Source organism: Thermogemmatispora sp., assembly GCF_042408735.1.
Classification (GTDB): domain Bacteria; phylum Chloroflexota; class Ktedonobacteria; order Ktedonobacterales; family Ktedonobacteraceae; genus Thermogemmatispora.
On the sequence record NZ_JBHOQV010000048.1, the window covers coordinates 1 to 50,942 of the forward strand.

A 50,942-nucleotide genomic window follows, 5' to 3' on the forward strand; every position below is an offset into this window, starting at 1 on the left:
AGCCTGCTTCGCACGCTCGACCAGCGGTTGATCGCCAAAGGCGGTCAGCAGCAGCACCGGCGCGATGCGTTCCTGCGTCAGAATCTCGGCGGCAGCAATGCCGTCCATATCGGGCATGCGAATATCCATGATCACCAGGTCCGGGCGCAGTTCGCGAGCCAGGTTCACAGCGCTCTGCCCGTCACCGGCCTCACCAATGACCAGGTAGCCCTGCTTGGTGAGGACATCCTTCAGGTCCATGCGTTGAATGGGTTCATCGTCGGCAATGATCACACGTGTTGGCATGCTCGTATCCTGTCCGTATGACTTCAAACAAACCAGACTTCCAACTTCTCAAACGACATAGTCGACCTGGCCGCTAGCACAGACGCAACGACCGTCCTCCGGCCTCTGCTCTGTGCTCTCTGGCTTGTATCAAGAGTATACCATATGTGTTTGATGAGAGTCGAGATAGAGTTTTCTGCCAGTTCTTTGCACTCGCGGTCTTGTCGCCGCGCCCTCTCAGCTCGCCTGTCAAACGCTGCCCCATCCCCCGCCTCTCCACGCCCGCCGCTGCGATCTCCCTTGCCCTGAAAGGCCAGTCCCAGCTCAGACGGCCCACCAAAAAAAGGGCGCGCCATCGCACCCCTCGGCTTGCTCTTGCTGTCGTTCTTCGCCTGTCAGAGCGCCGCCGGCCCTTGCCCACAGCGGCCTCGCCTCCGCGGCCTTTCCCGCTGCGCTGGCCGATTAGCTGACCCGTTAGTCAGTCAGTGCTGGCAACGTCGCCAGCGGAGGCGGACGGAGGCCAACCTTGCCTCTGCCGTCCGGCCTGGTAGTGGCTGCCGGCCAGAGTCAGGCGACTTGCGATAGTCTGTCGGCCCCCTGCATGATCTGAACCATCAGGCGCGCCTCGTAGACGATGGTGCGCAGCTCAGCTGGGGTGATGGACTGGCGCCCGTCGCAGAGGGCGCTGTTCGGGTCGGGATGAACTTCCAGGATCAGGCCCTCAGCCCCAGCGGCAATGCCGGCGCGCGCCATTGTAGGCACCAGTTCGCGCCGCCCGGTCGCGTGGCTGGGATCGACAATGACGGGCAGGTGGGTGAGTTCGTGCAGCAATGGGACGCAGGCCAGGTCAAGCAGGTTGCGGGTCTGGGGATCAAAGCTACGGATGCCCCGCTCGCAGAGGATGACGTTCGGGTTGCCGGCGGCAACGATGTACTCGGCGGCGAGCAGCCACTCGTCGATGGTGGCCGAGAGTCCTCGCTTGAGCATCACCGGCTTGCCTCGCCCGCGCCGGCCCACGGCCTGTAGCAAGGGGAAATTTTGCATGTTGCGGGCCCCGATCTGCAAGATATCGGCATAGTCGGCGACGACCTCGACCATCTCCGGCTCCATGACCTCCGTGACCACCGGGAGGCCGGTCTCCTGGCGGGCCTCCGCCAGCAAGCGCAAGCCTTCAATGCCCAGCCCCTGGAACTGGTAAGGCGAGGTGCGCGGCTTGAAGGCTCCCCCGCGCAGGACCGTAGCGCCCGCTTCCTTGACGGCCCGGGCCGTCTCGAGCAGTTGCTCGCGGCTCTCGACGGCGCAGGGACCGGCCATGATGACGGGCCGGGGCTGCTCTCCCCCTATGAGGACCGGCTCGCAGTGGCGCGCATCTCCTGCGATGATCTGAGTGGGACTGGCTTTGAAGTGTCGGCTGACAAGCTGGTAGGGAGTGCTGGGGGTAAGGACTTGAGCGACAGCGGGTTGGCGGCGGATGGCCTCCATGGCCTGGGCATCGAGGAGGGCGTGGTCGACGGCGATGACCTCGCTTTCTCCGATACAGGTGGCGGCGACCGGTCGCCGGTGCCCGGTCACCTGCTCTACTAGCGCCAATAAGGCGGTACGCTCTTCCTGGTTGGCCTGTGCATCAATGACGATGATCATAGGGCTGTCAGTTCCTTTCTCCTAAACTCCTGACTGACCGATTGACTGGATCCTGGCAGACAGGGCAAGATTCCAGGGAAATAAAAAAGCAGAGGTTTTTCGCCTCTGCTTACTCCAGCATGCTGGGGATCTGGACGGATCAGGTGGTTCTGCTCAGCTCAGCCTGAAGCGGCCCACCAGCATGCTGGAGGGCTAAAGTAAAAGTAGTAATAAAAAGCGCAGGCAACCACGGCGCGCTGGCTCTGCCAGGAGCGCGCTCCTGCAGGCTGTTCAGTCTGCCGTTGTGGTTGCCAGGGCTTGCTGAGCATCAGATCCTCTATCCTCTTTTTGCTTCCTGTCTTGCCGCCACGCGGCGCAGACGCCAACGGGCAAAGCGTTCTTTCTCGCGCGGCTCACCCGCCACTGTGAGATAATCAGGCTGAGGGCGCTACGGCCTCGGCCACGCGAATGGTCTTCTGTAGGAGAAGTATAGGCGCGATTAGCCCTGCTGTCAAGGCCAAAGCCCGAAGGTCCAGCGCAGCCAGCCAGAGCAACGGCACCAGCAGGCCCTAGCGTTTGCGCGCGCGCCGGCGCAGGTAGCGCCGTAGATCGCGGTAGTCCTCGTAAAGGTGGTCGTGCTCGCCCTTGGTGACCCCCTTTCCCTTGCCGCTGCTACCGGCCTTGCTCCGGCTGCCGCTGCCCTGGGCCGCGCCTCCGCGGCGTGCCTCCGCAGGCCGGCTGAAGGAGGGTAGCAGGTCGAACCTGTTCAAGAGGAGCAGCAAAGCGACCAGCAGGACCAGGTAGATGACGAGGGCCTGGGTGATGACTACCGGAAAGTTAAAGATCGAGAATTGGAGCAGCACCCGCTCCAGATGGAAGGTCTGCGAGAGATAGGCCAGTGGGATCTGCAGCAAGGTAGCTGCAAAGATGTAGATGAAGAGGCCCACAAAGTGGCGCGATTTCAGGAGAGGCCGGCTGGCCTGAGCGGAGGAGCCAGCGGTCGTCTGCCCGCCGCTCCTGGCTGTAGAGCCGCGGGCTGCTGGAGCTGTTTCCTGGGTGGGCTGAGCCTTCTTGCTATTGCGCAGGACCTTCTGGGCCTGTCCCCTGGCCTCCGTCCCGCTCACCGTTTTGCCGGCGCGCTCCGCGCTGGCCGCCTCGCCCTCGGTACTTTGCCCTCGGCGCAGGCGCAAGGCCCGCCAGAGACGCATCTTGCCGGCATCGGTCTGCAGCCGCTGACGTTCTGGCGGCTCCTGTTCCCTGGCAGATTGGGTAACCGAGGCAAAAAAGCCGGGCTGGCGCCGGGCGCCGCTGCCACCCGTGGAGCCTGAGGCCCGGGCTGCCGGGGAGGAAGAAGCCTGCTCCCCTTCATGGGCCGGCGCCTGCTGCGTCCCTCCCTCGGATGATTGGTCACGCTGTTGATCGGCGGCGCTCCCGCCGCCACTGGAGATCACCAGTAGCGGGCGCTGACGCCGTGGATTGGTCGGGCGCTGGTCAGCATCACGAGTCATGAGGGACCTCCCGCAAGATGTTTCCGCAAGGATGTATCATCGTTCTGAGGAATCTGCTCACTGCCCTGCTGCCCCAGCTCACCTTCGTTGGCCGCCGCCGGTTGGGCAGCGGCTTGTTCCTGGAGAGCATAGTCGGCAGGGTTGCCTGCCCTGGCCGGCTCTTGAGCAGGATAGGGTGAGCTGGCAGGATAGGCCAGAGAAGGTTGCAGGAAGGATTGAGCCGGGGAGGCGACGCCCGCAGATGGGAGCTGGGGCTGAAACTGGGGCTGAGGTGAGTGCACGGAACCCAGAGCTTCCAGAGCCGCCAAACCGGCACGGGCGATCTCATCATCGCGCCCCGGGGCGTTGCCCCCACTGATCCCTATCCCCCCAATCGTGGCTCCCCCAAGGCGAATCGGCCAGCCGCCCGCCGCCATGATAAAACGCCCCTGGGTCATCGCCGCCAGGCTGGAAGCAAAACCCGGAATGGCTGACCCCCACTGGGCTACCGCATCCGTCGGCTGGTTGAACATCACCGCCGTGGTGGCTTTGGCAATGCTAATATTGGCCGTGGCCCATCCATACGGCGCCATCATGCGCTCAAAGAGGACTAGATGCCCCCCAGCATCCACAATGGCAATGCTGACAGGACTGCGTAATTCTCTGGCACGCTGCTTGCATGCCTCCGCAATTCGGCGCGCAATCTCAACTGACATGCTCACGCGGTTCGCTCCTCCTTGACACCAGCAGGCCGGCCCTCTCCGCTTGCCAGCAGCCTCTGCTTCCAGTATATCCCCTGGTGCCTATTCTGCTGCTTCAGCAGGGACCATCTCCAGTGTCCATTGCATTGCGCTCATTGTATCGCACTCGATTAGACGGTGCAATAGATAGAAATCTACGGCTCCTGCTCCCTATCAGGCCCCTCTACCGGCTTTTTCTGCCTGCTCAGCGCCTCGCCTACTATCTCGCTAGACCAGGCCCGGGCTATAATAAAGCAAACGCGTCGCCTCATTTTACGTCATGGAGGTAGCTCTAGACATGCACCTGGGCCTACAGGTAGCGAACTTTACCTGGCCGACCGGGCAGGCTTCCCTTGGCGAGACCTTTGCCCTCATTGCCGAGCGAGCCGAGCGCGCCGGCCTCTACAGTCTCTGGGTCATGGACCATTTCTTTCAGATTCCGGTGTTCGGACCACCCGAGCACGAGATGTTGGAGGGCTGGTCGGCTCTGGCCTTCGCCGCCGGACGGACAAACCGCCTCCGTCTGGGCACCCTGGTCACCGGGGTGACCTACCGCCATCCGGGTCTGCTGGTGAAAACGGCTACAACCCTTGATGTGCTTTCTCATGGGCGCAGCTATTTTGGCATCGGGGCCGCCTGGAACGAGGAGGAGCATCGCGGCCTGGGGGTGCCTTTTGCACCTCTGGCCGAGCGCTTTGAGCGTCTAGAGGAGACGCTGCAGATCGCGCTGCAGATGTGGGCCGGCGACGAGCGCCCTTTTCACGGCAAGTACTATCAGCTTGAACGCCCGCTGAATTCTCCTCGCCCCGTCCAGCAGCCTCACCCTCCCATCCTGATCGGCGGCAGCGGCGAGCGCAAGACGTTACGCCTGGTGGCCCGTTACGCTGACGCCTGTAACCTCTTCGCTCATGGTAACAGGGAGCAGCTACAGCATAAGCTGGATGTCCTGCGCGAGCACTGCGCGGCCCTCGGTCGTCCCTACGAGCAGATCGAGAAGACCACTCTGAGCAGTCTGCGCCTATCGCGCGACGGGCGAGCCGGCTCGCTTTCCCCCGCCGCCGCGGTGGATTTCTTCGGCGGACTGGCCGAGTTAGGCATCGATCAGGCGATCTTCACGCTGCCCAACACCCACGAGCTGGAACCGTTCGAGCTGCTGGCCACCGAGATCGTCCCCCAGGTGGAAAAGATCGCCGTGGCCGGTCGCTGACCGCTGGGGAGGCCTGTGGGTCGCTGTCAAGCAGCGAACAAGCTGACACCGGCGCCTCAGGTTACAGGAGGGAGAAGACCGTCCTATGAGGAAGCGAGCGATACTGACTGAAGAGGAGCGCCGTTTCGTGCTTGGGCAGCGCGTGGCTCGTCTGGCCACAGCGGACGCGGCGGGCCATCCTCATCTGGTGCCGGTCTGCTACGCTTTTGATGGAACCTGCTTCTATACGCCGCTCGATGAGAAGCCGAAGCGCGTGGCTGTCAGGAAGCTGCGGCGGGTGCGCAATATCGAGGAACGGCCCGAGGCGGCCCTCTTGATCGACCACTACGAGGATGACTGGTCTCGGCTGGGCTATGTGCTGGTCGAGGGAGAGGCCCGCCTCCTGCAGCCGGGCGATGAGCAGCAGCGGCAGGCCCTGCTTCTGCTGCGCGCCCGCTACCCGCAATATCAGGGCATGGCGCTGGAGGAGCTGCCGGTGATCATGCTGACGCCGCGCGCCGTCACTTCCTGGGGACCGGCCCTTGCCCAGGCTGCGGATCGGAACCGATCCTCCGGCCCTCCCTCTTCAGAGTCAGAGCCAGCCTGAGTCGGCTGGGGCCAGGCTGAGCCGAACCGGCCGGCTCCGCTCAGGTGCCAGAGCCTTCGGCATGGGCCACCGGCAGGGTAAAGGAGAAGGTGCTGCCTTTACCGACGGTGCTTTCGGCAAAGATGCGTCCGCCATGAGCCTCGACAATGTGGCGAGCAATGGCCAGGCCCAGGCCACTGCCGCCACCGCCAGCGCCGACGTGGTCGAACTTGGAGCGCGAGCGATCAACCTTGTAGAAGCGCTCAAAGATGCGCGGCAGGTCCTCGGGCCGAATGCCGACTCCCGTGTCGCGCACAAAGAAGCGCTGGCTGTGCCCGCCTGGCTCGGCCAGGGTCCCGACAACGACCTCGCCTCCAGAGGGGGTGAATTTGATGGCGTTGTGGATGAGGTTGACGAGCACGCGTCCGATCTGTTTGCTGTCGGCGGCAACCAGGACCTGGCCGTCGCGAATCTCCGTCCTCAGCTTGACGCGATGGCGCTGCGCCTGGGGCAGGAGACGAGCCATACCTTCCCGCACCAGTTGCTGAGCCTCGATTGGTTCGATGACCATCGGGAGCTGACCCGACTCGATGCGCGACAGCTCTAGTAGTTCGGAGACGAGAGAGGTCAGATACTGGACTTCCTTCTCAATGCGCTCGACAAAGACCTGCGCCTGCTCGGGATCGGTCTCGATGGTGTCTTCGAGAGTTTCGGCCAGCAGGCGCACGGAGGCCAACGGGGTGCGTAGCTCGTGCGAGATGTTGGCGACGAAGTCGCGACGCACGCGCTCCAGGCGCCGCAGCTCGCTGAGGTCCTCGATGGCCACAGCAAAGTAGTGGTAGTCTTTTTTCAGCCCTTCCCGGCCCGCTGGAGGTCTGCGATGCTCCAAAGGCGTAACTGAGACCTTCCAGCAGGGACCAGTGGGGCCTTCGTTGAACTCGGCGCTCTGGGGACGCTGACTGGCAATGCTCTCTTGTACAAGCTGGATGATGGCGGCACTGGTGATGAGCTGATCAAGCCTGGCTTTCTGCAGCGGCTCCGCCAGGCCGAAGAGGCTGCAGACATGACGGTTGTAGTAGCGAACGATCAGCGCACGATCAATGACGAGCACCGGCCAGGGCGCAGCCTCCAGCAGTTGCAGAAAGAAGTGACGATAGTTGATGCGTGTCGCCTTCTCGGCGGTCTTGCCCTCTGTCAAAGCTCTTTCCTCGCTACGCAGCATAACCGAGCGAACCAATCAACTACCAGGGATGACCCCGCCTTCAACCTCCGTTTCCGCCTGTGCCGGTACCAGCCAGACGGCTGGCTCCGAAGTCTAAGGCTACGCAGGCTAGCCCGCACCAGCCGCCCTTTGCTCCGTCGCCCCTTCGCTGGCCGGCAGCGGCTTGGTGGCCACGTGCACGGCAACGATGCCGCCGCTCAGGCGATGGAAGTGAACGGCGCTCCAGCCGACCTCTTCCATAATGGCTTTGAGGGTCGGTGCGTCGGGGAAATGGGTGAGCGAGCGCGGCAGATAGTTATACTCCTCGGCAGCTTTGCCGATGATAGCCCCAAAGAGCGGCGCAATGCGATAGAAGTAGAGATGGAAGAGAGCACCGAGCAGCCTGCCAGGTGGATGGCTGATCTCCAGACAGACCATCCGCCCGCCAGGCCGCACTACGCGCAGCATCTCGCGCAGGGTCTGGCGCAGATCGGTAACGTTGCGCATCATAAAGGCAGAGCAGCAGCCATCGACGCTGTTGTCCGGAAGATCGATGTGCTCGGCGTCGCCTACGCGCAGCTCGATGCGGTCGCGCAGTCCCAGACGCTCCAGCTTGCGCCGCCCCAACTCGAGCATTTCAGGCGTGATGTCCATGCCAATCATACGCGCCCCAGGCCCAGCTTGCCGAATGACGGCAATCGCCAGGTCCGCCGTGCCTGCCCCCAGGTCCAGCCCAACCTCGCCCGGCCCCAGGGCCAGACACCGCGCCGCAAAGCGGCGCCAGCGGCGGTCAAGGCCAAAACTCATGAGGCGGTTGAGCAGGTCATAGACGCGCGCAATGCGCGCAAAGAGACGCTGGACGTAGGGGCGCTTCCCTCCAGCGCGCCTAAAAGACTCCTCTAGCACTTTATCCCCTGTTACAGGTTTTTCCATTCCTTCCTCCCTCATCTCCAATCCAGGGCGACAGCAGCCACCCCTCCTTTGTGTGGGCCGCTGGCAGCTTAGAGGCCGAGCGGGCGCAGCAGGGCTGCGGCGGCGATCCCCACGGCCAGCAGCAGGCCGAACTGCAGGTGCAAGGCGGCGGTGCGCTTGAAGCCAACAATAAAGGCGGCGCGTTCGCGCGCGGTGAGCACAGAGCGCACGTTGATCCAGGCCAGCGGGAAGCTGATCCAGACAATCAGGGTGTGCAGCGGCAGCAGGCCGACCAGAGCGAAGAGGCTCAGCGCCAGGTAGCTGCCGATAACGAGCGCGGCATGATAGCTGCGGGCGAAGGTCTGACCGAGGCGCACGGGCAGGGTTAGCTTGTGCACGGCGCGATCCTCTTCGTAGTCACGAATGTTGTTCATATTGAGGATGGCCGTCACCAGGAAACCGACCGGGACGCTGGCGGCAAAGGCCGCCCATGACCAGCGCGGGATCTGCACATAATAGGCTCCCCAGGTCATGAGAAAGCCCATCGCGATGTAGACCAGCGGATCGCCCAGGCCACGCGCCGCTAGCTGGAACGGCCTGGCGCTGTAAAAATAGGCGATGACCATACCGATGAGACCAAAGAGCAAGATGGCCGGCCCACAAAGGGCAATCAGCGCCAGGCCGAGCAGCGAGGCCAGCACGAAGCAGGCGACGCCGCCGCCCAGGACCTGACCCGCGCTCATCTCGCCGCGAAAGATGACGGTGCTGGCTCCGAGCGACTGCGGACTATCAAGACCATAGCGATAGTCGAAGTACTCGTTAAAGTAGTTAGTCCCTATCTGCAGGAAAAGGCCCGCCAGCAGGGCCAGCACAAATGGCCCAGGGCGAAAGGTGCCCTCATAGGCGGCCACCGCCGTGCCGACCAAGAGCGGACTGACGGTCGCCGTCAGCGAAAAAGGGCGGGCGTTCTTGACCCAGATCTTCCAGTCTTTCCAGGAGGCTGGCACGTTGTCTTTTCCCCCTTGTAGCGCTCTCTGCCCGGATGCCTATCGGCATCTTCAGGCTCCCTCGCTTCTCTCCCTTCTCCACCGGGCCATCCTGTCTCAGCCACCAGTCAGTTGGCCAGACCACCGAGATAGCGGCCAGGCAGATAGTCAGTCAGTCAGACTGGCTGGCTGGCCGGCTGAGGCGGGAGCCGAGCGCGGACAGGTCCGACGGAGTGGGTACAGGGCAGAGGCAGGCTGTTCTCTGCATCTCATCCTCATAATTAAGGATAGTGCGCCAGCCGGAAAACGTCAAACTGTCCAGGCACTTCCCAATCAGGTCAGGGGACCAGGCCGCGGCACCAGGCAGGCAGACAGACAGACAGGCAGAGCACAGGCCAGGGGGAGAAGGCCAGGCGGCGGAGATCAAGGGGAGAGCACAGGCCAGCGACCTGGCAGCACGATGGTCGCGGGGGAAGCTGTCTCCAGCATGACCCCGCGACCCGTCAGACACTCAGGCGCGTCTCCTCAGCGCTAAGCTGGCGTTCGACATCCTGACGATAGGCCGCTTTGAGGCGCTGCACCTGCTCGGAAGACCAGCCATGCTCGCGGGCCATCAGCGAGGCGACCGTCTCCAGAGCCTCCAGGCCACGCTTGCGGTCCTCCAGGATCAGCGAGGTGCGCCGGGCCAGCACGTCGGCAGGCGTCATAGCCATTTCATAGCGACAAGCATAGACAACCTCAGCCTGAACATAGGGGAGATCAGCCACCAGACGCTGAGCAAGAGCCGGCTCGTCGGCCATCAGCTGCAGAAGAATCCGCGTCTCGGTGCCATAGCTCTGCAGCAGGTGAGTGACAATATCGCCCGCCAGTCCAAAGGCAGCCGCGCTCTGCTCAAGCTCCTGTCGCGCCAGCGACCAATCCTCGCTGCCGGCCAGGCGCAGGCGCAGCGTCGGGTGACGGGGACGGCGCCCATCACGCTCGTCAAGACGATCGACCGTGTCCTGGGCCATACGACGGTAGGTTGTCAATTTCCCGCCCACAATAGTCACCAGGCCAGCCTCATTCTCCAGCACAGCGTGGGTACGCGAGAGACGCGCCGTATCGCCACCGCTCTGCTCGCGCGGTTTGAACAGCGGTCGATAGCCAGCGTAGCTGCTGATAATCTGCTCGCGTGTCAACCTGAGCGACAGGTAGCGGTTAAGATGCTTCAGCAGGTAGGAGATATCAGCGGCGTCAGGCAGAGGATGGTCGAGATCGCCGGAGCCAGTGTCGGTCGTGCCCACAATGACGCGCGACTGCCAGGGAACAACGAAGAGGATGCGGCGATCCTCGGTCTCGGGCAAAACAATGGCCGCCTCCCCCACGCGCAGATCCTCGCGGGCAAAGATCAGGTGGACGCCCTTGCTCGGCTCGATGCTCACCCGTGGCTTCAGGCCACAGAGGGACTCGACACGCTCGGCAAAGACGCCCGCGGCGTTGACAACATGACGCGCCCGCACCGCGATCTCGGCCCCATCGAGGACATCGCGCACGCAGGCCCCGCAGATGCGCCCCTGCTCGAGCTGGAGAGCCACCACCTCACAGTAGTTGGCAATGACCGCGCCGAAGCGAGCAGCGGTACGGATGAGGGTCATCGTCAAGCGGGCGTCGTTAGTCTGGGCATCGTAGTACAAGAAACCACCCTTGAGGCTGGTGGTCACCAGATCAGGAGCATAGCGCAGGACCTCCTGACGGCTCAGGCGCCGATGACGCTCGATGCCGTAGCGACCCGCCATCAGATCGTAGAGCGTCAAACCAACGTCGAGCACAGCGCTCAGGCCCACACCCCCAGGCGTCGTGAAAGGAATACCGACCGGATGGCGATCTCCGCGATAGAGCGGAAGAACAAAGGCCAGGGGCTGCACCAGGAAGGGGGCATTGTGCAGCAACAGGCCACGCTCAACCAGGCTTTCGTGCACTAGCGGGAAATCAAAATTGGGCAGATAGCGTATTCCGCCATGAACCAGTTTGGTCGATTTACTACTGGTCCCCCCAGCAAAGTCGGCCTTTTCGACCAATGCGACGCGGTAGCCGCGAGCGGCTGCCTCCAGAGCGACACCGGCGCCGGTCACTCCGCCCCCAATGACCAGGACGTCGAAACGCTCCTGCTGCAGCGCGTTGAGGTTTTGACGGCGTGTGGTTGCTGATAGCAATTGCATGGCTCCCATCTGTAGAGATCTGGCCAGCGCCGGCCTGGGGCCGAGCCACGTCCGCTGCTGGCGGCGCTTGCGCAGAGGGCCACGACGCCCTTTGCACAGGATCAGCCCCCAGCGCCAGCCAGCGTACGCGCATTGCCCCAGGGCTGCGTCCGCTGGACGAAGCCCTGGGGGCCGTCAAAGATGGATCGACCGCCACCAGACGGCTCCCTCCGACTCTACCCCACGGCTACCGTCACCCTGCCAGCAGGGAGGCAGACCAGGCCGCACCAGGCAGGGCCAGGCCCCCACTGCCAGCGCAAGAGCGAAGCGGACAGCCACCCGAACAGCGACCACAGCGCTTCGTGAGATGTAGGGTAGACTGCTCATCATGACGCCACTCCTGACCGGGCTGGCAGCCGGATCCAGCCCCAGAGGCTCGTCAGAGAGGTCTTGGTCTTTTCTAACGAGCGCCAGGGCCAGGCCAGGCTCACCACCGACCCCGCTCGGCGACGGCAAGAAGCGCCCTTCAAGGCTGAGTCGATCGATCCTATTCTTCCATCTTGGGTCAGGTATCCTGCCAGCAGGTGGCGCAAGCGAGTCGGAAAGCAAGGAGGAGGAGACGGGCCGACGAGCGCCTATCTCACCCGACCAACCCACCTCAGTGGGTCTCTGCCGACGAGCTACAGGCGCTCAGAACGGGTAGCCATTGATCGAGGCGAGTGACCGCCACCGCCCGGACCCCACTGGCCAGAACGGCGCGCAACTGGTTCGCCCCATAGAGCAAGCCCGAGGCCATATACGGCAAATCAAGAGTTGGCCTGAGCGCAGGCATAATGTAAGGCACCACATGCGCCGGGGTGAAGTCCAGCATATCCACCACAGCACGGTCCACCGACTCCAGAGCCATCTCCAGCCCCGTCGAATCGACCGCGAAGATACGCTGAATCGCCTCCAGCCCCAGCTCATGGGCCAGGACCATCACTCTGGGATGGCTGGAAATGACACCCCGGATGTGAAAGTGAGTCGCAAGGTGGCGCAGGCCCGCGTAATCGGCGTTGACGCCATCGATGTGATCCATATTCACATAGAGGGCATAGCCGTTGCGATGGGCGCGCTCAACCAGTGCCTTGAATTCAAACAGATTGCAGTGTCTGAGCAGAATGGCCCGCACCGTCGGCGTCTCCAGCGCCTGCACAAAGCGCGGGCGGGTCTCCACAACGGGCACCAGCACGCTGGAGGCCGGTAGGTTGAGCAGGGATACACCGGACTGCATATGCATCACCCATCTCGCACGTGCCTGGAACAAACGCCAGAAAAACAATAAAGTCCTGAGCCTGCCACCGTTGTGGCAGAGCCAGGACTTCTCAAGTCTCTGTCCGGACGATATTCGCGATGATCAATCACACCGGGGAGAGAGATCCTCCTCCCCGCTGCGCTGTACCTGCTGGTTAGGACAGCCTTTACAAGAGTAATCATACCTGTCCCAGGTACTTTCTGTCAAGTGGCGGCCGTGCCCTGGCAGGCGCCAGATTTTCTTTGCTACAATGAGAGCGGAATGACCAGAGAGGAGTTTCTCAGGCTGGCCCGGGTCTACCCGGTGGCCGCCGCCATCAAGGCAGAGGAGGACTGGTCTCCGGCTTTGGAGAGCCGGGCCAGTCTCCTCTTTGCGCAACAGGGCGATGCCTTCGCGCTGGAGCCACTGGTCGAGCAGGCCCACGCGCGAGGAAAGGGCGTTGTTGCGCATCTCGACCTGCTCGCTGGCATCGGCAAGGATCGCGCCGGCCTCGCCTACCTGCGCCAGATCGGCCTTGACGCCGTGATTACCAGGCGTCCTTCACTGGTGGTCGCCGCTCGGGCCGAGGGGCTACTGACCATCCAGCCCCTGCACCTGACCGAGGAGCCAGCCCTGGCCAGCAGCATCCGCCAGATCGTTCAGGCTCAGCCCGACCTGATCGAAGTACTCCCCGGGATCATCTTCCCCGACTTCGCCCGCACCGTCCGCTCGCTCCTGCCTGGCCCCTTCATTGCCAGCGGCTTCATCCGTACCCCGCAGGAGGTAGCCCACCTTTTAGCGACCGGCTGCGTGCTGATCAGCAGCAGCGCGCGTCAGCTCTGGCAGGCGGCCTAGCCTAAGCCAGGTTCTCGGCTGAGGTGCCAGCGGGGTTTTCGCCCCGGGGGTCACCCGCTTCGTCCTCCTCGTCGAAGTTGCGCCGGACCAGCTCCGCTATCGAGCGGGCTGCCTCCTCGGCATCTTCTCCCTCGGCCCGCAGATGAATCGTGCTGCCGCAGCGCGCTCCCAGTCTGAGCACCCCTACAATGCTCTTGGCATTGACGGTCTGTGTCCCATACTGGAGCAAGATCTGCGACTGAAAGAGGGCAGCCGTTTGCACCAGCAAGCGGGCCGGACGGGCGTGTAAACCGACTTTGTTGGTAATCACAAGACTGCGTTCCACAATGGGCATGATCGTCGTTTTCTCCCTTCCTCTCACCTCTGCCCAGTGAAGTGAGCGCTTGGCTCAGCTCGGCGCGGTCTCCTCTTCGCTGTGGCGTCCCTGGCAAGCTCTTTGGGATCTCTCCCGGCGAGTCGACTCCTCTCCTCCGGCCTCTCGAATCGCCGAGATCGTCAATCGGGGCCACCTTCTCTCTCGCCCGCCTGCTGCTCTTCTGTCGCAGGCAACTTCGGCAGGGAGGTGGCAGCCGCTGCCGCCTCGGCTACTGCCGCTAACTGGCTGCCGATGGAGGCCTCCACGGCGGCCACAACCGCCCCTTCGACCAGCGGAGCGCTACTAATCATCACCGGACAATCATGATCCTGCTTGAAGAGTTCCAGAGCCATCTCAGCCGCAATGCCAGCGCTGCCGAGATCAAGCAAGATCAGGACCCCATCGGGACTGGCCGCCCGCTGCAGGGCCTGGAGGATTTTGTCAACGGAGGTGCCGAGACCTCCCTCGGCGGTGCCCCCTGCCGGCGCAATGACGACCTTGCCCTGTGCCATCTGGCCCGCCAGTTCCGCTACGCCCTCGGCCAGACGGGCGCTATGCGAGACAATCACTAAGCCAACCGTCATCAGATACTTCTCCTCGCCATGAGCAACAGAGGAGGGCCGGCTGTGGGCCTCCTGCCGCGGTCCCGAACTGTTGCAAGCCTGGCCTGGCCTGCGAATGGACGGCCTTGCCTCCAAGGCCGACAAAGGCCGCCCCTCGTCTGCGCAAAGCAAACGAGGCTCTCCTGTATGGTCTTCTCACCTGGTCTATGCCGGCGTTCCAGCCGCCTCCGTAGCCAGGCAACACCTATAGATAGCAAAGCAGACGGACTCGCGGCTGTTTGGAAGCCTGGCAGCCAAAATGAGAGATTCCAGATACGACAGCTCTGGGGCTTCGGCTCAGCCAGCGACTTCGGCGAGCGTTTTCAGCAGCAGCCAGCTAGAGGTCGCGCCCGGGTCCTGATGGCCGATGCTGCGTTCACCCAGGTAGCTGGCCCTTCCTTTGGTGGCCAGCATCGGAATGGTTCCCTTCATGCCTTCTTCGGCGGCCTCAGCCGCGCGGCGCAGCAGTACGGCCAGCCCCTCATGCTGCTCGTGAGCTTTGCGAGCCGCAGCCAGGGCCGGTTCCAGGGCGTCCACCATCGTCTTCTCCCCGGTATGGGCCTTGCCGCGGGCCTTGATCCCATCCAAAGCCGCTTGCAACATCTCGACAACGTCCGCCTCATCCAGCTCATGCTTGCCGGCGGTCACCATGCCAGCGCGCAGAAAAGCCGTACCGTAGAGCGGACCGCTGGCTCCTCCGACCGTCGAGACCAGGGTTGTTCCAACGGTCTTCAGAATGGAACCAATATCCATGCCGCTCAGTGAAGGCAGCTTGTCGAGAACGGCCCGAAAACCGCGGTCCATGTTGACGCCATGATCAGCATCGCCGATCGGCGCATCAAGCTGGGTCAGATAATCACGCTGCTCGTGAAAAACCTGGGCCGATTGCGTTATCCAGCGTAAGACATCCTCTGTTGTGATCGGCATAGCCTGCTCTCCTCCGTAGTGTTGCGGGCGGGTGCGGGTCACCCTACCAGGGTGGACGAGAATCCCTGGCTTCCAGCCTGAGCCTGGCGCCCGGCGCGCGACGCGAGCCGGCCCTGCCGCCAGACTGTCTGCTGTCCGCTCTGGCCTGGCCTGGCGTGGACAGCCGTGGCGGGCGGGAGATGAGCCAGCCAGAGAGCAAGGCAAGGGGTGGGCGCTTGTGATGGTCCCTTGCCCTGCTCTGGCTTTCCTTGCTTGTCGAGGAGCCGCGCCAGGTCAGCCAGGACGAGCGATACCAGCCAGCCAGCCAGCCAGCGAAGGAACGATCGAGCACAGCTCAGGCGCTCTGATCCGACTCGGTCAGACGCCCCAGCGCAGAGCCGGGGTCAGCACAGGGGCATCCCAGTAGCGCAGCATCTCGTCATCGACGCGCAGCAGAGTAATGGAGCAGCCGGCCATCTCCAGCGAGGTGATGTAGCTGCCTACCAGGGAGCGGGCGATCGTAATGTTGCGCCCCTTGAGGATACGCGCCAGCTCGCGAGCCACAACGTACAGCTCGATCAGGGGCGTCCCCCCCATGCCATTGACAAAGGCCAGCACGCGCTCGCCGGCCTTCAGGCCGAGGTCTTCGATGACGGGGTTGGCCAGCATCTCCACAATGTCGGCCGCCGGCGCCAGCTTGACACGCCGCCGTCCCGGTTCGCCGTGGATGCCGATACCGATCTCCATCTCGTCCTCGCCCAGCTCAAAGGTGGGTGTTCCCTTGGCGGGAACGGTGCACGAGGTGAGGGCCATTCCCATGCTGCGCCCCTGCTCGTTGACGCGCTTGGCCAGGGCCGCTACCTGCTCCAGAGGGGCACCACTCTCGGCCAGGCCCCCAACGATCTTCTCTAGCAGAACCGTGACGCCGACGCCTCGCCGCCCGGCGGTGTAGAGGCTGTCCTGAACGGCAACGTCATCGTTGGTGATAACGCTGGCGACCTCGATGCCTTCCGCCTGGGCCAGCTCGGCCGCCATTTCAAAGTTGAGGACGTCGCCGGTGTAGTTTTTGATGATCTGGAAGACGCCAGCCCCGCCGTTGACAGCTCGCATGGCCGCCAGGATCTGGTCGGGAACCGGCGAGGTGAAGATGGCACCAGGACAGGCAGCGTCAAGCATACCTCGCCCAACAAAGCCCCCATGCATCGGCTCGTGACCGCTGCCCCCTCCCGAGACAACGCCTACTTTGCCACGCACCGGCGCGTCCGCCCGCACAACGATCTGATTTTCCAGATCGACGCGGATCAGCTCGGGATGCATGGCAGCCATGCCTTCCAGCGCTTCTTTGACGACCGTCTCTGGACTGTTGATGAGCTTCTTCATGCTGCCTCCTTTTCCCAGAAGTCGAGGGCTGCTGCGTTGCCCTCCCGTGGCCTCGAAAAGCGGCTCTGCCGCCTGGCTCGCCCGCGTCCGTTCGCGCCCTGCCCTAGAGCCGTCCGCCCGCCGGCCCGCCAGAGCGCGCGGAGACCTTCCTCCGCCGCCGCCGGCCCTGCTCAGCATAATCTTCTCGCCCGCCCGCCCGCCCAGCCTACCCGGCGGTCCGGGCGCCCACCCAGCTCCTTCCCCCCACGCGCTACAGATGAGAGCCTCTGACTTTGCCTGTCTACTTAAGAGACATGCAAGATTCGTGCCAGCTTCCCCAGGGCGGCCGGCAGGCAGGCCTCCCAGCGCTCACTCCAGCACCGCCCGCCGGCCTGGCGCGGCGCTCTCACCGTTACATTTCTGCAACAAGAGGATCCTGCAGTTTCATTGCTGCAACACAAGGTGTTTCATTGTGGAAACGAAGGCCCCTGGCCAGAGGCGGCCGGCGGCAGGGCGGCGGGAGGGGGACGCAGGCCGTAGCGCACCATTTTGCGCCACAGGGTGGTACGGCTGATTCCCAGCAGGCGCGCCGCCTCGCTCGGGCGGCCTTGACTCCGCTCGAGGGCCTGCAGGATGGCGCTCGCCTCGCTTGAACGACTGTGTTCTTTGAGCGGAGGCAAGACTGGGGTGATTGCTTCCGGCTGCCAGTGGCTCTCATCAGCCTCGGGCCTTGGCTCCGGAACCGGAAGAGGAGGGGCCTCGGCCGGGGCGGGAGACATACTGTCCGGGTCGGCCTCCGCTGCCTGACGGATCTCCGGCGGCAGATCCTGGGCGGTAATGGTATCGGAGCGTGCCAGGTAGGTGAGGCGCTCCAGGAGGTTCTCTAGCTCGCGCACGTTGCCCGGCCAGCTATAGCGCTCCATCAGGCTGAGAGCCTCGGGGGTGATGGCGAAGGGGCGCCCCAGTGTCCGGCTCTGCCGCTGCAGAAAATGGTCGACAAGCAGGGGCAGGTCCTCCAGACGCTCACGCAGGGATGGGATATGAATAGAGAGGACATTGAGGCGATAATAGAGGTCCGAGCGGAAGGTGCCGCGCCGGACCTCCTCGCGCAGATCCTTATGGGTGGCCGCAATAATGCGCACGTCGACGGGGATCACGCGCTGCCCGCCAATGCGCATGATGGTGCGCGTCTCGATGGCTCGCAAGAGGGTCGTCTGCAGGTCGAGAGGCATATCGCCAATCTCATCGAGAAAGAGGGTGCCGCCGTGGGCCTGCTCGAACTTGCCCGAGCGCCCCTGGCGGTCGGCACCTGTGAAGGAGCCGCCCTCGTAGCCAAACAGCTCGGTGTTGATCAGCTCGCGGGGAATAGCAGCGCAGTTGATAGCGACGAACGGTCCATCGGCCCGCAGGCTGCTGTTGTGAATGCTCTGGGCAAAGATTTCTTTGCCAACGCCGGTCTCTCCATGCAGGAGAACCGTGGAATTGCTGTGCGAGGCCAGGCGGGCCAGGCGGAGGGCTTCCTGTAGTGCGGGGCTGCGCCCAACTACGTTGGCGAAGGTCAGGCGCGCCCGCGCTCCGGTCATGCGGTTAACAAGCTTCTGGACGCGCTCGATGCTGCGCAGGATGAGAACGAAGCCGTCGGAAATCAGCGCTCCCCCAGAGGCCGCCCCGGCTGTCAGGCGCCCGAAGACCGCTTCAGGCTCGCCCGCCGTCAGGGCGATTGGCTTGAGGGAGCAGAGGCAGGTGACACGGCCCCGCGTTGTTTCAAAGACGACTTCTTCCTCGTTCAACGGCTGCTGGCAGGTGAGGGCCTGCTGGAGCAGCGGGGGCAATGGTAGCACATCGCGCAGTCGCCTCCCCATGACGCGCGCCGGCACGAGTCCGAGCAGGGTGCCAGCCGGTCCGTTCATCTGGGAGATGACGCCATCGCGCCTGAGCAGGAGAATGCCCTCCGGCAAACTCTGAAGAATGATCTTTAACTCGGCGAGCAGCTCGTTGGCATTCCCAAGCCAGACCTGCATCTGGAGCTGGCCGCTGATGACTTGAGCGGCGGCGGCAACCATGCCCAGGGTGTGGGCATGGTTGTGCTCACAGGGGCCGGCGACCGCCAGGACGCCCACCGCCTGCCCAAGCGGGTCATGGACGGGCGCGGCAGCAGTGTAGAGGGCGTGCAGGGCGGCGCGGTAGTGCATGGCTCCCTCTAGCTGGATGGGAAACGATTCCTGTAAGGCCAGGGCCAGGGCATTGGCTCCCTGCTGCTCTTCGCTCCAGAGCGTCCCCAGGCGCATGCCCAGCGGCTCAAGCTGGGTCCGCGTTTGGCTGTCGCCAATGAGGTCGATGATGCGCCCCTCGGCATTGGCAAAGGCGACCAGGCAGCCCGACCCTTCGATGAATTGATAGAGGTCTTCCATCGCCGGTCGGATGAGAGCGAGCAGGCGCCGCGAGAGAGGCGGCGCGGCCGAGAGAGTGGGGTCAGGCGCCGGTGGCTCTCCGTAGGGATCAAGGCCCAGCGCCGCGCAGCGCCGCCAGGATTGCGCCAGAGCCGGCGGCAGGAGTTCCTCGCGTAAGCAACCCTGTCGAACAAATTGCTCCCAGATCGCACGGTAATCTTGGGGGCTGCTGAGCATGTTCCCTCCATTTGTGGGCTGGCTGTTCTTCTCAGCTTCGACTGGCCTGGATAGTACAGTATAGCACAGCGCTGGCCCCACCAGGGGTCTCCCCAGCAGAGCCAGCGCCTCACCTCTTGGCCCTCCTCGCGACCGATCTCACTCCGCCAGCCCGCAGCCCGAACGGGTCAGCAGGCCCGCCCAGCCAGACGCCTGCCCTCCTCCCACTCTCCCCCTCAGTAGCCCCCGTACTCGCCTTTGGCCGTTACTTTGCCCCAGAAGAGGCGGTAGGTGAAGACAAAGTAGATCACGGCCAGCAGGATGCCAATCAGCCACCAGACCAGGCCGACGGTCAGCCCATAGGGACTGCCGGAAGCGTTATCGATGGTCAGGCTATGGGCCGGATCGACAGCAGGCAGGACGTCAGGATAGAGTCCAAAGGCCGAGCTGGCCAGCATGCCGGCAATGAAGGCACAGGAAGAGAAGAAGGCCGCCAAGTCGCGCTTGCGAAAGGCAAAGTGTCCTACGCCGAGCAGGCCCACGAAGGCGATCAAGGGGAAGATGGCCCCCCAGGGCCGGGCATTGAAGCTGGCATAGATCTGGGGCTGCACGGCAAAGGTGGCGATTGTGCTCACCACGGTTAGAGCTATGGTAATCGGCCAACTGATGCGCAAAATGCGACGCGCGCGCGCGTTCAGAGCGCCGTCGGTCTTGCGCGCGATATAGGCGGCGCCATGCATGGTCAGGGTGCTGGCCGCCATCAGGCCGATCAGGATCGTATACCAATCCAGGATTCCGGGCGTCTTGCTAAAAGGATTGAAATCGGTCCACAGCGGCTCAAAGAAGACGCCGTGTGCATCCAACGGCACGCCGCGAATCACGTTTGCCAGGGCGGCCCCATAGAAGATGGCCAGCAGCGCGCTGCCGATAAAGAACATACCATCCCAGAAGGAGGCCCAGACAGGGCTGGGCACCCGCGAGCGCAGCTCAATGGAGACGCCACGCCACATCAACAACCAGAGCACGATACACAGCGGCAGATAGAAGCCGCTGAAGCTGGAGGCATAGAGTACCGGGAAGGTGAAGAAGAGGGTACCGCCGGCGGCGATAATCCAGACCTCGTTGCCGTCCCAGACCGGGCCGATGGCGCGCAGGATCAGGCGCCGCTCCTGGTCGGTGCGGGCCGCGATCAGGTGAATGATGCCGGCTCCCAGGTCGAAGCCGTCCAGCAGAACGTACATGGTCAGCATGAAGGCCACGAGAATAAACCAGAGTGTTGCCATGAAGCCTGACCTCCCTCGCTCAGCTCAACTCAACTCAACTCAGTTCAACCTTCGGCCACGGTACCGGTAGCCAGACCGGGCAGGCCACCCTCCCCGGCTACTTCGGCCTCCTCGCCCTCGCTGGTCTCAGGCCCCTTGAGGGCCTCGGTGACCGAGAGCACGACGTAGAGCAGGCCGAGCAGGAGGTACATCCCGGCGAAGCCGAGCAGGGTGAAGAGGACGTTGCCCGCCGAAAGATTGGCCGATGAGCCTTGGGCGGTGGGCAAAAGCCCGTAGATGATCCACGGCTGACGGCCCAGCTCGGTGGTGAACCACCCGGCGGTATTGGCGATCACCGGGAAGGGGGTCGCCAGCATCAGGATCCAGAGCATCCAGCGCGCCGTGAAGAGGCGCCGCTTCCAGAGCCAGAGCAGGCAGGCCAGGCCCATGATCGGGATAAAGAAGGTGCCCAGGCCAACCATGATGTGATAGCTATAGTAGAGCAGCTCAATCGAGTCGGGCCGCTGATTGGCCGGAAAGGCATCCAGGCCCTTGACGACCGCCTCCCACCGACGATAAGTCAGAAAGCTCAGAACTTTGGGCACAATCAGCGGGTTATCAAGCTGGCCCGTCGCCGTGTTGGGCTGACCAAGAATGACGATCCCCGCCCCCTGCTCGGTGTGAAAGAGACCTTCGAAGGCCGCCAGCTTGGCCGGCTGGTATTTCGCCACCTGTTGGCCTTCCAGGTCGCCGCTGGGGTAGAGCTGGATCACGCTGGCGATGAGGCCGACGATGACGCCCAGGGTCACGAAGATGCGACCGTACTCAACGTGATTCCGGGCCAGCAAGTAGTAGGCCCCCAGACCGGCCATGACGAAAGCCCCCGTGATCACGGCCCCGCTCATGGTGTGCAGGTATTGGGGAAAGATCCAGGGATTGAGCAGGACCTCCCAGTAGTTGGAGATGTGCAGGCGGTTGCCTACGATGGTATAGCCCACTGGATGCTGCATCCAGGCATTAGAGGCCACGATGAAGGCGCCAGAGGCCCAGGTGCCCAGCCAGACCATCACGGCAGCCAGCCAGTGCACCTTTTGTCCAAAAACCTTCTCTCCGAAGAGAAAGACCCCGAGAAAGGCCGACTCCAGGAAGAAGGCAAAGGCTCCTTCCATCGCCAGGGTCTGGGCAATGATGTCGCCGGCATAGGCCGAGAAGCGCGCCCAGTTGGTGCCAAATTGGAACTCCATCGGGATGCCGGTGACAACCCCCAGTACAAAGGTGGTCGCGAAGATCTTCGCCCAGAAGCGAGCACTGATGTTGTAGCGCTCGTCCTTCTTGATCAGGTAGAGCGTCTTTAAAAGCACGATCAAGAAGGCCAACCCCATAGTAATCTGGGGAAAGATATAGTGATAGCCTACGGTAAAGGCGAATTGTACGCGCGATAAGATGGTCGACAGGTCCATATGCAGGCAAAACCTCCCACGGACTGACCGAAACGCCGCCCCTGTGGGCATGGGCCATCGCTCCTCTCTATCCGCCGGCGGGGCGGGCAGAGCACTGACTGGCTCAGGCAACAGGAAGCAGGGCGTTCTGCACTTCCCACAAACGTCGATAGAGGCCGCCGTTCGCCAGCAGCTGCTCGTGTCTGCCTCGCTCGACAATGCGTCCTCTATCTACTACAAGAATCTCATCCATACGCTCCATGTGCAGGAGGCGATGGGTCACGAGCAGCGTTGTGCGGCCTCGCATCAAGCTGTCCAGTGCTTCAAGCAGCGCCTGCTCGGTAAGACGGTCCAGATTCGCGGTAACCTCATCCAGCAAGAGGATCGGCGCATCCTTGAGCAGGGCGCGGGCAATGGCCAGACGCTGGCGCTCGCCGCCCGAGAGCTTGAGGCCCTGCTCACCGACCCAGGTATCGAGGCCAGCCGGGAGCTGACGCACGAAGTCGTCGAGCTGGGCTAGCTCGAGGGCCTGCCAGAGCTGCTCATCCGTGGCCCAGGGAGCGGCCAGGCGGAGATTGCCGCGAATGGTGTCGTTGAAAAGATAGGTATCCTGCGTTACGACGCCCATCAGGCTGCGTAGATCGGCCAGCGAGAAAGAGCGAATGTCTTGTCCCGCGAGCAGGATGCGCCCGGCTTCCGGGTCCCAGAAGCGCAGGGCCAGCCGGAGCAAGGTACTTTTGCCAGCGCCGCTCGGGCCGACGATCGCCACCCGTCCCCCGGGGGGAACGCGGAAGGAGATGTCTGCCAGGGTCACCTGCTGACCTTCCTCTTCTCCTTCGTAGCGGAAGGTGACGTTCTCAAAAGCCAGCTCCAGCGATCTGGCGGATGGCAAGGGCGCGGGCTGCGGCGGGTCGCTCACGGCGGGCGGAGCATCGATAATGCCGAAGAGGCGCTCGCCAGCGGCCAGCGAGTGACCGAGTTGTCCGAAGGCTTGCGCCAGCGGAGTAATGGCCTCGAAGGCTGCCAGCACAAGCATGGCCAGGAAGCCCAGATAGACGCTGTTGATCTGCATGCTGGCTGCCAGAGGAATGGCCAGCAGCAAGACAGTCCAGACAGCCAGGCCCGTGAGCAACTCCTGTAGCCCCTCTTGGAGGCCGCCCGCCGCCGCCAGACGGCGCTGGAGACGATCGAGCCGCTCCTCCCAGGCCGCCAGCTCAGCGCGTCGGGGGGCAGCCTGTCCATAGGCCAGCAGATCAACCATCCCTTGCAGGCTCTCGACCACCTGCCCGTTTACCTTGCCGCGCAGAGCGAGCTGCTCCCGCCCCAGGCCGCGCGTGAGGCGCAGGGCCAGCAGGGGTAGCCCCAGACCCGTGAACAGCAGGAAGCAAGCAGTCGCCAGGGCCAGGACCGTGTTGAAAATTGCCAGGAGCCAGCAGGTAGCGACAATCACCAGGGCCGCTACCAGGACCGGCGCCACTACGCGCAGGTAGAGATTCTGCAGCTCGTCGACATCAGAGACCAGACGCGCCAGCAGGTCGCCGCTGCGCAGGCGGAAGAGGCGCGCCGGCGCCAACGGCGCCAGTCGTCGGTAGACCGCCACTCTCACGTGGGCCAGCAGGCGGAAGGTCACGTTGTGCGAGAGCAGGCGTTCGCCGTAACGGGTGGCGGCTCGCACCAGACCCATTAAGCGCACGATCGTGATCGGGATGCTGAGCAGGACGATCATGGTCACGATGGCCGCCCCGGCGATCAGGTAGGAGGCCATGCTCAATAGCAGCATGTTGGCCAGGATCATGACCCCACCCAGGATGACCGTCACGGCAACCTGCCACGTAAAGGGACGGAGAAAGGCCAACAGACGCCAGGCCGTTCTGAGCGTTGATGACGACTTGCCAGTCATCGCTGCTCGGCCTCCTTTCCAGACAAGACCTCCGCCGCGCTCGCTCGGCCTCCCATCAAGCGCGCGTAGGCGCTGGTGGGCCGCTGCAGCAGGCTGGCAGGCTCCCCAGCCTCGACCAGTCGCCCATCCTCGAGCACAAGCACGCGGTCGGCGGCGGCCACAGTATTGATGCGATGGGCGATGACGAGCAGGGTGCAGGTGCGGCGCAGGCGGGCTAGAGCTTCGCTCAAGAGGGCCTCGCTCTCTGGATCAAGGCTAGAGGTCGGCTCGTCAAGGATCAGCAGTGGCGCCTGCTTCAAGAAGGCCCTTGCCAGCGCCAGGCGCTGGAGCTGGCCGGCGCTCAGCCGCAGCCCCCTCTCCCCTACCTCGGTGTCATAGCCCTCGGGCAGCTCCCGAATGAAGTCCGCAGCTCCCGCCAGCTCGGCAGCGCGCTCTATCTCGCTGTCGCTGGCCCCAGGCCGCGCCAGGCGAATATTTTGGCGCACCGTGCCGCTGAAGAGCGCCGGTTGCTGCGGTACCAGGGCCACATACTCGCGCCAGAGGTCGCTCGGGAGCCGATCCAGCGGCAGCCCATTGACCAGAATCGCCCCGCTCTCGGCCTCCATGAAGCGCATGAGCAGGTTCACCAGCGTGCTCTTGCCAGAACCGCTGCGTCCGACGAGGGCCGTGCAAGAGCCAGCCGGCAGAGTAAAGGTCACATTCTGCAGGGCTGGTCGCTCCCTTTCCCCATAGCGGCAGCTCACCTGCTCAAAGGCAATGGTTAAAGGAGCGATGGGCCGCTGCGACGGCTCCTGCTCGGGTTCGCGCACGGCTGGCCTGGCGTCGAGCACCTCTCGCATGCGCCCGGCAGCTACACGCCCTTCGAGACCGGCATGGTACTGGGTTCCCAGCTCGCGCAACGGACGGTAGAACTCAGGCACGAGCAATAAGACAAGAAAAGCCTGTTCGAATGGTATTTCACGATTGATGAGACGGACGCCCAGGAAGACTGCAATGAGGCCAATGGCCAGCATGGTCATGAATTCCAGGACGGCCCCCGAGAGAAAGGCGTAGCGGAGTACCTTAAGGGTACGACGGCGATATTCTTCGCTCAGGCGCGCCACACGCGCCTCCTGGGAGCCGCTGCGTCCGAAGAGGTGTAGGGTCACCAGCCCCTGGATGGTATCAAGAAAGTGGGCGCTCAGGCGCGCGAGCGTTGTCCACTGACGCTGAATATGCTTCTGGGAGTAGCTACCAACGGCGATCATCAGCACCGGAATAATGGGGCCGGTGATCAGCAACAATACGGCACTCAGATGATCAAGCGGCCAGATGATGGCAAGCAGCAGCAGCGGGATTGCCACGCTCCAGACGGTCTGCGGAAGGTAGCGCGTCACAAAGGTCTCCAGGCGCTCGCAACCCTCGTTGAGCAGGGTGACCAGCTCACCGCTGCGCTCTCCACGTACAAAGAGTGGACCAAGCTGCAGCAGGTGTGCGAAGAGACGACGTCGCATCTCGCTCTTGACCCGGCTGCCAGCTCGCCGCGCGCTGTACTCTCGCAGCCCGACCAGGCTGGCACGCAGGCAGATGATGGCCAGCAAGGCCCCGAGGGCCGGACCAACCTGCCAGAGACCAGCATGGCCCAGGAACACCTGGGCGACAATCTTGCTCAGCAGGGCCATTTGCCCAACGGTTGCCAACAGCGCTAGCAGGCCGACCAGCACACTGAGCGCCAGCGGCCAGCGCGCCGAGCGGCAGTAGCGCAGAATGTCCTTCTCCATCGCCTTCCTCTTGGCAGAAGCTGCCATCTCATCTCTCGGAACTCTCGGAACTCTCAGACACGCTTTCGACACACTATACTCTAGCGTAAGACCGGGCCACTGCAATCGGGGAAGAACCTGAACTTTTTTGCGGCGAATACCGTATTCAGTACGTCCTGAGAAATAGTAGAACACCTGAGTGGCGAAGTTGCAACGCCGCCCGCCTACGGGAAAGGCTCGCAGGCCTTTTTGTGAGACGATCGTAAGAGCAGATCAGCAGGAGAGAAGCGGCCTCTCAGCACCATCCAGCGGCTGGGAGCCTTAAATCGGCGCCCTTTCGAAATTGACAGACGGCCTCGCCTTGGTCTCCACCCAGATCGTTCCTCTCCCTGGCGCCAGGCCCTGCCTGGACCTCGCCGGCCCGGCCAGGCACCAGACCGCCACGGGTCACTCACAGGGCGCCAGTTTCCTGATCGATAGCACCCCAGGCTCGAACGGCTTCAGCCAGGTCCTCCCAATCCAGAAAAAGGGTGTTGACTAATGCCGCCGTCCGCGTTATAATAAAGTCGCAAGCCGTTGTGAGAACCGCATTCCTCGATAGCTCAACGGTAGAGCAACCGGCTGTTAACCGGTGGGTTGCAGGTTCGAATCCTGCTCGAGGAGCTTCGCAAAAGAGAGCCACAGAAGTCAATGCTTCTGTGGCTCTTTCGCTTTGCTGGGAGGTTGCCCAGCACTCGCCTGGGGCAATCGCTGCCCTGAGCCTCCTTCCTGCTCTCGCTGGAGGAGAAACTGGCGCAACTAATCAGCCGACAGGAGGCTCGACGGGACCGGCGGAACCGCTGCGCTGGTCATCGTCCTGGACCGCTGTCTGTGTAAGGCCAGCCTCGGCGAAAATCGGGCGCAGCTCACTGATGGTCGGTGGCCGACTGCCCGCGCCGCTACGGCGCTGCAGGCAAAGCCGATAGCTCACACGATCGGGCCGATAGTAGCGTTCCTGTATATAGACAGGCGCGTTGCCTCCTGTACAGGAGAGGCGCCGGATCAGCAGCAGGGCCGTCCCCACCGATACCTCGAGCAGACGGGCCTGCTCGACGCTCGCATTGGTAGCCGTGATCTCAAACGTTCCCCCCTCAATAGGGATGCCGTAGCGCGATTCCAGCAGATGATAGATCGTCTCGCGGTCCAGCTCCTCGGGAGGCAGGAGCACGCCGAAGCGCATCGGCAGCCAGGTGACATCAAAAGCAATGGGCCGTCCATTGGCCAGGCGCAGGCGCTCAAGGCGCATGACCTCCTCGCCCTCGCGCAGACCCAAGGCCGCAGCTACCGCCCGGCTGGCCGCCTCGCGTTGAAAGGCCAGCACGCGCGAAGATGGCTCTAGCCCGGCCAGCTCCATGTCTTCGACAAAATCGGTCAGACGGACCAGGTTCTGCTCGATGCGCTTCTCGGCCACATAGGTACCTTTTCCATGACGCCGCACTACAAGGCCCTCGTCCTCCAATTCGTTGAGAGCCTGGCGCACCGTAATGCGGCTGACTCCGTAGGTCTGCATCAGCTCCTGCTCGGTCGGCAGACGATCGCCAGGATGGTAGACGCCTCGCTCGATCTCGCCACGCAGAATCTGCTTGAGCTGGTGATAGAGGGGCGTCGGTCCAGGCAGCAATTGCTGTGGTGTTGGCATACTCCTCCTCAGCCTGGCCCTGTTTGCTTCTATTCGCTTCCGCAGCTATGGTCATGACGATATGTTCACTGTATCGGCCCAGGAGGCCCCCATCATCCATGCGAGGAGAAACGGGCCTTTCTTTCTTGTTCGGCCTGGGCACAGGGGGACCCTCGCCGATCGACAATCTCTTTCAATCAGGGATCAAGCCCGCGTTTCGGCCTGAGGGCGCCATCAGCTATGATCCCCATGTGATGTCCTTCAAGGCTCTCAATCAGGTCTCCCTGCTGATGGCGCAAGGCCGCGTACCTGGTTTCCTTTCGCAGTGGAGGGTATCAGGAGGCCCGCCCGGAGGCGATAAGAGGACAGGCCGACCTGCTCTACCGCAAGGGGGTATTCTCCCTGGCAGTGACTCTGGAGGTGTTCACTCCAGAGCCAGAGGTCCGCTCCGCCGCTCTTGCCTGGAGACGACCGGGGCACTGTGAACCCCGCCACCGACTTGGAAGGAGAACCCGTTAGCGGCACGGCTATCGAAACAATCCGGCAACGGCTATCCTCCCTTCGGCAATGCCTTCAGAGGCGCGACACCAAGTCCGCAAAAAGACCTCTCAAGAAGCTTTCTGGCCGCGAAACCAGATTCCGCAGGAACATCAATCACGCCACGAACAAGCGCATTTGCGCTTCTTCCTTTCCTACACGGCTGCTCTCACAGGTCTCCCCTTGCGCGTTGCGATCCCCCTCCGCTCCACGCCGCCAACGTGCCCCGCGTGCGGTAACGGAGCACGCGAGAGCGGCAAGAGGCCGTTCCAGCGCTGTCGTGTCAGGTGCGGCTTCTCCCGTAGTGTTGGCCCGAACGCCGCTCGGAATATCTCTAAGGCATCATCAGTCATGAGATCTATTGCATCGGGCCATACCCAGGTGCAAGCTCCCGCGCTTTAGCTGGGGGCTTATAGCTGCGGAACGCTTCCCTTCATTATAGGACACCAGAGCACGTGCGACAAGCCAGGCCACTATGCTGAAGGAACACTGAGTGGAGCAAGAGCAGCCAGGGCACGCTGAAGGCGGGTCCGCGCCTCTTGAGCGATTTGCTCAAGCCGCTCGTTACCGCTGACGGCCAGCATGGCCTGGGGATCGGCGATCTCGACGCGACAGCCATTGGCCACGGAGCGCACGACGACGTTACAGGGGAGCAGAAGCCCGATCTCCGGCTCGATCGCCAGGGCCTGATGGGCCAGATGGGGATTGCAGGCACCTAGAATGACATAGGGGGCTGTCTCCAGCCCCAGCTTGTCGCGCAGGGTGCGTTGCACATCGATTTCTGTCAGGACGCCAAACCCTTCCGCCTTGAGAGCCTCCTTGACGCGCTCGATGGCCTGCTCGCAGGACAAGGCCAGCGTGGTGCCGAAACCATAGGTCGCCATTGCTTTTCTCCCTCCTTCTATCATCTGCTCAGTTGAGATTCGCCAATTCTTCGTCTCTTAGTACTCTAAGCCTGTTTCGCGTTCATAAAACGTTCAGAGAGCAAGGCAGAGAAAGGGGTCCCTCCCTCTCGCCTGGCCGCCAGGCGCTCAGGCGAGGGCGGCGCCCGCCAAGCCCGGGCGCAGTCCCCCCCGGAGCTAGTGCGAGGGCAGCGGTTCAGCTCCCCCCTGCTGCTCAGAAAGCTCTGTCGGGCGGCTCTCGGCTGGCTGGCTCGCCGTTCCAAGCTGAAGGGCTTGCGCCAGGGAGGCGAAACGCTCCTGCACGCCAGCACAGACAATGTCGCACAGCGTCAGGACGCTGGGATCGGCCAGGGCATAGTAAATGCTGGTGCCCGCCTTGCGCCGCCTGACAAGTCCTCCCTGCATGAGGGCCGCCAGATGCTTTGAGACGTTCGGCTGGCTGGCCCCTGTCAGGGCCACCAGCTCACCGACACTGCGCTCGCCCCCCGTGAGAGCCCCCAGCAATTTGAGGCGCAGCGGCTCCCCCAGCAGGCGAAAACGCGCCGCAATCAGCTCAAGCAGCGGATCAGGGAAGCCTCCTTCGTCGCCGCCCTGCTTCCAGGATATCGCCCTCTCTGGATGAGCCTGCCGCTCCTCGCTCTCCTGAACCGGCTGGAGTCTTCTCTCCGTCAAGATGCGCTCCTTTCGCTCTGTGAGTAGTCAGTCGCCAGGGGGCTGAGGTACTGCCCACCACTTGACTTCATGACTATATAGTAATATAATTAGAGAGGAAAGTCAAGGAGGAGGTCGCCCCGCCGAGGGTGGGGGATCTTCCAGCAACGCGAGTGAAAGAGAGAGCAAGGCCGATGTTCGAACGCTTTCTAAGGCGCACAGAAGAGGAGCAGACCATTTCGACCATCGATGTCCGGCAAGCCTGGGAGCGACTGGCTTCTCCAGACAGCGAGGCCGTTTTGATCGACGTGCGCGAGCCGTGGGAATATCGTAGCGGTCACGCGCCACGCGCTATCAATATTCCTCTCGGGCAGCTTCGTGCGCGCCTCAATGAGGTACCGCGCGACCGCGAGGTACTGCTGATCTGCCTGAGTGGTCACCGCAGCGCCCAGGCAGCCAGGCAGCTTCAACGTTTGGGCCTCTCGCGCGTAGCCAATGTCAAAGGCGGGATCGCCCGCTGGCGCCTGCTTGGACTCCCTATCGAATAGGGCCGCGCCGGCCAGGAAGATCGGGCAGTGCCCGGCGAGCCAGGCGCCAGCCGCTTCCGCCCGTTGGGACATTGCCGTCAGCGTTGCCTGTTTTTCAAACCACCGTGAGGTTATATCAACATGACGTGTTAAGATGATATACTAATGTAGGTCAGCCGCTCACGAGGTAGGAGGCAAAGCGAGCGAGCGGCTCAGCCTTGGGCGAGCGCCACCCCCCCGAGGCTGGCAGCAGGTGGGTGGCAGCGAGGTGAGAAGCATGCAGATCGAACAATTCTTCATCGAAGGTCTGGGACACCAGTCCTACTTTGTCAGCGATGGGCGCAGTGGTCAGGCGGCGGTGGTTGATCCGCGCCGCGACGTTGACGTGTACCTGGAAGCGGCGGGGCGCTCGCAGGCGCGCATTACCCACATACTGGAGACGCACATTCACAACGATTACGTCACTGGAGGGCGCGAGTTGGCAGCGCGCACCGGTGCCACCATTGTCGCCAGTGCTGAGGCGCATCTGCTCTACCCTCACCAGCCGGTGCGTGACGGTGAGCGCTTCCGAGTGGGCGAGCTGACCTTCCAGGCCCTGGCCACCCCGGGACACACTCCCGAGCATATGAGCTACCTGGTCTACCAACCGGAGAGCAGCCAGCCCTACGCCCTCTTCAGCGGCGGCAGCATGCTCGTCGGGAGCGCGGGCCGCACCGACCTGCTCGGTCCCGAGCTGACTCTGACCCTGACGCGCCAGCAATATCATTCGCTGCTACGTCTGCTGCAGACGCTACCGGATAGTGTGCTGGTCTATCCAACCCACGGTGCCGGCTCCTTCTGTGTAGCCAGCGCCGTCGGTGGCCGGCGCAGCACCACTATCGGCCAGGAGCGCCTGGCCAATCCCGTGGTGCAGGCCCACGACGAGGCCGACTTTGTGCGCCGTCAGCTTGCCAGCTACACCGCCTATCCGCACTACTACCGCTATATGCACGATATCAATCAGCAGGGGCCGCGCATCTTGGGCCGGCTGCCGGAGCTGCCGCCGCGCTCGCCACAGGAGGTGCAGCGCTGGCTGCAGCAGGGACTGCCGCTCATCGACGGACGCCCCCGCACCGAGTTCGCCCGCGAATATATCCCCGGCTCTCTGAATATCGAGCTGGATAGCTCTTTCGCCACTTACGTCGGTTGGCTGCTCCCCTTCAATACGCCGCTCCTGCTGCTGATCGAGGACGAGGAGGGCCGGCGCGAGGCGGTGGTACAGTTGATCCGCATCGGCTACGAGCAGGCCCAGGGCTACCTGGCGGGCGGCATCGCGGCCTGGAAAGCGGCGGCCCTGCCGACTGGCAGCTTCGAGCGCATCGACATCGATACGCTCCATCGGCGCTGGAAGGGCCAGTCTTCGCTGACTGTCCTGGATGTGCGCCGCGCCGACGAGTGGCGGCAAGGCCATATTCCGGGCGCGCTCCACATGCACATTGGCGATCTTCCGCAGCATCTGGAGAGCCTGCCTCGCCATACGCCTCTGGCCGTCATCTGCCACAGCGGTCACCGGGCCTCAATCGCAGCCAGTATGCTGGCGGCTACAGGGCACGAGGTCGTGGCTGTCGATGGCGGCGTCGCCGACTGGCAGGCCCGCGGCCTGCCGTTGGTCAGTGAGCCAGAGGAGGAGCCGGTCCTGCCAGGGACCGAGGATCTGGCAACTCACGCCCACCCGTGAAGCCTGCCAGCCTCGGCAGCTTTCTCAACAAGAGGAAGCGGACTGCCAGCCAGAGAGAACGGAACAGGCCAGTCCGCTTCCTCTTCTGCCGTTTGGTCAGCCTGGTCAGAGCAGAGCGACTATGGCTGTGCATGCAAGCTTCTTCGGCAGGCGATAGAATGGGTGGGTCCTCTGGCTCCGGGGGAGAAGACCGAGCCGAGCCTTTGGTCCACAGCGCAGGCACAAAGATCGAGAGGAGCAAGAAAACAGTGAATAGAGCAAATGAGCAGAAAGGATGGTGAGATTATGGCTTTGATTGCGGCAGGCGATCGTGAGAAGATTCGCGAGCTGTTCAAGGATCTGGATAGCGAGGTGACGATCACCTACTTCACGCAGCGCGAGTCGCCGCTGCTGATTCCCGGCCACGAATGCCAGTTCTGCAAGGAGACGCGCGAGATCCTGGAAGAGGTGGCCACCCTCTCGGACAAGATCAGCCTTCAGATCAAGGATTTCTACCGCGATGAAGCCGAGGCCAAACAGCGGCAGATTGAGCGCATTCCGGCCTTCATTCTGGAGGGCAGGGCCAGAGGACGCCTGCGCTTCTTTGGTATTCCAGCAGGCTATGAGTTCAGTACGCTGATCGAGGATATCCGCATGCTCTCGCGCGGCGAGACGACGCTCAGCCCCCAGACGTTGCAGCAGCTCCAGTCGCTCCAGCAAGACCTACATATTCAGGTGTTCGTTACACCTACCTGCCCCTACTGTCCCCGCATGGCCCTGCTGGCTCACGAGCTGGCCATTGCCAGCCAGCGCGTGACCGCGGACGTCGTGGAGGTCTCAGAATTCGTCGATCTGGCGCAGCGCTACCGTGTCCAGGGAGTTCCCAAGACTGTGATTAACGACCAGGTCGAGGTGCTGGGCGCAGTGCCAGAGGCGCGCCTCATGCAGCAGATCGTCCAGACCTTTGCCCCCACGGGAACGGCGACAGAGCCTCCTCACTCTCCTCAGCCGCCAGCCTGAGCTGAGACTTGAGGAGCGGCCACTAAGGAGCGCGAAGAAGAGAGCTGATCCGAGCAGACCAGGCGCCGGAGCCGTCCGCAAGTCGATGAGCGCTATCTCCTCCCCGGCCGTTTGTCCATCTGGCTGGCTGGCCGGCCGGCTGCTGGCCCGAGCGGGGCCTGGCCCCCCGCTTGACATCTGCTACATGACCTGCTACACTAAAACCAATCCGAAAAAAGGCGCACTCGATGCGCCATTATAGCCATACAGACGCTGAACAGGAGGAGTAAGCGCTCTGGCCCCGCGCAGAGAGGGAAGATCACCGGCTGCAAGTCTTCCCCGGATGGCAAGCGCTGAAGGTCGCCTGGGAGTCTGGTTCAGATAGCTCGCCGCCCTGCTGGCAGCCGAGAGGCCAGATGTAGAAGGCGGAAGTCAGGAGAGGCGCGAGCCGATGCGGGTGTGCCCGTTAGCGCACTAATGAGGGTCGGTCGTCCTCGGTGAGGGTGAGGGATAAAGGCAGGATAGCGACAGACAGCTACCCCGACCGCGGCTTTGCTGGCTGGAGACAGGGCGGATGAGGAAGAGGACGATTGGCCGAAGCAAGGTGGTACCACGAGTATAAACCCTTCTCGTCCTTGACGGCGGGAAGGGTTTTCTGTTAAAAGCGTTATCCGCCGCCTAACTCCCTGTCCCGGGACAGCGAGCGCCCTGGTTGTGCCAGAGGGAGCCATGGTGAAGCAAAGCAAAGCAAAGCGGGGCAGACCGAGCCAGGCGCCAGTTGTCCCCAGCGGCCCAGTCTGGCTTGAGGCGCCTGGAATGGCGGGACAGGGGCCCGACTCAGGCTGACGGCAAAACTACTATAGATCTATCTACTATCATTCATTGTCGTTATCATCGCCATAGCCTTTATCAGGCCGACAAAAGCAGCGCAGTCAGGTGGTGACAGCGAGTTGAGTCAGCAGCGCAGGAGGGAACATGATTGAACAAGACAGGACAGCCAGCAGCGAGGAGCAAAAGCGGTTGCTTGCCGCTTTACCGAAAGCCTATGACCCCCAGGCGGTCGAGGGAAAATGGTACCGCTTCTGGGAGGAAGGAGGCTACTTTAAGCCGCGCCCGAATGCGCAGCGGCCTCCCTTTGTGATCAGCATGCCTCCCCCCAACGTGACCGGCGTGCTGCACATCGGGCACGCCCTCACGGCGACCATCGAGGACATCATGATCCGCTACCATCGTATGCGGGGCGATGAAACGCTGTGGGTGCCGGGCGAGGATCACGCGGGCATTGCCACGCAGGCGGTGGTTGAACGTGAACTGGCCAAAGAGGGCACCAACCGCCACCAGCTTGGGCGCGGGGCCTTCCTGGAACAAGTCTGGCGATGGGTCTACCACCATCGCCAGCGCATCCAGGACCAGCACCGCCGGCTTGGCGCCTCCTGCGACTGGTCACGGGCCCGCTTCACGCTCGACGAGGGTCTCTCGCGGGCGGTGCGCGAGGTCTTTGTGCGCCTCTACGAGGAGGGCCTGATCTATCGCGGCGAGCGCATCATTAACTGGTGCCCGCGCTGCATGAGCGCCATCTCCGATCTGGAGGTGGAGCACGAGGACACGCCCGGTAAGCTGACCTACGTGCGCTACCCACTGAAGCCCACGGCAGGTAGCAGCTCGGATCAGGCAGAATACATCAGTGTGGCCACAACGCGCCCCGAGACGATCCTCGGCGATACGGCCGTGGCGGTCAACCCGCGCGACGAGCGCTATCGGACCCTGGTGGGGCGCACAGCCATTTTGCCGGTAATCGGACGCGAGATTCCCATCATCGCCGACGAGGCCGTGGAAATGGGCTTTGGCACCGGCGCGGTCAAGGTGACTCCCTTCCACGATCCGACCGACTTCGAGATCGGCCAGCGTCATGCCCTGCCCCGCGTGCAGGTCATCGGCTTCGACGGCAAGATGACTCCCGAGGCCGGCCCCTACGCCGGTCTGGACCGCTTTGAGGCTCGCAAGAAGCTGGTCGAGCAGCTCCAGCAAGAGGGACTGATTGTCAAGATCGAGGACTACACGATCCCCTTGGGCCACTGTCAGCGCTGCAATACAGTGATAGAGCCACTGGTCTCGAAGCAGTGGTTTGTGCGCATGAAGCCGCTGGCGACGCCGGCTCTCAATGCCGTGAAGTACGGCCAGATCCGCATCGTGCCCGAGCGCTTCACGAAAATCTATTGCGATTGGCTGGAGAACATCCACGATTGGACTATCTCGCGTCAGCTCTGGTGGGGCCATCGTATTCCAGTCTGGTACTGCGACGACTGCGGTGAGATGATCGTCAGCCGCGACGATGTGGCGCGCTGTCCCCATTGCGAGAGCGAGCGCCTGCACCAGGATGAGGACGTGCTCGATACCTGGTTCTCGTCCTGGCTATGGCCCTTCAGCACGCTCGGCTGGCCCGAGGATACGCCCGATCTGCGCCGCTACTATCCAACCTCGGTGATGGAGACAGGCTACGATATCATCTTCTTCTGGGTGGCGCGCATGGTGATGGCCGGCATCCATTTCATGGGCACAATCCCCTTCCATACCATCTACCTGCACGGCCTGGTGCGCGACGCCAGGGGCGAGAAGATGAGCAAGTCGAAAAACAACGTCGTCGATCCTATCGAGGTCATGGATCAGTACGGCACCGACGCCCTGCGCTTCACCCTGGCCACCGGCAGCACGCCGGGCAACGATATGAAGCTGGTGCCCGAGCGCATCGTGGGAAATCGCAATTTCGCTAATAAGATCTGGAACGCCTCGCGCTTCGTGCTGACAGCTACGGCAGAGATCCCCGGTGGGGTGCCTCCGCTGGAAGAGGTGCACCCCCGCACCCTGGCCGATCGCTGGATCGTCAGCCGCGCTTCCCAGTTGATCAGCGATGTGACCCAGTTGATCGAGGAGTTCCAACTCGGCGAGGCCGGGCGCCGCATCCACGAGTTCTTCTGGACAGAGTACTGCGACTGGTACGTGGAGATCGCTAAGGTTCAGCTCCAGAGCGACTCCCAGGCTCGTGAGACGACGGCTGCTATCCTGCGATCCGTGCTCGATACCTCGCTGCGTCTGCTCCATCCCTTCATGCCCTTTGTGACAGAAGAGGTGTGGCAGCACCTTTACCGCTTCAACGAGCCGGATAGGGGACGCTGGCCGGCTTCAGCCCTGATCGTGGCCCCCTGGCCCCAAGCCCTGCCGGCCGCCAAAGACGCGGAGGCCGAGGAGGACTTCGCTCTGCTGCAGGAGTTAATCACGCGCATTCGCGACGCGCGCAACCAGCTCGGCGTGGAGCCGGGGCGCCGTATCCAGGTCCTGCTGGCCGCTGGCCCGAAGCTCGCTCTTCTTAGCGAGCAGGCCCCTCTGATCGAGTTCCTGGCACGCACGGAGAGGCCGCGCTTCTACGAGCGCCTGGAGCCAAAACCCCAGGGTGCTATGGGTCTGCTGGCCGGAGCTGTGGAGGTCTACCTGCCCCTGGCCGGAATGTTCGACGTGGAGAAGGAGCTGGCGCGCCTCGATAAAGAGATCGCCCGCACAGAGCAGGAGATCGCCCGTTTCCAGGCCCGCCTGGCAAACGAGGACTTCGTGAAGCGGGCCAGGCCCGAGGTGGTGGAACGCGAGCGCGAGCGCCTCAGCGAGCAGGAGGAGCGACTGGCCAAGCTGCGCGAGCGGCGTGCGGCTCTGGGCAGCTAACAGCAGGCGCCTGGCCAGGAGAAGGCCCGGCCAGGCCAGACTGGGCCGGCCAGGATTGCGCGAGCCGCACCGGCCCGGGCAAGCGAGCAGACAGGTACTCCCATGTTCCTCCTTTTTCGCGCGCACAGGCAGGGAGCGGCTCATCGCAGCGAGCGATGGGCCGCTCCTTTTCCAGACACGCCACCGACAAGGAGAGAAGCTATCTACCCTTCTTTTCTTGTCTTGCTGGTCTTTCTGGCCGCGGATACCCAAACAGTCAGCCAGCCAGCTAGCCAGCCGTACAGCCTGTCACTCAGATCTAGCCAAGCTGCTGCCAGCTTTGGCCACCGTCGCTCGTCTTCAGAATGCGAGTTGTGGCCGGCGGCGCCAGGCACAAAGCCCAGCCGGTGCTGGCTGTGAGGAAATCCAGTTGAATGACGTCGCTAAAGGGACCAGTGGGTAGCTGCTGGCTCCAGTGCTGCCCCCCGTCGCGCGTCACGTAGAGCGTTGTGCGGTCGGTCGCATAGCCGACACTGGCCGAGACAAAGGACCAGGCGATGACCGAGGCCGGCAGGGCCGCCCCGTAGTGCCAGGTCTGGCCACCATCACGGGTGATATAGAAATAGAGGCTGGCCTTCCCGGCGGCATAGATATTGACAGGTAAGAGGCCATCGCGCCTGGAGAAGAAGCGCGGCGGCAGGGTGGCGATCTGGGCTTTCTCGCTGCCAATGGGCAGGGGCAGAGACTGTGCCTTCCAGCTCTGGCCCCCGTCGTGCGTGACATAGAGCCAGGCGCGACTAAGGCCCGGCTCGCTGCCAGTGGCCCAGCCGGTGGTCGTGTCGATAAAGGCCAGGCCAGACTTACTGCCACTGTAGGGAAGGGTCGCCGCCCCCTGAGCTGTCTGTGAACGCGCCGCGGAGACCTGCATAACGCGCTGCCAGTGGTCGCCACCATCGCTGGTGCGCCAGATGGCCACGGCCTCAGCATTGGTAGCAATGCCCAGATTGACCAGCAGCCAGCCGTGGAGAGCATCGACAAAGGTCAGCTGCACAACGCCGATACCGGGCGCGGGCACTTCGCTGCGTTGCCAGCTCCGGCCCCCATCGCTGGTATGGTAAATGGGAGTCGTGGCTCCATTTTGGAAGATCAGGGCCACCCAGGCGGTTTGAGCATTCAGATAAGCAGTGACAATGCGCTCTATGGGTTGCCGGGGAGCCGAGCCAGCCGGAGGCTGAGGCGTGACATCTTGCCAGTGCGCACCACCATCTGTGGTGCGCAAGATGGAGCGCTGCGTCGAGGCCCAACCATGTAGCTCATCCGCCATCAGCAGGGCCTGCATCTGCTGAGCCGCCGCACTCAGCGCCGGCGAGGTCGGAGAGGGCGGTGGCACGTTCCCCCAGGGTGCACAGCCACTGCTCAAAGCCAGAAAGCAAAAAGCCGCCACCAGCAGCCGCCTTAGAGCAAACAGGGACTTCTGCCGGCCTGGCTGTTGCTGAGCATCGCAATATGCCGCTGCTGCTTTCCGCATAGAGCAGACCTTTCTCCTTGCGCTTGCTCGCCAACAGGCAAGGGATCCATAGCCCATGAACTGCTTTAGCAAGGTACTGCTTGCCCTCACTTTATTGGTCGAAGAAAGAAAGAAAAGGAAGAAGAAGCAGGAAGATCGCCAGGCCCTATAGCCAGGACAATACCAGACAAGACGAGACGAGAGAACAGGGCAATCAGCCCCAGACGAGGCCGCCGCTTCCCGTGGTGAGAACCTGGGGGCCATCCTCGGTCAGGGCAATGGTATGCTCGAAATGCGCGCTGAGCGAGCCGTCGGCTGTAACGATTGTCCAGTGGTCGGGCAGAAGGCGAATCTCCTTGCCGCCCATGCCTACCATCGGCTCAACAGCGATAACCAGGCCAGGTCGCAGGGGAAAATCCATCCCGCGATGGTAAAAGTTGGGCACCTGCGGCGGCTCCCACATTTCCCGTCCGATGCCATGCCCGATGAGCTGCTCAAAGATCGTGAAGCCGGCCTGGCGGATCGCCTGCTCCATGGCTTGCGCCACCTCGGCCCAGCGCGATTTACGCCCAAGCAGCTCGATCGCCAGATGGAGAGCACCTTCGGTGACCTGTAGCAATCGCCTGGCACGCGCATCGATTTGCCCAACGGCATGGGTGACCGCGGCATCGCCGCACCAGCCATCGAGGCGACAGCCAATATCGATGCTCACCAGATCACCCTCCTGAAGACGACGCTTGCCTGGAATGCCATGGACGATCTGCTCGTTGAGCGAGATGCAAGTAGCCGCCGGATAGGGGACCGGTCCAGGCACACCTTTGAAGAGCGGGGCCGCCCCCTGCTCGGCCAGAAAGGTTTCGACAGCCTCGTTGATCTCGGCTGTGCTCACCCCCGGTTTGACAAGCGAGGCCGCCACCTGATGGGCGCGCCAGACAATCTCTCCTGCCGCTCGCATGGCCTCAATCTCGGCACGCGACTTTAGCCGATAGGTCACTCCCTTGCTGCTCATGGCTTTTGCTCACTCATTCCCAGCGATCTTCAGTCAGACACCCGCCGCAGAGAGCCTTTCAGCCCGCCCCGGCTCGATCCAGCAAGTGGGCGGGGCCAGGACTCGAGGCCGTCTGGTCCGACCGTCCGATCCTCTGTTGCCGATACCCTCTGCCAGACACCTATGCCTTTTTTCTTTTTGTCTTATTGTCTTACCCGTCCTCTCTCCAGGCGGCCCTCGCTTCCCAGTCCCCATGCTCCGGGCCTGCCTCTGCTGCCTGCTTACCGTCGGCGAGCAGCCTGGCCCTGACCTCAATGGGCCGCCTTCACTCCCCCATAGGTAAAGATGTGGTGAAAGGAGAAGTTATAGATCAACACCAGGAAAATAGCGATGGCCTGCGACAGGAGCGCGGGCACATGCGCCAGGCTGGTCAGGCTCAGCTCGATGCAGAAGTTCAACAGGCTCCCAACAATGGCCGTGAGGTGAAAGCGACAGCAGCGCTGCCACCACGAGCGTTGGTGACCTGGGAGATGGCGAAAGGTAAAGTAATCGTTGGCCAGAAAATTGGCAACGATCGAGATTTCAGCGGCAGAGATATTAGCAATGGCATTGTGCAGCGTACTATTGACCGGTATAGCCATGCGATAGAAGACGATATAGAAAACGAGCATATTGACAACAGCAGCTGCTCCCCCAATGAAGAGGTAGGTGAAGAGCCGCTGAAACCAGCCGGCCTTGCCATCGGTGAGATCATCGACGAGATCCAGGAGGCGGTTCACGGGCGCCAGCGGGGTTGGCTGGTAACTCGGCAGACCGGGAGCCGAGCCTTGAAGGGCGGTCCCGGCGCTACTGGCCGAGACTGCTGGCTGTGGCTGTGTGCTATGTTCAACCAGAGCAATCAAATCCAGTAGGTCGTCCTGACGATCTTGCGCGATAGTATTCTTCATGCGTTCTCCGTGCCTACAATGGCCAGTCAGAATTGTTACATTGGCACAAGCGAGTGAGAGAGCGCCAAAGTAACAGCCCCGTTTCCATCCAGGGATGTTAGTACCAGACTGGTCCTGAGCTGGCCGGCCAGCCCTGAGCGGTAAGTCGCTGAGGAGCGGGGCCAGTCTGACCTCTCCCTCCCCCTCAAGCCAGCTCCAGAGTCCTGACCCTGGCTCGCTTTGGAGCGAGCATGAGCCGGCTGGCTTGCCGATCTAGCGGCCTGGACTGGGTGGCTGAGGTTCTCTTTTTCAGCATAGGTAGCGTATCTAATGATGAGCAGCAATCTGGCCCCTTCCGCAGGATTACGGTGGACAGGCGAGGAGAGAATAGGCTTAACTACTGGCAGACTGGGGCTGCTCTCTCTGGCTTTCGTCTGAGCACGGGGAGTGGTCCGTCCCAGTTAGCTGAAAGGGAAGGAGCGCTTATGTCGCGCTGGTTCTACAGTCTCTTGCTCTTCGCGGGGCTGGCAGTGGCCCTGGAGCTGCTGGGAGTGGAGATTCCTCCTCTGCTGCGCTTTATCTGTGCCGCGTTGGGGATTCTCCCGTTAGCGGCTCTGATTGGGCGAGCTGTTGAGGCCGTAGCCGAGCACACAGGTGAGCGGATCGGAGGACTGCTGTTTGCCACCTTCGGGAACATAACCGAGCTGATTATCGGCCTGTTTGCCCTGAGTGAAGGGCTAGTGGATGTGGTGCGCGCTTCGATTATCGGCTCTATTTTGGGCAATATCTTGCTGGTGCTGGGCGTGGCCACGATGGTTGGCTGCCTCAAGCATGGACGGCTGCGCTTTGAGACGCGCCCGGCCAGCCAGTACGCCTCTCTGTTAGCGCTCTGTATCGCCGGCTTGTTGCTGCCAGCGGTGGCCGAGCTTCTGGCATCGCGGGCCGGTCAGAGCCAGGTTGTCGAGCGCGGTATCCAGCTTTCCGACTTTATTGCCATCCTGCTCCTCGTCGGCTACGCGGCCTCGATTCTCTTTAGCGTCTTCCGCTTTCGCGACCACGGCCCCGGAGGAGAAGAGGCCACGGGGGAAAGCTTTGAGCCGCTTTTGGGCGCCCGCTCCGAGAGCGCTTTGTTGCGCCTGCTGAGCTATCGTCAGCGCCTGGCCCAGAGCAATCTGCCGAATAAGAGCGGTGTGCTGCGCGAGCTGGACCGCACCCTGCAGGCTATGGTAGCCCCCGAACGGGCCGAAGCGGCCACGGCGCCGCAGATCCAGACGCCGCCTTCGGCAGCCAGTGGTGGCGCCACCGCTCCCAGCGGAGGTGCCCAGCAGCAAGGAGCCGCCTCCCGCGAGCAGACACCTGGGGGAGAAGAGCATCAACAGCGACCGGCACGGCCCACCGAGAGCACCGCTGCCGAGAAGAAGCCCAATCTATGGCTGGCACTGCTCCTGCTGGCGGCCTCTACCGCTGGGGTAGCAGTTGTTTCGGATATCCTGGTTGCCTCGATCGAACCGTTTACGCAGCTGCTCGGATGGAATCCCGCCTTTGTCGGCCTGGTTTTTCTCCCACTCATCGGCGGCCTGCCCGAATATTTCAATACGATCAATATGGCGCTGGATAAACGCATGGGCATGGTGCTGGCCGCCTCGGCTGGCTCGTCTATCCAGATCGCACTGCTGGTAGCCCCGATTTTGGTGCTCGGTAGCTTACTGGCTCCTCAGCGTCTCGATCTGGTTTTCAGCATCGTGGAGATCGCAGTTCTGGCTCTGGCGGCTTTTCTTTTTAGCGAGATCACCCACGATGGGGAACTGGTCTGGTTGGAAGGTCTGCTCTTGATCTTGCTCTACGCGATCATGGGAGGAACCGTCTTTCTCTTCGGCGCCTGAAAGGCCAGTCGCCGCAGCCCCAGGCAGCGAAAGTCGAGGGAGAGTGCAGGCCAGCAATCGGCAGAGGGGAAACCAGGGTAAGACCACGAGGAGCGACGGCGCTCCTCGTAGCCGTCGCTGCAACCGGGAGAACGCTGAGGGTCCCGCACCAGATAACTGGGGCGGACCGAGCGATGGAGACCGGCCCGGTCTCCCACACGGGGAGGCCGGCGCGTCGCCCGACGCTCGCTTCAGCGGATTCGTCAGCCAGGCTAGTAGGGAATAGGTAGGGCTTGATGGCCCTCCTGGCCAGGACGCACCAGCGGCGAAACCAGGATTTCAATGGCAAACGGTTTTTCGTAGAGCGGGCGCCGGTGCTCGTCGGTAAAGACGATGTGCAGGCGCTCGCGGCGTCCTCCCCGCCCTTTGAGCGGCGGCGGCATGGGGATCGTTACCTCGGCCATGTAGCCCCGAGCCGGCACGGTGATGACCGCTCGCTGTACAACGAAGGCGTAGCGCTGGTAGATAGCCGAACGGACCTCGATATGTACGCGCTCGCCGTGAGTGAGAGCGCTTAAGCCTACCGGTCGGCTGCCCGCCCGCGCGCCGGGGGGAGGTAAAGCCCGATCGCGCCCCATCAGTCGCACGCGAATGGCAAAGCGCTGGCCGGGCTGCACACGCAGAGGCGTTTCGATAATGGCGGCGGCAGCCGTGCCACGCTGCTGCTCACCGACGATGAAGCGCTGAATCTGGCGCAGCAGCGAGCGCTCTTGCAGGCCCTCAGCCGGCTGAGCCTTCACCAGCGCGGTGCTGCTGGACCTACCTGAAGGCAGCAGCTTGCTTTGGAGGGCCGGCAGCAGACCTGTAATGCGCTTCTGCAGCTGCTGAGTGACGCGCCGCGCCAGCTCCCCAATCTCCTCCAGCTCGCTGCGACGGCGGGCCAGAATATAGGTCGACAGAGCCGCGATATCTTCCTCCTGTGATGGCCCCGCCGACGCGGCCCGCTGATCTCCTCCAGCGGCGGAGGGCGCTGGCTGCTTTCTCTCTTCCTCCTCGTCAGCGCCAGAGGCCAGACCAGGGGCAGGTACGCGCGGGCCGTGGCGCGGGTCGACGTCCTCGATTGGTCCCGTGCGAGCGCCGCGCCTTGTGGGGCGCCCTCTGGCGCGCTCGCCCGACCCATTCTGCGCCTCGGGACTGGCGGCCTGCTCCTCGAGAAAGGCCGTCGTGGTCGAACGCGGGTAGCGCACTACCTGGGTGCTGATGTAGGGGTTGGCCAGCGATTCGGCCAGGGAAGCGGCGCTCTGGAAGCGCTCGGAGCGCTCGAAGGCGAGTGCCCGCATCACCACCGTCTCAATCTCCGGCTTCACGCGAGGATTCAGCTCGCGGGGCGCGCGCAAGTGTGGCGCCGGGGCGGAAGGAGGGGTTCCGGTCAGCAGCAGATAGAGCAAAGCCCCCAGACTGTAGACATCGGAGCGGGCTTCGACCTTGCCTTGCTGCACCTCTGGGGCCGTGAAGGGGCTGGGCTTGAAAGGGCGCGTTGCCCCGGTCAAAACCGGCAACAGGGTGCGGATATAGAGCGGGAGCCAGCACAGCAAGAGCGCCGGCTGACTACCATAATCGAGGCTGCCCAGAACCAGGGCCTGGGGGTCCAGCTCGCCGATCACGATCTGGTGTCCGTGAAGGCGATCGACGGTCCCGCACAGCTCCTGGATCCAGCTCACCGCCACCTGTTCATCGGGCAGGCCAATGCCGCTCTGAAGAACGCTTTCCAGAGTATAGAGCTGCCCGCTTCCATTCTGGCTGGCGGGCGTTCTCCCCTGGTCCCGAGCGGCTCCAGCCCCGTCGTTGCCGGCCGTCTGCTGTTGGGAGAGAGCAAAGGGGTTGCCAGCAATAACGTAGATATGGCCCTGATCGTATTCCTGACGCAGAATAGGCGTCAGGTGAGGGATCGCATGACGACGCAGCAGGTCGTATTCGCGCCTGACAAGCTGCGCCGCGCGCTGGCGGGCCTCGTCATCCAGCATGCTGATATCGACATCGCTGACGACCACCGTCTGCTGGGTGCTGGTATCGGTAGCCAAGAATAGGCTGATGTAGGGACGGCGGCGCACCAGCGAGGTAATGCGATAGCGTTGGCGAAACCCGGCCTCGGCCTCATCCGCTGAACGGGGCGAGGCAGCCCCCTCGATGCGCCTCCCGCAGGCGCCACAGAAAGCCGCATAGGGCGGTAAGACGGCGTTACACTGGGGACAGCGCTGCGTTTCGGGAGAATCCCGCCTGCCGGTCGTCTGTGTCATGCTCATGGACAGGTGCCTTGCCGTGTGTTATTGCGCAGATTATTGCTCGCGAGAGAAATGATCACCAAAAGATTATAGCATAGCGAATGGGCGATGCGTAGCTGAATTGGCCCTATCTCCGCCAAGGCCGCCAGGAGAAGATGGGCGCGCGCGCAGCTTGAGTGAGCCTCTCCAGGCTTTCGCTCCGGCCAGCCCACTCCAACCAGCTCCAGAGGAGGCCGGGGCCAGGAAGGTTTCTGCCCTTGTCACCTCGTCAGGCTTTTGTTAGAATCTGACGGGAAACAGCGAGGAGTTGCTCACGTCGCACGTACGTACGCACGCACGCAAGAAACGAGACAAGAACAGGGCAGATAGATCCACCGCTTCAAGGCCGGTCTACCCTGCTACAATGGGAGGGAGGGAGTATGCAGGGCGCTAGAGTGTACACTGGCTCGTTTCAGAGGAACCTGCTTTTAACCTGACTGAGACCTTCGCGCCGAGCTTTGTGCTGTGTCCGCTTCGCCCCTCTCTCTCACGTTCTGGCCGCTCCGACGGCAGAGCTGGCCAGGACAACAAGGCTCGTTTGGACGGTGCTCTCAGTGCCCGCTCGATGGAGGACATTTTTTTTATGGATTTAGCCAGCCTGATCTTCTGGATCATCGCCGTTGTGCTGGTTGCTGCGGCGCTGGTCGTCGTGGGCCAGCGAAACATCGTGCATAGCGCGCTGGCGCTGGTGGTGGTCTTTGCAATGGCCTCCGGCATCTTCCTCCTGCTCAATGCGGAGTTCATTGCGATCGTGCAGATCCTCATCTACGCCGGCGCGGTGACGATCCTGATCCTGTTCGCGCTGATGCTGACACGCATCGCCGGGCAGCGTGTGACAAACCCCAACGCTCGCCCGCTGTCGATGGCCGTGGCGCTGGTGGTCTCGGCCCTCGTCGGGGCCGGCATCATCCTGGCTGCGACCGTCAGCCAGTTCGCGCAGTCGGCTCCCGCCGCCCAGTTGCTTCAGGGGACGGTCTGCTCGCCCCCCGCCAATAACGTGATCGCGATCGGCCAGCTCCTCTATAGCCCCTCCTGCTACAGCTACGTGCTGCCCTTCGAAATCGCGACGGTGGTGCTGCTGGTGGCTATCGTAGGCGCGATCGTGATCAGCCGCGAGGAGGAGTAAGTTGCTATGGGCCTGACTCTGACCCATTTTGTGGTGCTTGGCGCGGTGCTCTTCTGTATCGGCCTCTATGGCGCTCTGACAAAGCGCAACGCGATCGCCATCCTGATGAGCATTGAGATTATGCTCAATGCGGTCAATATCACGCTGATCGCTTTCTCTTTCTTTAACCACGTCAAGCCTTACTCGAATCTGTTGACAGGACAGATCTTCGCCATCTTCATCATTACTGTCGCTGCGGCGGAGGCGGCGCTCGCCCTGGCGATGATTATCGCGATCTATCGCAAGCGCCAGACGGTGGATGTTGGCGAAATCGATATGCTGAAGTGGTGATTTGCTATGTACGGTCTCTATGAGTACGCCTGGCTCATTCTGGCCGCTCCGCTGGTGTCGTTCGTGGTGATCGTCTTTGGGACGCGCATGGCCGACCTGTGGAGCCGCCATCATGGGCAGACCGCGCAGGACTATGCGGCCTACCTGCGCGAGGCGGACCCGGCCTTTGCCGCCTGGGAGGCGACGCGCGGCGCCGGCGGGCCTGGCGCGCAGCACGCCAGTTCTCCTTCCCTCTCTCACTCCGCCAGCGCTCACGCGGCGGAGCATGCTGGGGATCACCAGGGGCACGCAGGGCACGAGGGAGAGCACGGCGACCCATACGATGATGATCCAACGGTGCCGTATTTGACTCCCTGGGCCAGGCTGAGTGGCTATGTGGGCATCGCCTTGATGCTCCTGGCCTGCCTCTATTCCTGGCTGCTGCTCTTCGCTTCGCTCGGCCTGCTTCCCGGGGCTGCGCGCCTGCCCGAGGAGGGAATCACGCTCTTCTCCTATACCTGGGGCAGCGATGCGGCTTTCCAGCCCTATACGATCGCTTTCCATCTCGATAATCTGGCCCTGGCGATGACGGTGGTGGTGACTACGGTCTCTCTGCTGGTGCAGTTCTATTCCCAGGGCTATATGGCAAGCTCCGCCGGCTATGCCCGCTTCTTCGCTTACCTGTCGCTCTTTGCTTTCTCAATGCTGACCATCGTCTTCGCCGCGAATTTCCTGGTGATCTTCGTCGGCTGGGAACTGGTCGGCCTCAGCTCCTACTTGTTGATCGGTTTCTGGATCAATAAGCGAGCCAAGCCCGCTGAGGAGCGACCCGCTCCCGCTAGCGCCGCCCTACAAGCCTTCGTCATGAACCGCATCGGCGATGTGGGCTTTATTCTCGGCATTATGATCCTGTTCGCGACGACGGGCACCTTCGATTTCGCGACGCTGGCCGGTAGCGGTCCCCACGGAGTGGCTCAGGCTTTCGCGGGCAATCAGGCGCTGCTGACGGTGGCCATGATCCTGGTCTTCTGCGGCGCGATCGGTAAGTCGGCCCAGGTGCCGCTCCATACCTGGTTGCCGTCGGCAATGGAAGGTCCCACGCCGGTCAGCGCCTTGATCCACGCGGCGACAATGGTGGCCGCCGGCGTCTATATGGTGGCGCGCACATTCGCTCTCTTCTCCGCCGCCGGCCCGCAAGCCTTCGAGGTGGTGGCCTGGATCGGCGGGATTACGGCGATCTTCGCGGCGACCATCGGGCTGACCCAGACGGACTTCAAGCGGGTGCTGGCCTTTTCGACGATTAGCCAGCTTGGCTATATGTTCGTTGGCCTGGGGGTGGCCGGTCAGGAGCTTGGCCCTGGACCCGGTATGTTCCATCTGTTCACGCACGCTTTCTTTAAGGCGCTGCTCTTCTTGGGCGCCGGTAGCGTGCTGCACGCCCTCCACCATGCCATGCATCGCGAGGTCCAGGATATGCGCCTGATGGGCGGCCTGGCGCGCTTCATGCCGGTTACGGCGGTCACCTGGCTGATCGCCGGCCTCTCAATCTCTGGCTTCCCCTTCTTGTCCGGTTTCTACAGCAAGGAAACCTTGATCTCGCTGGCCTTCGAGCACGGCGACTACGCGCTCTGGGCGATTACGCTGCTCACGGCTGCTCTGACGGCCTTCTATATGTTCCGCGCTTTCTTCCTGGCCTTCGGCGGCAAGGGTGGCTCGTTCTTTGGAATGTGGGGCGGCCCCTACCGCGGCGAGGGGACGCCGCATGAGTCGCCGCTGACGATGACGCTGCCACTGGTAATTCTGGCGGTCTTCTCGATCTTCGCCGGTTACTGGGTGGGCTTCTTCCAGTATCTGGATCCCCATGCGCCGCTGCTGGACCTGGGTAAGCTCTTTAGCGATGGTCTGACCTGGCTGGGCGTGGCGCTCTCGCTGCTGGGAATCGCCTGGGCCTACGTGCTCTATTGCGCGGTCGGTTGGGAGCGCGTCCATAAGGTGGTAGAGGGCAATGCGGTCTTGCGCTTCTTCCATCGGTTGCTGCTGCACCGCTACTATGTGGATACCCTCTACGATTGGATTGTGCGCTATGTGGTGCTGGGCCTCTGCCATGTGGCGGCGGCTTTCGATCGCTTTGTGGTGGACGGCATCGTCAATGGGGTGGCCGGCCTGGTGATGGAGCTGGGCAGCGGCCTGCGGCGCGCGGAGACCGGCAAGGTGCAGGCTTATATGACGGTCTTTTTCGGTGGGATCGCGGTCTTCGCCGTGGTTGTCTTTGTGCTGGCTACGCTTAGATAGAGGGGAGGAAGCGCTGTGATCTTTGCCTACGATCTCACCTGGATTCTTCTGCTGCCGACGCTCGGCGGGGTGCTGGCGATGGCGGCGCCGGCGCGCCTCTCACGCTGGCTGGCCCTGGCCTTTAGTGCGGCCACGCTGGCGCTCTCGCTCTGGATCTTTCTGCGCATTGCTCTGGCTACTGGCTACCATTTCGGGTCGGTGACGGACCCGAAGGCCGATCCGGCCTCGATCGATGTGGTCCAGCTCCCCTGGATTCAGTTCCAGCTCGGCTCGGTGCCCTTCCGCATCGATTATTATCTGGGCGTGGATGGTCTGAGCCTGCCGCTGGTGATCTTGAATGCTTTGCTGACGATGCTGGCGGTGATCGGCGGCTGGGAGAAGCCCCGAGTGAAGGAGTATATGGCCCTCTTGCTACTGCTGGAAGCGGGAGTGATGGGGGTCTTTATGGCGCTGGATCTCTTGCTCTTCTTCCTGTTCTGGGAGGTGGAGCTGGCGCCGATGTTCCTGTTGATCGGGATCTGGGGCAGCGAGACGGAGAAGCATGGCATGCCGGGCCGCATTTATTCGGCCTGGAAGTTCCTGCTCTATACCTTCTTCGGTAGCATCTTTATGCTGGCTGGGATCTTGCTGGTCTATTTCCAGGCCGGCCAGAATACGGCCAGCCTGCCAGTACTGATGCAGCACCTGTTGCCGGCGACGGGCGGGGTGACTGTTCCGCTGCTGGGCGTGACGCTCGGCTCGCAGTTGCTGGCCTTCTTGCTGGTCTTTGTGGCCTTCGCGGTCAAGATCCCAATGTTCCCCTTGCATACCTGGCTGCCGGATGCTCATACGGATGCTCCTACCGAGGTCAGTGTGATTCTGGCCGGGGTCCTGCTGAAGATGGGGGCCTATGGGCTGATCCGAATCTGCCTGGGCCTCTTCCCGGATGGCCTGCAACAGTTTGCTCCGCTGTTGGTGGTGCTGGCGGTGATCAATATTCTCTATGGGGCGGCTATCTGCCTGGTGCAGAAGGATATGAAGCGCCTGGTGGCCTATTCCAGTGTAAGCCACATGGGGGTGATTCTGCTGGGCGTGGCTGCGGCGGCTATGGCGGTCCATACAAGCAATCCCGATGTGGCCCGCTTTGGGACGGCGGCTTTGATGGGGGCCACGGTGCAGATGATTAGCCACGGGCTGATCACCAGCCTGCTCTTCTTCTGCGTGGGCGTGATCTACGATCGGGCCCATACGCGCGAGATCGAGATCTTCGGCGGGGTGGCCAAGCGCATGCCGCTGTGGGCAACGCTCTTTACGTTCGCCGGTCTGGCTTCGCTCGGTCTGCCGGGCCTGGCCGGCTTTGTGGCAGAGTATATGGTCTTTACGAGTAGCTACCGCATCTGGCCCCTGCCGACGGCGATCGCCGTCTTTACGATGATTCTGACGGCGGCTTATCTGCTGTGGATGCTGAAGCGGGTGCTGTTCGGACCCTTCAATCTGCGCTGGAATTGGCTGCCCGATGCGTCGTGGCGCGAGGCGATTCCGCTGGTGACTCTGGCGGCCTTCATTGTGCTGGTCGGGGTCTACCCCGGGTTCTTGCTGGATGTGATCGTGCCGGCGCTGCATCACCTGCTGCCGGTGGCTACAACGGCGCTGGGTCGCTAGGAGGCGCGTGCTATGGCTACGGGTTTTAAGGTCGCTGATCTTTACTTGCTTTCGCCGGAGCTGAGCCTGACACTGCTGGCGCTGGTGGTGATGGCAGTGGACCTGTTCGTGAAGCGCCGCGCGGTGACGGCAATGGTGGCGCTGGTGGGCTTGCTGGTGCCGGCCTTTTTGACGGTTTCGCTGATTCTGACAAACACTGGTGCGACCCGCCACGCCTTCTTTAATATGCTGGTGGTCGATAACTACGCCCTGTTCTTTAAGGTGGTCTTTCTGTTGATCGCCGCGGTGATGATCTTGTCTTCGTACTCGTACGTCTCGAAGTACGTGCGGGGCGCAGGCGAGTTCTATACGCTGCTGCTCTTTTCGACCACGGGCATGATGCTGATGGCCAGCACCGGCGAGCTGATCTCTCTCTATATCTCGCTGGAGCTGACAAGCTTTCCGCTCTATGTGATGGCGGGACTGCTGCGTACCGACCAGCGCTCGGCGGAGGCGGCGGTGAAGTATGTGTTGCTGGGGGCAATGTCGTCGGCGATTCTGCTCTATGGTATGGCCCTGCTCTACGGACTGACAGGGACGACGGATCTGTTGAGCATCGCCGGCACTTTCGCTAAGGGCCTGCAGGATGGAAATCTATTGGTGATCGTGGCCGATATTCTGATCCTGGCAGGCTTCGGCTTTAAGATCTCGGCGGTCCCCTTCCATATGTGGGCACCCGATATCTATGAGGGCGCACCTACCCCCGCAACGGCTTTCTTCTCGGTCGGTTCGAAGGCGGCAGGCTTTGCCGGCTTGCTGCGCATCTTCTTCTATGGCGGGCTGAATCTGCGCGATCTGCCTCAGTTGGTGGTGGTGGTGGCTATCATGGCCATTCTGACGATGACGCTGGGCAATGTGGTGGCGGCAGTACAGTCCAATGTGAAACGTTTGATGGCCTATTCGAGCATTGCTCAGGCGGGCTATTTGCTGGTGGGCTTCTGCGCGAGTCTGGCCACGGGCCGCCCAGAGGGCAATGCCGCTGTGCTCTTCTTTATCCTGGTCTATGTGTTGACAAATTTGGGGGCGTTCGCTGGGATCATTGCCCTGGCCAATGCGACAGGAGGCGAGCAGATCGAGGATTTCCGCGGCCTGGCGCGCCGGGAGCCGCTGGTGAGTTTGGGTACGGCCCTCTGCCTGCTGTCGCTGGCGGGCATTCCGCCGGTGGCCGGCTTCTGGAGCAAGGTTTTCCTGTTCAGCGCGGCCTGGAGTCAGGGAGTGGAGATGAATCAGCCCTGGCTGCAGTGGCTGGTGATTATCGCTCTGCTCAATAGCGTGGTGTCGCTGGTCTACTATGGGCGCATTGTGAAGGCTATGTACTTCGATGCGCCTCCGAAGGAGGACCGGCTGTCGACGCCGCTGGGCTTGAGTTCCTCGATTGTCCTGGCGACAGCGGCCCTGCTGGTTTTGATTGTGGTGGCCCAGGTGGTGCTGAATTGGGCTTTGCCGGCGGCTTCGATGCTCTTCGCTTCGGCACAGAGCGTGCTGACGGCCCTGGGCCATTAACTCCCAGCGCTTGTCGGTTTAGAAGCAATAATAGAAGAAGAGGACGGCTCATGCTTCGAGCCGTCCTCTGCTGCTTTTGGGAACAGGATGGCATCTCGATGAGGCCATTGGTCATCGGGCTGGTCTTGTGGCAACTGGCAACCTTGCCGCTCTCCCAAATGTGCAGACATCTCACTTTGCGCAGGATGTGAGTTTGGAACTGCCATGCCCCAGGCAGGCGGGTGAGCGATCTCGCCCGCCTGGTCCAACGAGCAGGGCACCTCAAGCGCCTTCAGCACTTGCGCCAGGCCGTTCATTGCCGCGCGCTCGTCCCA

The 50,942-nt window shown here is 62.7% G+C and carries 40 protein-coding genes and 1 tRNA gene; 14 read left to right on the plus strand and 27 right to left on the minus strand.

Features of this window, described 5'->3' with window-relative positions; genetic code table 11:
• From ACFMO7_RS03245 to ACFMO7_RS03260, 4 genes are all read right to left on the minus strand, one after another.
• Positions 1–285: response regulator (locus ACFMO7_RS03245; RefSeq protein ID WP_376794097.1), on the minus strand; the 285-nt coding region annotated here is incomplete at its 3' end.
• 546 nt (positions 286–831) lie between these two features.
• Entirely contained in the window at positions 832–1,905 is a 1,074-nt protein-coding gene (gene aroF, locus ACFMO7_RS03250; protein WP_376794098.1) for a 3-deoxy-7-phosphoheptulonate synthase, read from the minus strand.
• 548 nt (positions 1,906–2,453) lie between these two features.
• Entirely contained in the window at positions 2,454–3,392 is a 939-nt protein-coding gene (locus ACFMO7_RS03255) for a hypothetical protein (protein WP_376794099.1), read from the minus strand.
• Positions 3,389–4,087 carry a heme-binding protein gene (locus ACFMO7_RS03260; protein WP_376794100.1) on the minus strand — a complete coding sequence of 233 codons (699 nt, stop codon included), beginning with the start codon at positions 4,085–4,087 and terminating at the stop codon, positions 3,389–3,391. The genes ACFMO7_RS03255 and ACFMO7_RS03260 overlap by 4 nt, the downstream gene beginning before the upstream one ends.
• Positions 4,088–4,409: 322 nt before the next feature.
• On the opposite strand from ACFMO7_RS03260, the gene ACFMO7_RS03265 reads away from it, so the two are divergent.
• Together ACFMO7_RS03265 and ACFMO7_RS03270 are read left to right on the plus strand one after the other, a co-directional pair.
• A complete protein-coding gene (locus ACFMO7_RS03265) occupies positions 4,410–5,318 on the plus strand; it encodes an LLM class F420-dependent oxidoreductase (RefSeq protein ID WP_376794101.1) in 909 nt (302 codons plus the stop codon).
• A gap of 85 nt (positions 5,319–5,403) precedes the next feature.
• On the plus strand, positions 5,404–5,904 hold the full coding sequence (locus tag ACFMO7_RS03270) for a TIGR03668 family PPOX class F420-dependent oxidoreductase (protein WP_376794102.1): 501 nt from the start codon (positions 5,404–5,406) through the stop codon (positions 5,902–5,904).
• A 40-nt stretch (positions 5,905–5,944) separates the two neighbouring features.
• Here the strand turns inward: ACFMO7_RS03270 and ACFMO7_RS03275 are convergent, their stop codons facing one another.
• From ACFMO7_RS03275 to ACFMO7_RS03300, 6 genes are all read right to left on the minus strand, one after another.
• Positions 5,945–7,081, minus strand: coding sequence for a sensor histidine kinase (locus ACFMO7_RS03275; RefSeq protein ID WP_376794103.1), 1,137 nt, complete (start codon positions 7,079–7,081; stop codon positions 5,945–5,947).
• A gap of 132 nt (positions 7,082–7,213) precedes the next feature.
• On the minus strand, positions 7,214–8,017 hold the full coding sequence (locus ACFMO7_RS03280; protein ID WP_376794104.1) for a class I SAM-dependent methyltransferase: 804 nt from the start codon (positions 8,015–8,017) through the stop codon (positions 7,214–7,216).
• A gap of 68 nt (positions 8,018–8,085) precedes the next feature.
• Positions 8,086–9,003, minus strand: a complete 918-nt coding sequence (gene menA, locus ACFMO7_RS03285) for a 1,4-dihydroxy-2-naphthoate octaprenyltransferase (RefSeq protein WP_376794105.1) — start codon at positions 9,001–9,003, stop codon at positions 8,086–8,088.
• A gap of 482 nt (positions 9,004–9,485) precedes the next feature.
• Positions 9,486–11,180, minus strand: a complete 1,695-nt coding sequence (locus tag ACFMO7_RS03290; protein ID WP_376794106.1) for a glycerol-3-phosphate dehydrogenase/oxidase — start codon at positions 11,178–11,180, stop codon at positions 9,486–9,488.
• A gap of 174 nt (positions 11,181–11,354) precedes the next feature.
• Positions 11,355–11,549 carry a hypothetical protein gene (locus ACFMO7_RS03295; protein WP_376794107.1) on the minus strand — a complete coding sequence of 65 codons (195 nt, stop codon included), beginning with the start codon at positions 11,547–11,549 and terminating at the stop codon, positions 11,355–11,357.
• Between the two features lie 268 nt (positions 11,550–11,817).
• Positions 11,818–12,432, minus strand: coding sequence for a glycerol-3-phosphate responsive antiterminator (locus tag ACFMO7_RS03300; protein ID WP_376794108.1), 615 nt, complete (start codon positions 12,430–12,432; stop codon positions 11,818–11,820).
• A 282-nt stretch (positions 12,433–12,714) separates the two neighbouring features.
• Here ACFMO7_RS03300 and ACFMO7_RS03305 point away from each other — a divergent pair, with 282 nt between their 5' ends.
• Positions 12,715–13,287 (plus strand): glycerol-3-phosphate responsive antiterminator, encoded by a 573-nt coding sequence (locus ACFMO7_RS03305; protein ID WP_376794109.1) that lies wholly within the window; start codon positions 12,715–12,717, stop codon positions 13,285–13,287.
• A gap of 1 nt (position 13,288) precedes the next feature.
• Here the strand turns inward: ACFMO7_RS03305 and ACFMO7_RS03310 are convergent, their stop codons facing one another.
• From ACFMO7_RS03310 to cydD, 9 genes are all read right to left on the minus strand, one after another.
• Positions 13,289–13,621: an HPr family phosphocarrier protein gene (locus ACFMO7_RS03310; RefSeq protein ID WP_376794110.1), complete on the minus strand. Its 333-nt coding sequence runs from the start codon at positions 13,619–13,621 to the stop codon at positions 13,289–13,291.
• A 161-nt stretch (positions 13,622–13,782) separates the two neighbouring features.
• A complete protein-coding gene (gene dhaM, locus ACFMO7_RS03315) occupies positions 13,783–14,226 on the minus strand; it encodes a dihydroxyacetone kinase phosphoryl donor subunit DhaM (protein ID WP_376794111.1) in 444 nt (147 codons plus the stop codon).
• Between the two features lie 315 nt (positions 14,227–14,541).
• On the minus strand, positions 14,542–15,171 hold the full coding sequence (gene dhaL / locus ACFMO7_RS03320) for a dihydroxyacetone kinase subunit DhaL (RefSeq protein WP_376794112.1): 630 nt from the start codon (positions 15,169–15,171) through the stop codon (positions 14,542–14,544).
• A 357-nt stretch (positions 15,172–15,528) separates the two neighbouring features.
• The gene (gene dhaK, locus ACFMO7_RS03325; protein WP_376794113.1) at positions 15,529–16,530 is read right to left on the minus strand and encodes a dihydroxyacetone kinase subunit DhaK; all 1,002 of its coding nucleotides are present in this window, start codon (positions 16,528–16,530) and stop codon (positions 15,529–15,531) included.
• Between the two features lie 446 nt (positions 16,531–16,976).
• The gene (locus ACFMO7_RS03330; protein WP_376794114.1) at positions 16,977–19,136 is read right to left on the minus strand and encodes a sigma-54-dependent Fis family transcriptional regulator; all 2,160 of its coding nucleotides are present in this window, start codon (positions 19,134–19,136) and stop codon (positions 16,977–16,979) included.
• Between the two features lie 215 nt (positions 19,137–19,351).
• A complete protein-coding gene (gene cydB, locus ACFMO7_RS03335; protein ID WP_376794115.1) occupies positions 19,352–20,398 on the minus strand; it encodes a cytochrome d ubiquinol oxidase subunit II in 1,047 nt (348 codons plus the stop codon).
• Positions 20,399–20,442: 44 nt separating this feature from the next.
• The gene (locus ACFMO7_RS03340; protein WP_376794116.1) at positions 20,443–21,837 is read right to left on the minus strand and encodes a cytochrome ubiquinol oxidase subunit I; all 1,395 of its coding nucleotides are present in this window, start codon (positions 21,835–21,837) and stop codon (positions 20,443–20,445) included.
• A 103-nt stretch (positions 21,838–21,940) separates the two neighbouring features.
• Positions 21,941–23,716, minus strand: a complete 1,776-nt coding sequence (cydC, locus tag ACFMO7_RS03345) for a thiol reductant ABC exporter subunit CydC (protein ID WP_376794117.1) — start codon at positions 23,714–23,716, stop codon at positions 21,941–21,943.
• Positions 23,713–25,476: a thiol reductant ABC exporter subunit CydD gene (gene cydD, locus ACFMO7_RS03350; RefSeq protein WP_376794118.1), complete on the minus strand. Its 1,764-nt coding sequence runs from the start codon at positions 25,474–25,476 to the stop codon at positions 23,713–23,715. The genes cydC and cydD overlap by 4 nt, the downstream gene beginning before the upstream one ends.
• A gap of 570 nt (positions 25,477–26,046) precedes the next feature.
• On the opposite strand from cydD, the gene ACFMO7_RS03355 reads away from it, so the two are divergent.
• A tRNA-Asn gene (locus ACFMO7_RS03355) sits at positions 26,047–26,118 on the plus strand.
• Positions 26,119–26,257: 139 nt separating this feature from the next.
• On the opposite strand, the gene ACFMO7_RS03360 is transcribed toward ACFMO7_RS03355, so the two are convergent.
• The 3 genes from ACFMO7_RS03360 to ACFMO7_RS03370 all read right to left on the minus strand — a co-directional run bounded on the left by ACFMO7_RS03360 (position 26,258) and on the right by ACFMO7_RS03370 (position 29,223).
• Positions 26,258–27,133, minus strand: coding sequence for a GntR family transcriptional regulator (locus ACFMO7_RS03360; RefSeq protein ID WP_376794119.1), 876 nt, complete (start codon positions 27,131–27,133; stop codon positions 26,258–26,260).
• 989 nt (positions 27,134–28,122) lie between these two features.
• Complete coding sequence (locus tag ACFMO7_RS03365) at positions 28,123–28,533, minus strand: DUF302 domain-containing protein (RefSeq protein WP_376794120.1); 411 nt, start codon at positions 28,531–28,533, stop codon at positions 28,123–28,125.
• Between the two features lie 195 nt (positions 28,534–28,728).
• The gene (locus ACFMO7_RS03370) at positions 28,729–29,223 is read right to left on the minus strand and encodes an ArsR/SmtB family transcription factor (RefSeq protein WP_376794121.1); all 495 of its coding nucleotides are present in this window, start codon (positions 29,221–29,223) and stop codon (positions 28,729–28,731) included.
• A 173-nt stretch (positions 29,224–29,396) separates the two neighbouring features.
• On the opposite strand from ACFMO7_RS03370, the gene ACFMO7_RS03375 reads away from it, so the two are divergent.
• The 4 genes from ACFMO7_RS03375 to ACFMO7_RS03390 all read left to right on the plus strand — a co-directional run bounded on the left by ACFMO7_RS03375 (position 29,397) and on the right by ACFMO7_RS03390 (position 36,135).
• A complete protein-coding gene (locus tag ACFMO7_RS03375) occupies positions 29,397–29,750 on the plus strand; it encodes a rhodanese-like domain-containing protein (RefSeq protein WP_376794122.1) in 354 nt (117 codons plus the stop codon).
• 256 nt (positions 29,751–30,006) lie between these two features.
• Entirely contained in the window at positions 30,007–31,446 is a 1,440-nt protein-coding gene (locus ACFMO7_RS03380) for a rhodanese-like domain-containing protein (protein WP_376794123.1), read from the plus strand.
• Positions 31,447–31,731: 285 nt separating this feature from the next.
• Entirely contained in the window at positions 31,732–32,445 is a 714-nt protein-coding gene (locus ACFMO7_RS03385; protein ID WP_376794124.1) for a thioredoxin family protein, read from the plus strand.
• A 954-nt stretch (positions 32,446–33,399) separates the two neighbouring features.
• Positions 33,400–36,135, plus strand: a complete 2,736-nt coding sequence (locus ACFMO7_RS03390; protein WP_376794125.1) for a valine--tRNA ligase — start codon at positions 33,400–33,402, stop codon at positions 36,133–36,135.
• Positions 36,136–36,433: 298 nt separating this feature from the next.
• Here ACFMO7_RS03390 and ACFMO7_RS03395 read toward each other — a convergent pair whose 3' ends face one another.
• From ACFMO7_RS03395 to ACFMO7_RS03405, 3 genes are all read right to left on the minus strand, one after another.
• Positions 36,434–37,642, minus strand: coding sequence for an exo-alpha-sialidase (locus ACFMO7_RS03395; protein ID WP_376794126.1), 1,209 nt, complete (start codon positions 37,640–37,642; stop codon positions 36,434–36,436).
• Between the two features lie 193 nt (positions 37,643–37,835).
• The gene (gene map, locus ACFMO7_RS03400; protein WP_376794127.1) at positions 37,836–38,630 is read right to left on the minus strand and encodes a type I methionyl aminopeptidase; all 795 of its coding nucleotides are present in this window, start codon (positions 38,628–38,630) and stop codon (positions 37,836–37,838) included.
• 290 nt (positions 38,631–38,920) lie between these two features.
• Positions 38,921–39,556 (minus strand): GtrA family protein, encoded by a 636-nt coding sequence (locus tag ACFMO7_RS03405; RefSeq protein WP_376794128.1) that lies wholly within the window; start codon positions 39,554–39,556, stop codon positions 38,921–38,923.
• 464 nt (positions 39,557–40,020) lie between these two features.
• Between ACFMO7_RS03405 and ACFMO7_RS03410 the strand changes: the two genes are divergently transcribed.
• The gene (locus tag ACFMO7_RS03410; protein ID WP_376794129.1) at positions 40,021–41,418 is read left to right on the plus strand and encodes a calcium:proton antiporter; all 1,398 of its coding nucleotides are present in this window, start codon (positions 40,021–40,023) and stop codon (positions 41,416–41,418) included.
• A 251-nt stretch (positions 41,419–41,669) separates the two neighbouring features.
• On the opposite strand, the gene ACFMO7_RS03415 is transcribed toward ACFMO7_RS03410, so the two are convergent.
• Complete coding sequence (locus ACFMO7_RS03415) at positions 41,670–43,700, minus strand: hypothetical protein (protein ID WP_376794130.1); 2,031 nt, start codon at positions 43,698–43,700, stop codon at positions 41,670–41,672.
• A gap of 601 nt (positions 43,701–44,301) precedes the next feature.
• Between ACFMO7_RS03415 and ACFMO7_RS03420 the strand changes: the two genes are divergently transcribed.
• From ACFMO7_RS03420 to ACFMO7_RS03440, 5 genes are read left to right on the plus strand one after another with little or no spacing between them, the layout of a single operon-like run.
• A complete protein-coding gene (locus ACFMO7_RS03420; RefSeq protein ID WP_376794131.1) occupies positions 44,302–44,844 on the plus strand; it encodes an NADH-quinone oxidoreductase subunit J in 543 nt (180 codons plus the stop codon).
• 12 nt (positions 44,845–44,856) lie between these two features.
• Positions 44,857–45,174 (plus strand): NADH-quinone oxidoreductase subunit NuoK, encoded by a 318-nt coding sequence (gene nuoK, locus ACFMO7_RS03425; RefSeq protein ID WP_170293420.1) that lies wholly within the window; start codon positions 44,857–44,859, stop codon positions 45,172–45,174.
• Between the two features lie 6 nt (positions 45,175–45,180).
• Positions 45,181–47,445, plus strand: a complete 2,265-nt coding sequence (nuoL, locus tag ACFMO7_RS03430) for an NADH-quinone oxidoreductase subunit L (RefSeq protein WP_376794132.1) — start codon at positions 45,181–45,183, stop codon at positions 47,443–47,445.
• A 15-nt stretch (positions 47,446–47,460) separates the two neighbouring features.
• A complete protein-coding gene (locus ACFMO7_RS03435) occupies positions 47,461–49,086 on the plus strand; it encodes a NuoM family protein (protein ID WP_376794133.1) in 1,626 nt (541 codons plus the stop codon).
• 12 nt (positions 49,087–49,098) lie between these two features.
• Positions 49,099–50,628, plus strand: a complete 1,530-nt coding sequence (locus ACFMO7_RS03440) for an NADH-quinone oxidoreductase subunit N (RefSeq protein ID WP_376794134.1) — start codon at positions 49,099–49,101, stop codon at positions 50,626–50,628.
• Here ACFMO7_RS03440 and ACFMO7_RS03445 read toward each other — a convergent pair.
• Positions 50,625–50,942: hypothetical protein (locus tag ACFMO7_RS03445; RefSeq protein WP_376794135.1), on the minus strand; the 318-nt coding region annotated here is incomplete at its 5' end. The two genes, ACFMO7_RS03440 and ACFMO7_RS03445, sit on opposite strands and share 4 nt — an antisense overlap.

Excerpts from the sequence above, each read along its gene's own strand:
- aroF (WP_376794098.1), bottom strand. The coding sequence starts at position 1,905 with ATGATCATCGTCATTGATGCACAGGCCAACCAGGAAGAGCGTACCGCC.
- ACFMO7_RS03255 (WP_376794099.1), bottom strand. The coding sequence starts at position 3,392 with ATGACTCGTGATGCTGACCAGCGCCCGACCAATCCACGGCGTCAGCGC.
- ACFMO7_RS03260 (WP_376794100.1), bottom strand. The coding sequence starts at position 4,087 with ATGTCAGTTGAGATTGCGCGCCGAATTGCGGAGGCATGCAAGCAGCGT.
- ACFMO7_RS03265 (WP_376794101.1), top strand. The coding sequence starts at position 4,410 with ATGCACCTGGGCCTACAGGTAGCGAACTTTACCTGGCCGACCGGGCAG.
- ACFMO7_RS03270 (WP_376794102.1), top strand. The coding sequence starts at position 5,404 with ATGAGGAAGCGAGCGATACTGACTGAAGAGGAGCGCCGTTTCGTGCTT.
- ACFMO7_RS03280 (WP_376794104.1), bottom strand. The coding sequence starts at position 8,017 with ATGGAAAAACCTGTAACAGGGGATAAAGTGCTAGAGGAGTCTTTTAGG.
- ACFMO7_RS03290 (WP_376794106.1), bottom strand. The coding sequence starts at position 11,180 with ATGCAATTGCTATCAGCAACCACACGCCGTCAAAACCTCAACGCGCTG.
- ACFMO7_RS03295 (WP_376794107.1), bottom strand. The coding sequence starts at position 11,549 with ATGATGAGCAGTCTACCCTACATCTCACGAAGCGCTGTGGTCGCTGTT.
- ACFMO7_RS03300 (WP_376794108.1), bottom strand. The coding sequence starts at position 12,432 with ATGCAGTCCGGTGTATCCCTGCTCAACCTACCGGCCTCCAGCGTGCTG.
- ACFMO7_RS03305 (WP_376794109.1), top strand. The coding sequence starts at position 12,715 with ATGACCAGAGAGGAGTTTCTCAGGCTGGCCCGGGTCTACCCGGTGGCC.
- ACFMO7_RS03310 (WP_376794110.1), bottom strand. The coding sequence starts at position 13,621 with ATGCCCATTGTGGAACGCAGTCTTGTGATTACCAACAAAGTCGGTTTA.
- dhaM (WP_376794111.1), bottom strand. The coding sequence starts at position 14,226 with ATGACGGTTGGCTTAGTGATTGTCTCGCATAGCGCCCGTCTGGCCGAG.
- dhaL (WP_376794112.1), bottom strand. The coding sequence starts at position 15,171 with ATGCCGATCACAACAGAGGATGTCTTACGCTGGATAACGCAATCGGCC.
- dhaK (WP_376794113.1), bottom strand. The coding sequence starts at position 16,530 with ATGAAGAAGCTCATCAACAGTCCAGAGACGGTCGTCAAAGAAGCGCTG.
- ACFMO7_RS03330 (WP_376794114.1), bottom strand. The coding sequence starts at position 19,136 with ATGCTCAGCAGCCCCCAAGATTACCGTGCGATCTGGGAGCAATTTGTT.
- cydB (WP_376794115.1), bottom strand. The coding sequence starts at position 20,398 with ATGGCAACACTCTGGTTTATTCTCGTGGCCTTCATGCTGACCATGTAC.
- ACFMO7_RS03340 (WP_376794116.1), bottom strand. The coding sequence starts at position 21,837 with ATGGACCTGTCGACCATCTTATCGCGCGTACAATTCGCCTTTACCGTA.
- cydC (WP_376794117.1), bottom strand. The coding sequence starts at position 23,716 with ATGACTGGCAAGTCGTCATCAACGCTCAGAACGGCCTGGCGTCTGTTG.
- cydD (WP_376794118.1), bottom strand. The coding sequence starts at position 25,476 with ATGGAGAAGGACATTCTGCGCTACTGCCGCTCGGCGCGCTGGCCGCTG.
- ACFMO7_RS03360 (WP_376794119.1), bottom strand. The coding sequence starts at position 27,133 with ATGCCAACACCACAGCAATTGCTGCCTGGACCGACGCCCCTCTATCAC.
- ACFMO7_RS03365 (WP_376794120.1), bottom strand. The coding sequence starts at position 28,533 with ATGGCGACCTATGGTTTCGGCACCACGCTGGCCTTGTCCTGCGAGCAG.
- ACFMO7_RS03375 (WP_376794122.1), top strand. The coding sequence starts at position 29,397 with ATGTTCGAACGCTTTCTAAGGCGCACAGAAGAGGAGCAGACCATTTCG.
- ACFMO7_RS03380 (WP_376794123.1), top strand. The coding sequence starts at position 30,007 with ATGCAGATCGAACAATTCTTCATCGAAGGTCTGGGACACCAGTCCTAC.
- ACFMO7_RS03385 (WP_376794124.1), top strand. The coding sequence starts at position 31,732 with ATGGCTTTGATTGCGGCAGGCGATCGTGAGAAGATTCGCGAGCTGTTC.
- ACFMO7_RS03390 (WP_376794125.1), top strand. The coding sequence starts at position 33,400 with ATGATTGAACAAGACAGGACAGCCAGCAGCGAGGAGCAAAAGCGGTTG.
- ACFMO7_RS03395 (WP_376794126.1), bottom strand. The coding sequence starts at position 37,642 with ATGCGGAAAGCAGCAGCGGCATATTGCGATGCTCAGCAACAGCCAGGC.
- map (WP_376794127.1), bottom strand. The coding sequence starts at position 38,630 with ATGAGCAGCAAGGGAGTGACCTATCGGCTAAAGTCGCGTGCCGAGATT.
- ACFMO7_RS03405 (WP_376794128.1), bottom strand. The coding sequence starts at position 39,556 with ATGAAGAATACTATCGCGCAAGATCGTCAGGACGACCTACTGGATTTG.
- ACFMO7_RS03410 (WP_376794129.1), top strand. The coding sequence starts at position 40,021 with ATGTCGCGCTGGTTCTACAGTCTCTTGCTCTTCGCGGGGCTGGCAGTG.
- ACFMO7_RS03415 (WP_376794130.1), bottom strand. The coding sequence starts at position 43,700 with ATGAGCATGACACAGACGACCGGCAGGCGGGATTCTCCCGAAACGCAG.
- ACFMO7_RS03420 (WP_376794131.1), top strand. The coding sequence starts at position 44,302 with ATGGATTTAGCCAGCCTGATCTTCTGGATCATCGCCGTTGTGCTGGTT.
- nuoL (WP_376794132.1), top strand. The coding sequence starts at position 45,181 with ATGTACGGTCTCTATGAGTACGCCTGGCTCATTCTGGCCGCTCCGCTG.
- ACFMO7_RS03440 (WP_376794134.1), top strand. The coding sequence starts at position 49,099 with ATGGCTACGGGTTTTAAGGTCGCTGATCTTTACTTGCTTTCGCCGGAG.